Below are 46130 nucleotides of genomic sequence, written 5' to 3'. Positions count from 1 at the left end.
ATCAATAAAATCTATGTGGTAACTGAACCTCTGCCCTAACTCTGAGTTGTGCACAAACTTAATGTGATTGGTATAAGCTCTGGCGCTGGAAGATTTTGTAAACGTTGGTACTTAACGTCAGTTAAATCTAAGACTAAGTTGTAAACGGCATGGTTGGGATGATTGATTTGATTGCGATATTGACAGGTATGTTGAAAAGTGGGGGCTTTTCAGTTTCATGAGCAATATATGAGAGTTGCTCACTTGGTAACAAGAAGCGAATAGGGCTTTTATGGCTAAAGCCTTAAAACAAGAGAAGATAATTTCTTGTTTTATGTCGGTTTTCTGATAGTCACAGCCGGCAAAATATCCGGTTGATTATCAGGGGGCGTTTACAGCAGGTAGTCAGGATTCAGCAAAGAGAGGACCCCTCCCTTGCTGTGAATCACTGAAAAGCTAGACTACTGTTGCTCGCCTTCCATATCCAGAGGGCGGATACTGGCAGCATGATGGCCTTTCGGTCCTTCATTGAGCTCGTAGTCGACACTTTGGCCAGCTTTCAACGTACGGTAGCCGTCCATTTGAATTGTTGAGTAGTGCGCGAAGATATCTTCACCGCCGGATTCTGGACGAATAAAACCAAAACCTTTGGCGTTATTGAACCATTTCACTGTACCATTAGCCATACTTCCACTTCCTTCTTATACATTGGTATTTTTGTTTGAATCGATCTCACATGATCATTAAAGTATTTCTATCAGTAAATTACTGGTAGGGGGCGTGGCGAAAAAGTAGCCACAATTAAAAATTTAGATTATCAGAAAAATTAGTCAAGATAAATTGTTGGTTTTTTTGATTTTTTAATTCTTTCTTATAATAGATATAGTAAGGGCTAATATTTTTTATATGAGTAAAGCCAAAGAATTAAACGATACGGATAGTGTTGTTGAAGAGCAGCAGCGTGAAAAAATAAAGCGTCCGTCCATGTATCGGGTCATTATATTAAACGATGATTACACCCCGATGGACTTCGTAGTTGAAGTGTTAAGTAAATTTTTTAACATGGATACTGACCAAGCGACGCAAATTATGCTAACAATACATTATAAGGGTAAAGCAAGTTGCGGAATTTTTACTGCTGAAGTTGCAGAAACAAAAGTTGATCAAGTTTGTCGATTTGCCCGTAAGCATGAACATCCACTGATGTGTACCATGGAACAGGTGTAATAGTCCCCCAAAGTATGGAGCAAGACGTTAATGTTAAATAAAGAATTAGAAATCTCCTTAAATCTGGCTTTCCGTCAAGCTAAAGATTCTCGCCATGAATTTATGACGGTAGAACATTTATTGCTTGCTTTGCTGGAAAATCCGGAAGCGATCGAAGCGATCAAGGCCTGTGGCGGTGACCTCGATAAGCTTAAGTTGGAATTAAACACATTCATCTTAGAAACGACGCCGGTGATCCAGGAAGGCGAAGAAGATAAAGAAACCCAGCCAACTCTGGGTTTTCAGCGTGTTCTTCAGCGAGCTGTATTTCATGTTCAGTCCTCTGGCAAGACTGAGGTCAATGGTGCCAATGTCCTGGTGGCCATATTTAGCGAACAGGAATCTCAAGCTGCATACTTCCTGAAAAAATCTGACATTACTCGCCTTGATATCGTTAACTTTATTTCCCATGGTATTTCGAAGGGGCACTCTGGTGAGCCAACCATTGAGCATGATGATGCGATTAGCGTGGAAGAAGACAATAAAAACGTCGATGCCTACGCGGAAAATTTGAATAAAGCCGCACAGCTGGGGCAAATTGATCCTATGATCGGCCGTTCTATTGAACTGGAACGCGCGATTCAGGTGCTGAGTCGCCGTCGTAAGAACAACCCCTTGTTTGTGGGTGAAGCCGGTGTCGGTAAAACGGCGATTGCCGAAGGCTTGGCAAAATTGATCGTAGAAGAGAAGGCCCCTGACGTGTTAATGGATGCAACCATCTATTCACTGGACATGGGAGCGTTATTAGCGGGCACCAAATATCGTGGAGATTTTGAAAAGCGCTTTAAAGCCCTGTTAAAGGAGCTTGAAAAAGATCCCCATGCGATTCTATTCATTGATGAAATTCACACCATCATAGGCGCTGGTGCGGCGTCTGGTGGTATGATGGACGCCTCTAACCTGATAAAACCATTACTGTCGTCCGGAAAACTGCGTTGCATGGGCTCTACGACTTACCAGGAATTTAAAACGATTTTTGAAAAAGACAGGGCACTGGCTCGTCGTTTTCAGAAAATCGACATCAACGAACCATCAATTGATGAAACTACAAAAATCTTGCAAGGTTTGAAAGAGCGCTATGAGAAGCATCATAATGTAAAGTATTCGAACAAAGCCCTTAAAGCTGCAGCAGAGTTGTCGGCGAAATATATCAATGACAGGTTTTTACCGGATAAAGCGATCGATGTGATTGATGAAGCCGGTGCTAAACAACAATTATTACCCGAGAAAAAGCGTAAAAAGACGATCGATATCGGTGAAATTGAAGCGATTGTTGCCTCCATTGCCAGGATCCCGGAAAAATCTGTTTCATCGACAGAAAAAGACAATTTGATGAATATCGACCGCAATTTGAAAATGGTGGTGTTTGGTCAAGATGAAGCGATAGACGGCTTGACCTCAGTGATTCGGTTAAACCGCGCTGGCTTAGGGCATGAAGAAAAACCTGTTGGCTCTTTCTTGTTCTCCGGGCCTACCGGTGTCGGTAAAACTGAGGTGACCAATCAACTTGCCAAAATACTTGGTGTAGAGTTGTTGCGTTTTGATATGTCCGAGTACATGGAAAAACACGCGGTAAGCCGTTTGATCGGTGCGCCTCCGGGTTATGTTGGCTATGAGCAGGGTGGTTTGTTGACCGATGCGGTCATTAAGCACCCCCATTCAGTGGTCCTGCTAGATGAAATCGAAAAAGCACACACGGATATTTATAATATCCTGTTGCAGGTGATGGACCATGGTACATTAACCGACAACAATGGCCGAAAAGCCGATTTTCGTAATGTCATCTTAGTGCTTACCACCAATGCCGGGGTTCGTGAAACGACGCGACAATCCATTGGTTTCCAACAACAGGACCATAGTTTCGATGCGATGTCAGAAATTAACCGCGTCTTTTCACCGGAATTCAGGAATCGCCTCGATTCTATAATCTGGTTTAATCATCTTCATGCCGACGTGATTGAGCAGGTGGTTGATAAGTTTATTGTTGAACTACAGGCGCAACTTGATCACAAAGGTGTGTCACTGGAAATCAGCAAGAAGGCACGAGCCTGGTTAGCGAAACATGGTTATGATAAGGCTATGGGCGCACGTCCAATGGCAAGGCTTATTCAGGAGCATTTGAAGAAACCACTAGCCAATGAACTCTTGTTTGGACAATTGATGCAAGGCGGTGTTGCCAAAGTTGATGTCGATAAGAAAAAAGAGAAGCTTGTGTTCAACTTTGAAGAAAAAGAAGAACTGGTTTCCTGATCTTATTTCGATTAATTGTTATACCGATAGAAAGTCGCTTTTAAGCGGCTTTTTTTTGCCTACCGATTAGCAGTGCTTAGGGTTGTTAACCCCATAAAAAAACAAAACCCCGCAATAGCGGGGTTTTTCAATTCTCTATTTAGCCCTATCAAGAGCTCAGGGATTATCTGGCGCGGAAAATAATGCGACCTTTAGATAAGTCGTATGGTGTTAGTTCAACAGTAACTTTATCACCAGTTAAAATACGGATGTAGTTTTTGCGCATTTTGCCTGAGATATGTGCGGTTACGACGTGACCGTTTTCTAATTCAACACGAAACATGGTGTTTGGAAGCGTATCCAAAACCGTACCTTGCATTTCAATATTTTCTTCTTTCGCCATCTAAGCGTTAATCCTCTAAAAAGTATGCATAAATATTTGCTGCGCAGATCATGCCCAAAAGCGAACTGTTTGTAAAGTCAATGCGCTATTTATTTATCTATCCGTTGCCATCGTTGCTGCTGAAGGCGCTGGTGGGGATGATATTTATTTTTATAGTTCATTTTTGCGCAGGCATCGATCTGGTAGCCCAAATACAGAAACTCTTTACCTAATGTGCGGGCCACCTCTATTTGGCTGAGTATGGATAATTTTCCCAGAGAACGCTTCGCAAAATTGGGATCATAAAAGGTGTATAGCGCTGACAGTGCGTTAGGCAAATGATCGGTTACAGCAACACTCACCAATTTATCTTGCAAGTACAGCTCAATAAACAATTGGGCAATATTCTCACTTCTAATAAAATTGTCGTATTGTTCACGGTTGGCAGGATACATGCCGCCATCTATATGAATGGTATTAATATAGCGCTCGTATAACGGGTAGAACTGTGGCTTTTCGCTGGAGCTGATATTAATTTTGATATCTTTATTGAGTGTCAAAATGCGCTTTTGGCTTTTAGAAGCAATAAATTCTTTAACTGGAACGCGCAATGATTCACAGGCGTCGCAGCGCTGACAGTGGGGGCGATAGACCTGATCGCCACTGCGTCGGAAACCGGCTTCGAGTAACCGTTGATAGTTTTCATTGGTGAGTAATTCATGATTCATCACCACCATCAATCGTTCTTTTTGCTCTGGCAAATAATTGCAGGGAAAGTGTTGGGTTAAACCAAATTGAAAAAACTTTTGCTCGCTCATCGACTCACTCATGATCCGTATTTGGCGATTAAACACATGGATTTATCTCGCCTACCTTTATACCAATCATATTAAATTATTGCTCACTCAGTGAGAATTTAAAGGCTTTTAGAGAAGGCTTTGATTGCAGAGCATGGTCGCTCCATTATCTCAAGACCAGCCAAAATCAGCTAAAATCAGCTTAAATCAGCTTAAATCAGCTTAAATCAGCCAAAATCAGTAACGCAGGATAAACGCCTTTATAACTCACCCGCAGGGAGCTTACCTTAAGGCCCATTTACTGCCCTATATTTCATTAATATAGATTGACTATATCAGTGAAATCTATGTTGTAACTGAACCTCCGCCCTCACTCAGAGCGGTGCACAAACTTAATGTGATTGGTATTACTATAAAGAATCGCGCCTCAATTATCGAGCTTCAGTGTTTGTGGTTGCCAGCAGTTATCCTTGATTGGCGTTGTAATGGCGTTTAATTGTAATCGTGAAAACGTTTCTCGACTAACTTCCTTTGCGCCCATGGATTCAAGAAAAGGGTTTTGGATTTGACAGTCAATAAATTGGATGTTTTGTGCTAGCAAATGATTTCTTAGTGCAATCAGAGCTACTTTAGAAGCATTTTCGGCACGGTAAAACATGGATTCGCCACTAAAAAAACCACCAATAGCGATGCCATATAATCCACCAACTAACTGATCATTCATCCAAACTTCAATAGAATGTGCGACTCCCTGACGATGCAGTTGTTGATAAGCCAACATCATTGATGGGACTATCCAGGTATCTTCCTTGCGAAATGGTGCATCGGCACACAATGCAATAACGTCATCAAAGGCGTGATTTAAGGTAATGTGATAGGGAGATTTGTTCAGGAATTTTTTTAAACTTCGGTTAATACGAAGGTCTTGTAGCGTTAAAATTGCTCTGGGATCCGGACTCCACCATAAGATTGGGTCGCCTTCAGAAAACCAGGGAAAGATGCCATTACGATAAGCGCTGATAATTCTCTTCGCAGAGAGATCGCCGCCAACCGCCAGTAACCCATTGGGTTCGGATAATGCTTGTTCGATTGGCGGAAAGGACAGATCCTGTGTCGACAGGCGATGCAGGATCTGTTGCATAAGTAAAAAACCTTACTTACGGGATGCCAAAGCATCTAAATAACGTTCAGCGTCCAGAGCTGCCATACAGCCAGAACCCGCGGAGGTGATCGCCTGACGGTAGATGTGGTCAGCGACGTCACCTGCGGCATAGACACCTTCAACACTGGTTTGCGTAGCGTTACCTGTGGTTCCAGACTGAATGGTTAAGTAACCGTCTTTCATGTCCAGTTGACCAGCAAAAATCCCTGTGTTTGGTTTGTGACCAATGGCAATAAAGCAACCAGCAACGTCGATTTCTTCTTTGGCGTCAGTCTTGGTGTCTTGCAGACGTAAACCGGTTACGCCCATGTTATCACCAAGGACTTCATCAAGTGTGCGGTCCAAATGCAATACAATATTGCCGTTTTCGACTTTATCCATCAGACGCTGGGTCAGGATCTTTTCACTGCGGAAGGTATCACGACGGTGGATCAGATGTACTTCTGAAGCAATGTTCGATAAGTAAAGTGCTTCTTCAACCGCGGTGTTACCACCACCAACAACGGCAACTTTCTGGTTACGGTAAAAGAACCCATCACAGGTTGCACATGCGGAAATACCTTTACCCATAAACGCGGTTTCAGATTCTAACCCCAGATACTGAGCTGAAGCACCGGTTGCGATGATCAATGCGTCACAAGTGTACTCGCCACTGCTGCCTTTTAAATGGAAAGGGCGGTTAGAGAAATCAACTTCGTCGATATGATCGAAAATGATTTCAGTATCAAATTTTTCTGCGTGTTTTTGCATCCGTTCCATTAGCAATGGACCGGTTAGATCATCGGCATCGCCTGGCCAGTTTTCTACTTCAGTCGTTGTGGTTAATTGACCACCTTGCTGCATACCTGTGATCATCACTGGATTTAAGTTAGCGCGTGCCGCGTATACGGCAGCTGTGTAGCCAGCAGGACCTGAGCCTAAGATCAAAAGAGGGCAGTGCCTTACATCACTCATGTAATACTCCATGGAATTTTGAAAATGCTATAACCAGAGGGTTATAAATCGATTATGTTTTGTTGATTGGGGTAGCCGAATACAAAAACAAGGTTATACGATAAAAAAAACGCTGTTACATTAACAGCGTTTTTATCAATTTATTAACACTTATGGTGTCAACGCGCATATACAGCCTTTGGGTTTTCTAGTTACCCGGTTGCCACATTAAGCAAGTGCAATTGCAGGTTCAACGTAATCGAAACCTAAGTTTTCAGCAACGCTTTGGCAAGTCACTTTACCAGCAATAACATTCAAGCCGTTTAACAAGTGCTTATCGTCAAGCAAAGCCTGTTTATAACCTTTGTTAGCTAATTGGATAATATAAGGCAATGTTGCGTTGTTGAGTGCGAATGTCGAAGTGCGTGGCACAGCACCTGGCATATTTGCGACACAATAATGAACCACGTCATCAACAATATAGGTTGGATCGGCGTGGGTTGTCGCTTTTGACGTTTCAATACAACCACCTTGGTCGATGGCAACGTCAACGATAGCGGAACCTGGCTTCATCGCCTTGATATGTTCTTTAGTAACAAGTTTTGGTGCTGCTGCGCCCGGGATAAGAACACCACCAATGACCAAATCGGCTTCCAGAACGTGCTGCTCTAATGCATCAGCAGTTGAGTAGATAGCTTTAACTTTATTGCCAAACTGAGCATCTAAACGACGTAAAACATTGATGTTGCGATCAAGAACAACGACTTCGGCGCCCATACCAACAGCCATTTGAGCAGCGTTATTACCAACCATACCACCACCGATAACAACAACCTTCGCAGATTCTACACCGGGTACACCACCTAGTAACATACCGCGACCGGCATTAGATTTCTCCAAAGCCTGAGCGCCAGCCTGAATCGACATACGACCTGCTACTTCTGACATAGGGGCTAACAGGGGTAAACCACCTTGATTGTCAGTTACCGTCTCGTAAGCAATACAGATGGCTTTGGATTTGATTAAATCTTCGGTTTGAGGAAGATCCGGCGCCAGGTGAAGATAGGTAAACAGGATCTGACCTTCACGCAACATTGCACGTTCTACCGCTTGTGGCTCTTTGACTTTAACGATCATCTCAGCTTCAGCAAATACCTCAGCTGCGGTGCCTAAAATCGAAGCGCCAACATCCATATAATCTTGATCGGTAAAACCAATTCCGCTTCCGGCCTGAGTTTCTACCATCACTTTATGTCCGTGGTTTGTTAGTTCACGAACACTCGCAGGAACCATGCCTACACGATATTCATGGTTTTTAATCTCTTTAGGAACACCAATAATCATTTAACTGTCTCTATGTTGTTAATCAAATAAACTATTCAGCCAGTATAATTGGAAATTATAAGATTATTTGTTTGTAATTTTGCATATTTAAGATAAAAATATCGCTATAACATTAAAATGCAGATAAATGGACTATTTAAGTGGCGAGTGAACGAAAATTAGATAGGATTGATAAAAATATCCTTGGTGAACTTCAAAAACATGGTCGACTTTCTAACGTAGAGCTTTCTAAACGTGTGGGATTAAGTCCTACCCCTTGTTTAGAACGGGTGAAAAAGCTCGAAGCCGATAAGGTCATCACCGGTTACAGCGCGAATTTAAATCCCCAATATCTTGGCGCATCATTACTTGTCTTCGTCGAAATCACCTTAAGTCGAACGTCTCCGGACGTTTTTGAGGAGTTTTCCAAGGCCGTTCTGCAACTCGATGTTATTCAGGAGTGTCATCTGGTTTCCGGAAATTTTGACTTTCTATTGAAAACCCGGGTATCAGATATGCAGGCGTATCGGAATTTATTGGGGGATACCTTGCTCACCTTGCCGGCGGTAAGTGAAAGTCGTACCTATGTGGTGATGGAAGAAGTGAAATCAAATAACCATTTACCGATCCGATAGCACACAGATTGTCCAATCAAAGAGTAATTGAAGGTGTAAACCGGATAAATATTTTCAGCGACCTAAATGTTTGCTATTTTAGGCTTTAATAACAACAAAAATTTTCCATGGATTCGAATTTGTCTGAAACTACCAAGAAAACCCTAAGTGGTGGCCAACGCCTTCTCGAAGTGGGATTGATATTCACCACTGTATTCGCCATTTTTCTGGTCGTCGCATTATTGACCTTCGACCCTCGGGACCCGAGCTGGTCACAAACAGGGTATCATGCTGCGGTAAATAATGCTGGTGGCGCAATCGGTGCTTACCTTGCGGATATCATCTTATTTAGTTTTGGACGTATCGCGTACACATTGCCTTTTACGGTTGCCTTAATTGGCTGGTTATTGTTCCAGAGAATTCGTTATCTGTTAGAGATCGATTTTTTCACACTGGGCCTTAAGTTTATTGGCTTTTTGATGCTTTATATCGGTTTAACCTCGATTTGGAGCATGAATGGTGATGATATTTACGAATTTTCTGGTGGTGGTTTAATCGGTGATCTCATTTCCAATTCGTTATTACCGTATCTGAATTTTGTCGGAACCAGTTTGTTTCTGGTTCTTTTAACAACTTCTGGCTTCGTGTTTTTGACTGGCCTGTCTTTCCTGACCATTATTGACTGGCTTGGCGCTAAGTCCATTAATGCGGCAATGACTTTGGTGCACGGCACGTCACGATTAAAGCATTCCTTTTCATCATCACCAATCGATATTGATTTGGATGTAGAGCCCACGTTTATAGCTGATGAAGAGTCTGACACGGTCAAGAAGGTACCTAACAGCAAGCGTAAAAAATCAACGGTTCAAACCTCGACGTTCGATGAAACGTTCGAACCGGATGTTCAGCAGAAAACTCTGTCGGCATCGGATGAAGAACTGGCTGCAAGGTTTTTCGCGCCTGATCCCGAACAAGCCCAGGATGTTGAACACGCGCTGCATGATGAGCCATTTGTCGATATTGACGACATTTTAGACGAACCTCTGGTGGGCCATTTAGAGCCTGAAATTTCCGACGTTGAGATTGATGCGGCATTTAACCCAGTTAATCCGATAGAACCGTTTGATGACATCATCGAACCAACCCAACAACAAAAAGTTCCTGCACCGAAAAGCGTGGCGCCAGCAACCACTGATTTCGACAAGTATGTAGGGATGCCGTCAATTGAGTTACTCGATAGACCGGATAAAAATGAAAATCCAATCAATCAGGAAGAGCTGGAAATGGTTAGCCGCCTGGTGGAATCTAAGTTATTGGATTTCTCGGTTCAGGCTCAGGTTGTAAATGTATTCCCGGGTCCGGTCATTACCCGCTTTGAGCTAGATTTAGCCCCAGGCGTGAAGGTAAGTAAAATTTCCAATTTATCGAAAGATTTGGCGCGTGCCTTATCGGCAATCAGTGTGCGGGTTGTTGAAGTGATCCCAGGTAAATCAGTTATCGGACTGGAACTGCCTAACAAACACCGGGAAATTGTTCGTCTAAGTGAAGTTATCAGCTGTGATGTATTCACCAAGTCGGCGTCACCGCTAACCATGGTGTTAGGGAAGGACATTGCCGGCGATCCTATCGTTGTTGATCTTGCAAAAATGCCACATCTTTTGGTAGCCGGAACCACAGGCTCAGGTAAATCGGTCGGTGTAAACACGATGATTTTATCTTTGCTTTACAAATCAACGCCTGAAGATGTGCGTTTGATTATGATTGACCCTAAAATGCTGGAACTCTCGGTTTACGAAGGCATTCCACATTTATTGGCAGAAGTTGTCACCGATATGAAAGAAGCCGCTAACGCGCTGCGTTGGTGTGTCGGCGAGATGGAACGTCGTTACAAACTGATGTCGGCGTTAGGGGTACGAAACCTGAAAGGTTATAATCAGAAAATTGCCAAAGCCATTGCTGCCGGCGAACCATTGACCGATCCATTATGGAAGCCGGGCGATAGTATGGATGAAACGGCACCATTACTCGAAAAACTGCCAGCCATCGTGGTAATTGTTGATGAATTTGCCGACATGATCATGATTGTTGGTAAAAAGGTTGAGGAATTAATAGCCCGTATCGCGCAAAAAGCTCGAGCCGCCGGTATTCATTTGGTTCTGGCAACCCAGCGTCCTTCCGTTGATGTCATTACCGGTTTGATTAAAGCCAACATTCCAACCCGTATGGCGTTTCAGGTATCATCGCGCGTTGATTCTAGAACCATTTTAGATCAACAAGGTGCTGAGCAATTACTAGGGCAGGGTGATATGTTGTACTTGCCACCAGGCACTGGTGTGCCGACTCGGGTACACGGCGCGTTTGTGGACGATCATGAAGTTCATGCTGTCGTAAATGACTGGAAAGCGCGTGGCAAACCCAATTACATTGAAGAAATTCTTTCCGGAGAAACCAATGCCGATAACCTATTGCCAGGCGAACAGGCAGAAACCGAAGAAAGTGACTTAGATGCCTTGTATGACGAAGCGTTAGCCCATGTAACCGAAACCCGCAGAGCCTCTATTTCCGGTGTTCAGCGTAAGTTTAGAATTGGTTATAACCGTGCGGCGCGCATTATCGAACAAATGGAAATGAGTGGTGTGGTAAGTAGCCCCGGTCATAATGGTAATCGCGAAGTATTGGCACCACCGCCAGTTAAAAACTAAATTTTAATTAAACGTTTCTAGTCGTAGCGACTCCAAGTTATTAAATCAGCATTAAATCGCTGGTAAAGGTACACGATTAGACACGCAGATAAAGAATATAAGGTTGTTATGTTGAACACGGTTAAAAAATGGGTGTTATCTTCAGTATGCTTAGCTTCATCAGTGATTGCATTAACCGCAAATGCTGACGAGACTAAGCAGAAACTTATGGACAAGCTTGAAGTAGTTGGCGGATTTAGTGCTGATTTTACTCAGGTTGTCAGTGATGCTGATGGCAATGAATTGCAACAACAAACCGGCATCTTGAAAGTTCGTCGACCAAATTTAATTTATTGGGAAACGGTAGAGCCTGATGAGACGTTGATCGTCAGTGATGGTGAAACGTTGTGGTTTTATAACCCATTTGTAGAACAGGTGTCTGCCTATAAAGTCAGTAATGCGGTAGCCAATACTCCGATCCTCTTGCTCAGTGACACTGATGAGACTTTGTGGCAGGACTATCAGGTTACCGCTAAAAATGACTCCTCCTATTCCATTGCCTCGTTAGACGAAAACGCACAGGTAAAAACACTGGACTTAACCTTTAATGGTGACGTTTTAACGTCGTTTACGATTGAAGATGCTACTGGACAGTTTAGTCAGTTTTCTCTGTCCAACGTTAATACAACGCCACTTCCGACTTTGCAGCAATTTAACTTTACCCTGCCACAAGGGGTGGATTTTGATGACCAGCGATAGCGGCAATTTAAGCTTTGATCTGGAATCACAAGACATGTTTGCACCGCTGGCAGCGCGTATGCGCCCGGTGGCGTTGGATCAATACATTGGTCAGGAACATCTATTAAGTCCGAATAAACCTCTACGCCAGGCAATCGAGCAGGGACTATGTCATTCCTTAATATTCTGGGGACCGCCAGGGACCGGAAAAACGACGCTGGCGGAATTGATCGCCAAATATGCAGATGCAGATATTGAACGCTTATCTGCGGTGACATCGGGTGTGAAAGATATTCGTCAGGCAATTGACCAGGCGAAAATTCGTGCTCAGGGTCAGCAGCGTCGCACCATCTTATTTGTCGATGAGGTGCATCGTTTTAATAAAAGTCAGCAAGATGCGTTTCTGCCATTTATCGAAGATGGCACCATTACCTTTATCGGTGCTACCACGGAAAACCCTTCTTTTGAATTAAATCAGGCGTTGTTATCCAGAGCCAGGGTGTATGTTTTAAAGTCATTAACATCCGAACATCTGGAAAACGTGGTTGCCAGAGCCCTTAGCGATACAGATAAAGGCTTTGGTCAGTTGAACATCGATCTGCAACCTGAGGCAAAGGACAGTTTAATTGCGCTTGCAAACGGTGATGCCCGTCGGGTGTTGAACCTGTTAGAAATTTGCGTGGATTTGGCGGATCAGGGCGTGCCCCTGCGCACGATCGATGTCGCCACCGTTCAGCAGGTCGCCGGTGACAAACAGCCATTGTATGATAAATCGGGTGATCATTTTTATGATTTGATTTCGGCGTTTCACAAATCCGTTCGCGGCTCTGATCCCGATGCCGCTTTGTATTGGTATTGTCGTATCCTCGAAGGCGGCGGTGATCCATTGTACGTTGCCCGTCGATTGCTGGCGATTGCCAGTGAAGATATTGGCAATGCCGACCCTCGGGCTTTACAAATAGGTCTTGATGCCTGGGATACGTTTCATCGTATCGGTCCAGCTGAAGGTGAACGTGCCATCGCCCAGGCCACGGTATTTATGGCGTTGGCTCCAAAAAGTAATGCCGTGTATCGGGCGTTTAAACAAGCGCGGCAACTGGCAAAGGAAACCGGTGATTTAACCGTTCCACTGCACCTTAGAAACGCAACGTCGGCCATTACTCGTGAACTCGGGCACGGCAAAGAATATCGCTACGCACATGATGAACCCGGTGCTTTTGCGCCAGGAGAAGTATACTTTCCTGAATCACTCGCACATACTCGTTTTTATCAACCAAGTGAACGTGGTCTGGAACAAAAACTCAAAGAAAAACAAGCCTATCTTGATTCATTAAACCAACAGGCTAGAAAGCGGCGCTATGATTAGCACCTGGCAGACTTACCTGTTCGTAGCCATTGGCGGTGCCTGTGGTGCCAGTTTACGCTATTTTATTTCACAAATGGTGTTGATTTGGCTAGGAAAAGGATTCCCTTTTGCAACGTTGCTGGTTAATATCACCGGTTCATTAGTGATGGGGTTCCTGTATGGAATGATTCAGCAGGGCATTATCGAAGTGGTGGTATATCGGACTCTGATCGGAATTGGATTTCTAGGTGCATTCACCACTTTTTCAACTTTTTCATTAGATACTTTGTTGTTAATGCAACAAGGTGAGATAATAAAAGCAATGTTAAACGTCTTTCTTAATGTCGCTCTGTGCCTACTAGCTGCTGCATTGGGAATGTACTTAGTCGTAAATAAATAACAAGTGAACAATCATGCTTGATGCAAAACTGTTAAGAACAGATCTTGAACAAATCGCCGCTTTATTAGCAAAACGTGGATTTACATTAGACACTGAACAATTGCACGCGTTGGAACAACAGCGTAAAGAAATTCAGGTAAAGACTCAGGAACTCCAGAGTCAACGTAATACCCGTTCTAAATCCATTGGTCAGGCAAAAGCTCGTGGTGAAGACATTCAACCATTGTTGGCAGAAGTCGGGCAACTTGGTGCAGATCTCGATGCGGCCAAGGAAGCACAAGATATGATCTTGTCGCAAATCAATGACATCGCCAGTAGCATTCCAAACGTTCCTCATGACTCAGTGCCCGATGGTGAAAGTGAAGACGATAACGTTGAGGTATTGACCTGGGGCGAGCCTAAGTCGTTTGATTTTGACGTAAAAGATCACGTCGATTTGGCAACAGCCATCGATAAGGGCCTGGATTTTGAGAGTGGTGCAAAACTATCCGGTACACGGTTTGTGGTGATGCGTGGTCAAATCGCTCGCTTAAACCGAGCGATTGGTCAGTTTATGCTGGATATGCATACCGAACAGCATGGTTACCAGGAAACCAACGTACCGTTACTCGTTAACCATGACTCATTATACGGAACAGGGCAGTTGCCTAAATTCGGCGAAGATTTGTTCCACACCGATTTAGGTAGTAAAAAATTCTCTTTGATCCCAACTGCAGAAGTACCGTTAACCAATTTAGTTCGCGATGAAATTGTCGACGAAAATGAGTTGCCAATTAAACTTACTGCGTTGTCTGCGTGTTTCCGCTCCGAGGCAGGCTCGTCTGGTCGTGATATTCGTGGTCTGATCCGTCAACATCAATTTGATAAAGTCGAATTGGTACAACTGGTGAAGCCAGAAGATTCTTTTGAAGCGCTCGAAGAATTAACGTCACATGCAGAAAAAATACTTCAAGCATTAAACTTACCTTATCGTAAAGTCGTGCTTTGTACAGGAGACATGGGTTTTAGTGCCACCAAGACCTATGATCTGGAAGTTTGGTTACCGGCGCAACAAACCTATAGAGAGATTTCTTCCTGTTCAAATATGGGAGACTTTCAGGCGCGTCGTATGCATGCCCGTTACCGTAATAGCGAAACCATTAAGCCAGAATTGTTGCATACATTAAATGGCTCTGGTTTAGCGGTTGGCAGAACGTTAGTTGCCATTCTTGAAAACTATCAGCAAGCCGATGGTTCGGTGATAGTGCCAGATGCACTGAAGCCGTATATGGGCGGTATTGAAAAAATCGGTTAATCGTTGTTATAAATCGTTTTTAACTCATTGATAAGAGGGCATATTGCCCTCTTTTTTGTTTCTAAAGAGTTGTTGGCTACGGGGTGGTAATTCTAGTTACGCGTTACCTGATTTAAGTGTCGGTAAATAGCTTTATGCATTAACAACACTTACCAAAAGACTAAGGCTATAAGCATTTTGGAGCTTTCCTAACGTTTACGATCGTGAAGATAGCTAAAAAGGAATCGAATCGGACGATTTACCGTCTGCTTACTTCGCTTCAGTATATATTTCAGCCAAGCATTATCGGTCTCTCTTTGAGCTTAAAGGGGTCCAAACCCTGCGTATATTGGCAAATGCTAATTGCATGTTCCTGACACAAATTTGACGTTAACCGATTGAAAAGGTTAATGTCTCTTGAGAGCGAATTATAGATGGGCATTAGTTAAGCTTACATAATGAAAGACATAGGAAATAAGCACTTTAAAAATAACAATGAGCAAGCCAATTTATGGATTGCATTCATCGTTTGTTTGCCTTTTTCATGTGTTGCTCTTTTTATATTGAGTTTGAGTTATTATCCAGTCAAGTTCTTGATTGAAAGTCGAAGCTTAGGACATGGTTCAGAAGTTTGGGTTCTGTTGCCTGTTGTATTCTTAGTGTTGACAAATCAGGTACTGATTTATAAAAAAATAGTAAAGTTCAAGCGGCAGGTTTGAGCGAATTGCAGTCGTAGCTTACCCATTACTTTTGATACTATAAGGAAGTTATTTTGAAAGCTGGATTAATTATCATTCTATGTATCATCTCTTTCTTGGCAGGAATGTTTTATCAAAAATGGGACTTATTAGAATCTGGCACAGTCGAGCTAACCACTAGCTTAGAATTACAAGCATCTCCAGAAAACATAGGGCTTTTACCTAAAGGGACAATAATGTACCCATATTCTAGTTTAGATACCGAAACCTTCGTGATTTTTGTCAATACAAGTAACCTAAATCATATGAAAGCAGTTGAACTAGAACATCCTTTGACAGTAGCTCCTATTGATGCGTATGAACAATAATTTCAATTAAAACAGTCTGTTGCGAAGTCTGTCAGGGTGATGGCTGATTACGGTTGTTTTCCGCTTTGGCATTGCAAAGGGTCGGTAGGAAATATTAATCCAGAAAATTTAACTTTATCGAGTAACTTATCTACTAATCTATTACATTGGGCTAAACGTTATGATGAAACGTTGAATGACTCAGAGCCGCAGCTATCTGGATTTGCTACCAAGCAAGAAGAGCTTATATTTGTTGAAGAGGGGCTACGTTTGGCTCAATCTGTTAAAGCAGAGTTGAACATTGAGGTTTATTATTTCAATCAAATAATCGGAAAGAATATCAAAATCTGACTGTCTCTGAATGGCACAAAGCTGCCGTTCAGTGTTGTGGTGGTAGATTCCCTGTCGTGGCAGGGAATGACGCAGTTTTTGTGGCTTTTACCAAGGTTTCATAAAATGAAACGTTATCCACCTAATGCGTTTTGCGCATTATCCCTCCATTACGATTTATCGCAATCTCCACCCAAAGAAACTTGTTTCTTTCTCCACCTCAAGGTATTTCCAATTCCCACCAACAACCCATAAAAAAAGGGAGCTAAATTAGCTCCCTTAATCGTGTTGGTAATGCGTATTATGCTGTTGCTTCACGGTACGCGAAGATGTGCTCGGCAAGGTCTAATACCTTGTTAGAGTAGCCCATTTCGTTGTCGTACCAGGATACCAGCTTCACAAACGTATCACTCATGGCGATACCTGCTTTAGCGTCAAATACAGACGTACACTTTTCGCCGATAAAGTCGTTAGACACGACTTGTTCTTCGGTATAATCCAAGATGCCTTTCATTTCATTTTCAGACGCTGCTTTTACTGTAGCGCAGATATCTTCGTAGCTTGCCGCTGTTTTTAAGTTCAATGTTACATCTACAACAGATACGTTTGGTGTTGGTACCCGAAATGCCATACCGGTTAGCTTACCATTAAGCTCTGGGATCACTCGGCCAACCGCTTTGGCAGCGCCCGTTGAAGAAGGAATAATGTTCTGACCAGCACCACGACCACCGCGCCAGTCTTTTGCGCTTGGGCTATCAACGGTTTTTTGAGTAGCCGTTGTTGCGTGAACTGTGGTCATCAATCCAGTTTCGATACCATATTTATCGTTAATCACCTTAACAAGTGGAGCAAGACAATTGGTGGTACAAGACGCGTTTGAAACGATCTCTTCACCTTTGTAATCGTTGAAGTTTACACCCGCAACAAACATTGGTGTACTGTCTTTTGACGGTGCTGACATAATAACGTTTTTGGCGCCTGCTTCGATATGTTTGCGGGCAGTTTCATCGGTTAAGAATAGACCGGTTGATTCAACAACAATTTCTGCACCTACTTCATTCCATTTCAGGTTAGCAGGATCGCGCTCTGCGGTGACACGAATCGTTTGACCGTTTACGACTAAAGAGTTGCCTGAAACTTCCACGCTGCCATTGAAACGTCCATGGGTCGAATCGTATTTCAACATGTAAGCCATATATTCAATATCAATCAGGTCATTAATCGCCACAACCTGCAGGTTTTCACGCTCCATTGCAGCACGAAATACTAGTCTGCCGATGCGACCGAAACCATTAATAGCAATTTTCTTCATTACGGTATCCTTAGATAAAAACATTATGTTGTAAAATTACAACAATTTGAGCTTTATTCAAGTGTTTTTTGCATTAGGAGAAGGTTTTGTAGTTATTTTATTAAATTTGTAAATATTTCTACACCAACAATTACATAAAGGGTGTTTTTTGTGGCAGAATACGCCCCATTTTTAGGCCGGTAAGCTTTAATTATAGATATTACTGGCAATACCTCCGCAATTTGAATGGATAAATACATGTCTGACGATTCAACTAAATGTGACATCGGTTTTGTTGGCCTGGGTGTAATGGGTAAAAACCTGGTACTTAACCTCGCTGACAATGGTTTTAAAATCGCTGCCTTTGATCTTGATTTTGAAAAAGTAAATGCTGCTATAGAGCAAGATGCTGAAGAAAACAAGCAAGGCAATCCACGTGTCATTGGTTGTTCTTCTTACACTGAATTGTTATCCAAACTCAAAGCGCCGCACCTGATCGTATTAAGTGTCCCGGCAGGAGAAGTGGTAGACCAGGTTTGCCATAATCTGATTGGGGCTGGCATTCAGCCTGACGATATCGTCATTGATACCGGTAATTCACTTTGGACAGATACGGTAGAGCGTGAAAAGCGCTACAACGAAAACTTTATCTTTTTCTCCTCTGCGGTTTCAGGTGGTGAAGTTGGCGCTCGTTTCGGCCCCGCATTGATGCCAAGCGGCAGCGCTTATGCGTGGACACGTGTTAAACCTATTTGGCAATCGATCGCGGCGAAAGTCGATGGAGAGACCGGGAAACCACTTGAGCGCACAAAACCTGGTGAGATCATACCTCATGGTGAAGCCTGTGCAGATTATATTGGTCCTGCGGGCGCCGGTCATTACGTAAAAATGGTGCACAATGGTATCGAATATGCCGATATGCAAATAATCTGTGAGGTTTATCATGTGTTGCGTGAAGGGTTAGGCCTTGATTGTGAACAGGTTGCCGATATTTTTGCCGAATGGAATGCCGGTGATCTTAACAGTTACTTGATGGAAATTTCCGTTGAAGTGCTACGCCATAAAGATCCTGAGTCCGGGAACGCTCTGGTTGATTTGATCTTAGATAAAGCCGGCCAAAAGGGCACAGGGTTATGGACAGCCGTAAGCTCACTGGAAGTAGGTTGCCCAGCTCCGACAATTTCACAGGCCGTGTTCGCGCGTTCGATTTCGTCATTTAAAGACCTTCGTGTTGCAACCTCAAAACAACTAACGCGTCCTCAAGCTCAAGCGTTATCGAAAGAGCAGCAAGACACCTTGATTACAGAGTTACATGATGCACTCTATTGTGCGAAGATCTGTGCTTACTCGCAAGGTTTCCAACTGATGAAACTTGCTTCTGTTGAACACAACTGGAAGCTTAACTTCGCTTCAATTGCGAGGATCTGGCGTGCAGGTTGTATTATTCGTGCATCATTTTTGCAATCCATTACTAAAGCGTTTGAACGCGATAGTGAATTGGAAAACCTATTACTGGATTCTTATTTTTCAGATCAATTGAGCAAGTACCAGAATAACTGGCGTCAGGCTGTAGCAAAAGCGACCCTGATGGGGATCCCGGTTGGCGCTATCTCTGCCTCATTAAGTTATTACGACTCCATGTGTTGTGAAACTTTGCCAGCTAATTTACTGCAAGGACAACGTGACTTTTTTGGAGCACACACGTTTGAGCGGGTTGATAAAGCCGCAGGTAAAAAGTTTCATGTTGAATGGTCAAACCCAGAACGGTTGATTAAACCGCTAAATTAATTCATTGCCATAAACGTCAATACGAGAAAAAGGAAACCTGATGAGTGACTCAAATGACAAATACAAGCAAATGTTGTCACCAGAGGCTTATCAGGTATGCCGGTTGGGCGCGACTGAAGCGCCGTTTTCCGGTAAATATTGTGATCACTGGCAGTCGGGCACTTATCAATGTGCCTGTTGCCAGCAATCGTTATTCTCATCTACCGCGAAATTTCAATCAGGCTGTGGTTGGCCGAGCTTTAATGAAGCCATCGCCGGAAAAATCCGTTATCTGCCTGATCATTCTCATCATATGGTTAGAACTGAAATTCAGTGTAGTCACTGTCAATCTCATTTGGGTCATGTATTTGATGATGGCCCAGCACCTTCCTATAAGCGTTATTGTGTAAATTCACTAAGCTTGGCGTTTAAGTCTGACGACTAATATTGTATTTTTCACAGCACTTCTATAAATACCAATCAAATCGGTTGAAATTACTGCCGAATATTAGCTTAATTCGCTGTTTTCTATGGTTTACACCTAATTTAAGATTAAATTGGTAAATTTTTATGAAATCCCTAGTGAATGATTACATAATTAATTACAATGGCGCCGCTAATAGAGAGCAGAAAAGCAACCCATTCTGATAGCTAAATACACATGATACGAGTTTTTAAAAACTGGCGTTAAACCCAGTGGTGAAAATAGGTCACTGGACATCACCGGTTGTTGCAATGGCATAACATTGTTAAAACTCGACGTCGTGTAAAAAAACGTAACGCTCATTCTCACTGATGCGTTTAATTATCGGACGTTGGGATCGCTAACCAATACTGCTCATTTCGCTTTGTTTACTTATTTCAATACCAAAAGGTTTATCGCATGAGTTATCACAACGAGGAAATTTACCAAAAAAGCTGGCAGGAACGTCAGGATTTTGCTGAGAAAATGTTACCGATCATTGGACAACTGTATCGTAACTTCGGCGTAGAAATTTCCGTTTATGGTCGTCCATTGGTTAACGCATCGGCTATCGATATCATTAAGGCGCACAAATCTGTCGCAATTCACGAAGCAAGCAAACTTCGATTAAGAGAAAGCTATCCATTCCTTAAAGCGCTTAGCAACATGCCTCTAAAGCCGTGTAATATCGATGTGGGTAAACTGGCGTATCGTTATTTGTTTCACGGCGAGGCCAATGGCTTAAGCATTGAAGAATACCTAAGCAAAGAATTAAATCCGTTAAAAGAAGACGTTTCCCAAAATGGTCCTCAGGATGTGGTGCTTTATGGTTTTGGTCGTATTGGTCGGCTGCTAGCACGCTTGCTGATTGAGCAAACAGGTCCATTAGCGAATCTAAGATTGCGCGCGATTGTTATTCGCCCGGGTAAAGAAGGTGATTTAGAAAAACGCGCCAGTTTGTTGCGCCGTGACTCAATCCATGGTGCATTTAATGGCAGTATTTCCATTGATGAAGAAATGGGCGTGATCAAAGCCAATGGGGCATACATTAAAATCATTTATGCCAAGTCACCGGCTGAAATCGACTACACCGAGTATGGCATCAATGATGCATTAGTCGTGGATAATACGGGTATCTGGACTGATGAAGCAGGCCTTGGTCAGCACCTTGAAAGCAAAGGTGTAAAAAAGGTATTGCTGACTGCGCCAGCGAAAGGCGATATCAAAAACATCGTTTATGGTGTTAACGAAGATATGATCGAAGAAGGCGATAACATTGTCAGTGCCGCAAGTTGTACAACCAATGCCATTACCCCGGTACTTAAAGCGGTTAATGATCAGTTCGGTATCCGCAACGGCCACGTAGAAACCGTGCATTCGTATACCAATGATCAGAACTTAATTGATAACTATCATAAATCAGAGCGTCGCGGTCGCAGCGCACCATTAAATATGGTTATCACTTCAACAGGGGCAGCGAAAGCCGTCGCTAAAGCATTACCAGAACTTAAAGGCTTGTTAACCGGAAACGCCATTCGCGTACCTACGCCAAATGTTTCCATGGCTATCATGAATTTAAATCTTAAAACCGCAACCGATCGTGAAACGTTAAACGATTACTTACGCTCTGTATCGTTAGATTCACCGTTGCGTCAGCAAGTGGATTACACCGCATCGACTGAAATTGTATCTACCGACTTAGTCGGTTCACGATTTGCCGGTGTTGTAGATTCACAAGCGACCATTGTCGAAGATGACAGAGCTGTCCTATATGTGTGGTACGACAATGAATTTGGCTACAGTTGCCAGGTCGTCAAAGTCATGAATAAAATGGCCGGTGTCAGAGTATTGAGCCTACCAAAAGCTTAATCATCACTTAAAAAATACGTTTCGAAGCGGGGCATAGGTCCCGCTTTTTTATTTACTCGATTAAATCGCGCTAATATTGCGCAAAATTTGCGTTAACAATCTCTCATAGCACTCAAAAGCCGTTATGATGCATGTGCAGTTTTTGTTGAGGGGGTTACACATTTATGAAATATTGCGCAATCAAGTTCGGTCTCTAGTAATGTTCGTTTCCCAACACTTAGAAAAATAATGCCAACATTTATCAAAATTATAAAAAGTCTATTGTTACAGGCGGTGATTATCGTCATCGTTTTCAATGGCGTATCTGCGCTAAGAGAAAGTGGAATGCTGTCTAGCTGGCAACATCAAAATGCTCCTGATTTTCATTTAAATTCGCTCGATTCCAGCACGGTCAATTTAAATCAGGCCATGGGTGAGCAAAAAACCGTTCTATACTTTTTTGCACCCTGGTGTTCGGTCTGTAGATTTAGCATTGGTAACTTACAGGCGTTGTACGAGAAGCATCCTTCAGAGCGAGTGCAAATTTATGCCATTGCTCTGGATTTTGTTGATCAACAGGAAGTCGAGTCATTTGTCGAAGGGCTTGAGCTAACCATGCCGATATTGCTTGGCAATGAAGCGTTGAAACAAGCGTATCAAGTGTCAGCATATCCAAGTTATTATGTATTGGATCAAAATCAACAAGTGGTTCACCGATCAATGGGCTATTCCACAGAACTTGGATTATTGTTGCGTACATTATAATTGGGTGGATTCGGATTTTGTCATATTATTGCTTTGTCGATGAGAGCAAAAACACTGCCGAATAAGACAAAGCCTGACATTTTCACGTTGAACAACTTCAGTTAACGAAATCCTTTGTGTAAACTCAACAGATCATTTATGAGTTTGGATACAGAACATGAGCAACAGTGATTCATCACCGATTCAAATAAGCTGCGCTTTTGACGGCGGCAATATTCTCGTTAAAAACGCCAGCAGTCCTACGGATATTACCTTAGAAATTAAAAAAGATAATCAATCTGATTTTTACCAATGGTTTCATTTCAAGCTTCATAACCCATCATTGGGTGAGCATGTGATGACGATTACTAACGCAGGGCAGGCTGCCTATGTTGAGGGGTGGCAGGATTATCAAGCCGTTGCTTCCTATGATCGCGAAACCTGGTTTCGGGTAGAGACTGAGTTTGATGGTCAAAACCTGGTCATCAAACATCACCTTGAACATGCTTCCGTGTATTTTGCTTATTTTGCGCCATACAGCTACGAGCGCCATCAGGATCTCATCCACCAGGCTCAGGAAACGGATATTTGCGAATTAAGTGTCCTTGGTCAAACACTCGACGGTCGCGACATGAGTCTGTTAACCGTTGGTGAACCCGGCGAGGGTAAAGCCCATATCTGGATCACCGCCCGCCAGCATCCAGGGGAAACCATGGCAGAGTGGTTTATGGAAGGCTTTATCGAACGTCTGTTAGATATGGATGATGGTGTGGCTAATGCCTTGTTACAAAAAGCCGTTTTCTATCTTGTTCCGAATATGAATCCAGACGGCAGTGTCCGTGGTCACCTTCGTACCAATGCCATTGGTGTGAATCTCAACCGCGAATGGCAGGAACCTAGCATGGAAAAAAGTCCTGAGGTCTACCTGGTTCGTGACAAAATGATGCAAACCGGTGTCGATATGCATTTGGACATTCATGGTGATGAAGCGTTACCGGTCAATTTTGTCGCCGGTTGTGAAGGCGTTCCCAACTATGATGTTCGCCAGAAAGCACTGGAAGATAAATTTAAAGAGTTATTATGTGCAATTACGCCTGAATTTCAGGATGTAAAAGGCTATCCAAAAGATGAACCGGGTCAGGCTAATTTAACCGTAGGTTCCAGTTGGGTTGGCAATCATTTTAAATGCCTGGCGTTTACCGTTGAGATGCCTTTTAAAGATAATGAGTTATTACCCGATGTCATTTTTGGCTGGTCTGACGCTCGTTCAGCCATCCTTGGTAAAGATACGCTGACGGCTATCTATCATGTGGTAGATGATTTAAGATAAGGTCAAATTTGCATTATGGGTCTGAACATGACCCATTTTGTAGATACAAATAATCAAATTTAGAGCCAGTGGATGCTGGTTCTGTCAATAATAATAAAATCTATTCAGGGGTCATTGTGCTTGAATTTGTAAATACGCTTAACGGGATCATCTGGAGCCCGGCATTAATCTATCTGTGCCTTGGAGCCGGACTATTCTATTCATTTTTCACTCGTTTTGTTCAGGTTCGTCATTTTCGCGAAATGTGGCGTCTGCTTTTATCAGGAAAAAGTTCTGACAAAGGGATTTCTTCATTTCAGGCGTTAGCCGTATCGTTATCCGGCCGAGTGGGTACCGGTAACATTGCCGGCGTAGCAGCCGCTATCGGCTTTGGTGGTCCCGGTGCCGTTTTCTGGATGTGGGTAGTGGCTTTCTTTGGTGCTGCAACCGCGTATATCGAATCAACCCTGGCACAAATTTACAAAGAAGAAAATGAAGGGCTGTATCGCGGTGGTCCCGCATACTATATCGAAAAAGCGCTGGGTCAGAAGTGGTATGCATGGATATTTGCCATTGCTACGATTCTGGCAACCGGTTTATTGCTGCCAACTGTGCAATCAAATGCGATTGGTGCTGCCGTAGAACAGGCCGTTGGTACAGGTAATATGGTTGAAACGGCAATGGGAACGTTCAGCTCAACCAAATTGTTTACTGCAACGGGTGTGGTTTTAATTCTTGGCTTTATTATCTTTGGTGGTGTTAAGCGTATTGCTCGTTTTACGGAACTGGTTGTACCGTTTATGGCACTTGCTTATATCATCATTGCTCTGGTTGTGATTGCGCTTAACCTAACCGAGTTGCCGGGGATTGTCATGCTAATCGTGTCAGATGCATTTACCCCAATGGCGGGTATCGGTGCTGCCATTGGTTGGGGTGTAAAGCGTGGTGTTTATTCCAACGAAGCGGGCCAGGGTACAGGCCCTCATGCGGCTGCAGCGGCTGAAGTGCAGCATCCAGCTCAGCAAGGCTTAGTACAGGCTTTCTCTGTATATGTGGATACCTTGTTCGTTTGTACCGCAACCGCGTTCGTTATCTTGATTACCGGTCAATACAACGTCGTTGGCGAAGGTGCTGCGATGATCCAGCAAAATATTGCCAACGTTGATCCGAATAGCCCAATGTTTACCCAAATGGCGCTGGATTCCGTATTTGCCGGAGCAGGTAGCCCGTTTGTGGCGTTATCCCTGTTTTTCTTCGCCTTTACTACCATTTTGGCGTATTACTTTATCGCTGAAAATAATGTGACTTATATCAATCGTCATATCCATATTCCTGGCCTGACGTTTGCGCTGAAAGTCATGATTATGGCGGCAACATTATTCGGTTGTTTACGTGAAGCTGGCATCGTATGGACTCTTGGTGACATCGGTGTAGGTTTAATGGCCTGGTTAAATATTATTGGTATTTTGATTATTTTCTTAGCCGGTCGTCCTGCGATCAAAGCGCTGAAAGATTATGAGCGTCAACAAAAAGAAAAAGTCAAAGATTATACCTTTGATCCCAAAGCACTTGGCATTAAAAATGCGAAGCTATGGGAAAACAGGCTTAAAAAATAAAATTTTATTAAAGCACTAAAAAAACACCCGCAACGGGTGTTTTTTTTTGTAGAATGCAAAATACAAATAGAGAGGTGCCTATGGCTTTAGTGAATTGCCCTAATTGTTCTAAGAAAATTTCATCTTTGGCTAAGTCCTGTGATCATTGTCACATTGAACTTTCCGATATGGATACGGAGCAGCGCTTGAATATGAAGCGCATGAAAAAGATCGAACAATCTCAAAAATTAATGAACCAATCAATGGTAGCGATGTTACTGTTCTGTGCAGGGATCGGCTCGATGTTCTGGGGGGAACCAGAGCCTGGTTCGATGCAATACAACCTGGCAACAGGGGCCGGTGTAATCGGCTTTGTCTGGTACCTGGTGAATCGGGTTCGAATGATTATCTTGAAGCGTAAGTAAACATGAATTTAATCGAAGTAGTCGACTCTATGTCGAAAGACATGTATGAACGAATGAAAACCGCCGCAGAAACAGGCCGGTGGCCTGAAGGCACGCTCGTAGATGAGGCAACTCGTCATTCTGCATTGCAAATCACGATGGCATATCAGGCCAGACACTTAGACAATAATCAAATGATGACGGTCGGTGCTGACGGTGAATTAATTCACAAAAGCAAACGAGAACTCAAAGCCGAGTTTGCAAAAGAAACTGAACAAAACCAACAAGCGCAAAAACAACAAAACCAAGGCGAAGACATCGTTCGATTTAAAGACTTATGATATTTAAAACGTGGCGCAAAGCTAAATGGCAACACCAGGATGCGAAGATTCGTGTTGAGGCAATACGAGAACTTGCACAAAAAGGCGATTGCGAGCCGATTCTTTTACAAATCTTAGAAGATGATCCGGATTTACACGTTCGCAAACAAGCTTTGCAGGCAATAAGCTCACCGGCATTGCTGCTTAGTGTGGACACACCTCGTTATCCTCAGCCGTTAGCGGCCATTGCGACCAGCCTTATTGAAGCAAAACTGCTAGGTCCTAGTCATGGTTTTGATGTCGCCCAACGTCAACAATTTTATCAACGGATCCGAAAAGACAAAAGCAGCTCGAAATTTTTACTGCAGTGGTTTAAGTTAGAGCCCGAATTGTCTTTTGAGTCAGATTTTGCCGCGATAGCGGACCATCAGGGAACATTAATCAGCTTATTTCAACAAACGTCATTCTGTGACGTACAGTGTGTCATTATTGATAAAATTTGCGATGAAAAACTGTTATCTAAACTGGCCAGCAAAGCTTTGCACGAACCAGTAAAACAAGCCCTTAATGAAAAATTGCAACGTTTGGCCCTGCAAAGGGAAATGCCCGAAAAAATCCGCAAAAATGCACAACTAATGCTATCGAAATTACTGGTGCTTCGGGAGCAACAAGATGCTCAGTTGGTATTAGACCAGTATCATCAACTGCAGCGCGAGTGGCAAAATTTGTGCGCGGAGTTTTCGTGGTTAAGTGATTCTGAACAACATGGGTTTTTAGAAAAACACGCTCAGATTGAACAACAGTTAACCGTGCATTTAGGGAAAATGAAGGAACGAGTGGCTCATCAGAAACTGCTTGAACAACAGCAACAACAACGTCAGCAACGAAAACAGCATATTAACGACTTATTGGCACAATTGCATGACGCTCAATCATTGGTGATTGCCGAAGATAGTGGCCTTGATGATGTGAAACGAATCGTCGCACAACTTGAACAGTTCCTGCAGTCAGTTGAGGCTATAAAAGGCTATCAAGATAAGGTTGACCAGGCGTTGAGCAAAGCAAGCATACTGATCAATCAAACCGACCGGATCCGCGAACAGTTGATCATTGCAACGCGATTAATTTCTCAATTATCAGAGCAAAAATTACCGGATTCCATCGAGGAATTGTTGCCGGCGGAACAAACCTTTAAAGATTGGCGCGAACAATGGCGAAGCTGCTCACAAAACCTAGGGGATTGGTTACCGCAGTCAATTAATGAAGCTGCGACAACGATAAGCCGGCAGTGGCAAGCTGCGTTAAAACCTTTGCGTATGCAAAAACGCGGGCAACAGAACTGGTTTAAGCAACGCTTTATTGAGTTAGAGCGTTTAGTAAAGATCGGAAGATATCGAGCAGCAATGGCTGTGTTTCGAAAAATTCAGCCAGCGTACCAAGGTCTGACCGACGTTGAACAAGATCTTTTTTCTGATGATTATCAAAAAGCACTTGTCAGTGTAGACGAGTTAAAATCGTTAGAATCATTTGTCGTTGTTCCCAGAAAACAGGCAATAATCGCCAAATTGCAAACGTTAGCTGAAACACCCTTAGAGGATATAAAGGCGCAATCTGAGCAGGTAAAAGAGTATCGGAAGCGTTGGTTGGCTTTAGGGAAAACGGAAGGCGAACAGGAAGGGCAACTGAATCAAACGTTTAATCGTCTGTGCGAACAGGCGTTTGCCCCTTGCAGAAGCTATTATGCGGAACAGTCTGAAGTTCGAAAAGTAAATTACAACACCAGATTAGCACTGTTAACGTCATTATCTGATTTAGGGCAGGAAATCCAACAAGCCGAAGGAAAGTCATTAAACGCTCTAGCAACCCAATTGAATAAGTTAACGGTTCAATGGCAGCAATCAGGTTCTGTTGAACGAGACAAATATCAGCAGCTACGGCAACAATATCGACAAATCGTCGAACCGATGAAGGCGCGTATTCGTGAGTATCAACGAGAAAGCACGGCGTTAAAGGAAAAGCTAATATCACAAGCCGAAAAAGCGCTTGAAGCAAATGATTTTAACGCTGCGACCAAGGAATTAAAGCGATTGCAACGTCAATGGCGTGATATTGGATTTTCGGGGCCACAAAACGATGCTCAGCTTTGGCAGACCTTCCGGGCAATTAATGATAAAGCCTTTGCAATGCGCGACAAACAGATCAAAGAACACAAAGCGCAATCAGAAAAGCTGCAAAATCTGTGGCAGTCACGTATCGAAACTTTACAACATGAGATTCAGCAAGCTGACGCAAAATCGATGCAGGGACTGCAACGAGATGTTCAGTCGTTGTTGCCAGAGATCAAAAACCAGGGACAAGGTTTTGACAATCAAAATCTAGTGCAAAAAGTTAATGAGTTACGGACACAAATTAGTAAACGACAAAAAACACTTCGTACGCAATCACAAGTAAAGCAGTATCAACATCTTTTCGATGTTTTTCAAATGATAGAACCTGATACAAAACCGCAGCAGGTTATGGAAGAAGTGTCAGCTTTTGATGAATTGAATAACGCTAACCGACGGGCAATTATCTCGGTGTTTACACCGGCACGTGCCGCTCAAGAGCGAAACCAATTAACCCTGGAAATGGAAATTCTTGCTCAGGTAGATTCACCTAAGCAAGAAGCGAGCAGGCGTCAGGAAATACAACTTGCGATGTTAAACGATAAGCTTAACGGGGTCAGTGTAAGTCTTGAAGATAAACTGCATCAATGGTTAGCTTGTGGGCCATTACCCCAAGAGCAACGGCCTTTGTTGGCGCGGGTAAAACCATTGTTTCACTGTTAAGGGGCGTATAACGCCTCTTTTTTTTGGGGAAAATTTTAGTCTTTATTCGCTTACCTATGCCTATTCTACCATCGAGTGTAATCCATTAACGATGCTGTCTTATGGCGAGTTAACTTGGTTAATCAAGCCGTTATTGGCAAGAGTCGGGTAGACTCATCTATTGCAACTTATTTGATATCATTTATAGTTAATTAATCGCTAATCAATAGCAATGCTCCGATTGATGGAGATAGAAGTCGCTGCTAAATAAAAACCATAACAGGATGTTTTCATGGGTAAATCTAGCTTAGTAGTATGTATTTTAGGGTTTCATTTTACGGTATATGGGCAACAGGCCAGTGAATCTATCGTGCTGCCAGAAACGGCAATCAGCCAAGCGGAACAGACAACCACGGTTCTAAATCGTTGTCCTGGCATCGAAACGCTCACCAATAAAGATGCCCCCGATCTGATTTATAACCGGGTAGTGCGTTGCGCTGATCTTAAAGAATACGACAGGGCCGCAGAGCTGATGTTTATTGCGATGTCCTTTGGTAAATTTGATACCATGCGGGTCAGCGGTAAAGTCCGACACCATGCTCCAGCGAGATCACGTATAAAGGCGTTGAATAAGCTTAATGGTTCACAACTTGAAGCGCTGCATCAGGCTTTGCTGGTAAAGTTTCAAAGCCCGGATGAAAGACAATACCTGTGTAGAAAAATGCGTGGTATTGGTCAGCCGTCATACCAGCCAGATTACATGCTCAATTACCACAACCCGATTAGCAGCCGCCAGACTCACTTAACTGCACCATCGACGCAAATACCAATTTTTGAACAAGAATTGGCCTGGGAAAGCGTATTTTACAGTTTTGCTCGTTGCCCGGTATAAATTGTCTGTGACAACTGTTGAACTCTAGTTTGGATTCGAGTAATTTCCAACAAATTTAAACTGCCGAATAACACACTTCTGTCCCATGATACGCGAAGCCATGATCGATGACGCAACAGCGATTACCGATATATACAACACTTACATTAAAGACTCGTCAATAACCTTTGAAGAAACGTTAATTGATATCAAAACCTGCAAAAATCGCCTAGCCCATATCACTCAGACGCTGGGACTGCCCTGGATCGTGTTTATCGAAAATGGGCAATTACTTGGCTATGCCTATGCCAATCAATGGAAAGAGCGATCCGCGTACCGACACGCTGTGGAAGTGACGGTCTACCTGCATCCCAACCACAAAGGAAAAGGGATCGGCTATCGCCTTTACCAGGAACTTTTTCAGCGGCTTGGTAAGCTGGATATCCATTGTGCTCTTGCCGTTATTACATTACCTAATGCCGCAAGTGTTGCCTTGCATGAAAAACTTGGCATGAAAAAAGCCGCGCATTTTCCTGAAGTGGGATTTAAATTTTCAAAGTGGCACGATGTGGGTTATTGGCACACGATAATAGACCGATAAAAGTTGCCCAGATGTCGAGTTGTAAACACCAAGTTAACAGAACACGAATATCTTCCATTGTTAACAGATATCACTGGCACTAACAGCTAGCTGTGGTAGGCTATTCAGTCCGATTAACAACGATTCTGAAGTCACTAAACAGCATGGTTAAATCACTCCAATTATTTAGTATTTTTATGCTCGCTCAATTGCTGTTCGCCTGTTCGACAACAGAATCACCGCAATTTTATAAAGCGGAACTAAAAGAGAGTGTTAGCTGGCAAATATTCTCAGAAACAAGCCAAAACGCGGTTAGCGGTATAGATTTTCGAGACGGTAGACTCGTCAATAACATCTGGATTATTGACCTGTTTCAGGAAGTGGAGCTGCAACAAAAATTAATGCAGCAAAAGATTGAATATCTGGGCACGGAAAAACCATTAACCTGGAATAACATGTTGGCTGAAACCCAATGTAGTATCAGCCAAGCTGAATGTGCATACTCTGCTGTTGACTGGTTAGTGAAACCCGGGGAAGTTACGTTTATTGGATTTACTGGCGAAACGAAAAAAGAACGCCATCCTTATGCGCCGCGGTTAGGTGAGATATCGGCAAAGCTGCAGGTAAAACAACAGCAACAGATTGTGACAATACCGGTTAACTGGTATGTCAAAAACCAGAAGATTTACGTCGATCTTAAAACTGCGTTAGAGCAAGCACCCATCGAACCAGAAAAAGCCATATTAAAAATAGACTTTACCAATTCACATCATCAATACAGCCACAAAGTTGTATTTGACCAGTACATCTTTAATTTAATGAGTCTGTCGACTGAACGCTGGCAAAAGCCGGTAAACAATATCCAACAATGGCTGGACCGTATCGCACAATGTTTACCAGTGAGTGATGTCGATTGTGCTTTAGAAAATATGGTGAAAATCGAAGCCAGCGGTGAACAAGTTCCTGGGAACTTTTACTATCATATGGCATCCATATACTTAATGGCAGGCGACAGTGAAAAAGCTAAAGCCTATGCTAAAAAATATCTGGCAACTGCGAGCTCACAACAATATCAACATCAGGCGAGGGCAATGCTGTGAACAAGGCTAAAAGCCACCTTGCTATATTTCAAAAATGTTATTCGACGATAAGAACCTGCTCGCCGAACGTTTTCATAGTTTGTCTGATGGGAGCTTTTGCCTCCGGTCATGTACTTGCCAGCCCTCAAAAATCAATAGAACCCAAAGAAATTCGTTATGTATCTTCGAATTGGCAAGGTACCGATGCGATAACTGGGTATCATGTTCGTCTGGAGCTGGATAGTAATTTGAGCATGGGGATTGTAAAAGGTGCGCCATTTTACCTATGCTCTGGTACCTGGAAACTGATTGATATTACCATCCCGGAGCAAGACGCTGAGCTTGCTGGTATCAATGTTCAGCAATTCGCTAAAGATATTCCTGATGCGGTGATTAACACGATTTCATTGCAGCAGTTACATGCCCAGTTCGCTCTGGATAGACGGAACAACTTTGGCTTAGCATGCAACCTTGGCAAATTTTCGCCATCGTCTCAAACGGCCGTAAGTCAGAATATGCCCGCTATCGAAGGTTGGCAAAATCTGATTATCAATAGTGTTGATAATCAATACGTAAATGAAACGTTGGCAAAAGATGTGGTTTATGAATTTGTTGGTGTATTACGCAAAGACACGACAATGAAAATTGCGCAACAGCCGCCACATATCGTTGATATAGAGATTGATCTGTCAGGGTTTAAAGTATGGCTGGCTGACCTGGCTCAGCAAAAACTGTTGAGTAATGGAGTAAACGATCTTCAACAAAACTATGTGCCGGACGCTGTCTATAGCAACGACCATGGGTTTAATGATCAGCAATTTGATTTGTTTATGCAGAATTTGTATGAGCAAAAACGCTTGGCTGAAGGAACAAATAAAATTGAACAACGTTTTACCGCCAATCTATCTTTTGCATCGCATGTTAGCGTAAATCCCGATACAAACCGTACATGTGCCAGGTCCGAAGATCTTAAACAGGTGATGGGCAGTTGGTTTAGTGGTACCTCGATGTTTAAGATCATTGATAAATGCCATGGTATCGCACCGGATTATGGTTTTGTCAGAACTGAACTGTGCGCAGTACCACAACGCTCAATCGACGAATTGTTAACAACACCCGAATTAACCACAAGTAATGCAACGCAAGTCAATTCATTACCAGACATTACATCAGGAGATAGTGCAAAGGGGTTTTGTCCTAAGCCATTAATGCAATTTGTGTCTCTTAAAAATGGTAGTCAGGTAAGTCCTGCAAAATATTTGCAAACGTCCGGCTTCTCTAAACAAGGACTAGCTGCGGTGCAGTTGGTTGATGAACAATGGCAAATTATTACCAGTGGATTCAATACCAGAAAGCCTTTGCCTGATGTGGTTTCTTTTCGTGGCGGGTTTCATCATGAGCGCATCATCTTTAAAAGTACCAACGGTCTTTATGGTGCAATGGATCCCAACTTCAGTGTTGTTATCCCACCTAAGTATGAGGAAATCCAAAGCTTCTCTTCAAAAATTACACGAGTTAAATACCAAGGTAATTACGGGGTTATCAATAAAACCGGTGATTGGGTCGTACCCGCAAAATTTGCAAAAGCAGGTTTTGTAGAAAATAACCATATTCTGGTGCGAGAAGATGAACAGGCAGTTTCCCCCTGGTTATTGATCAACAGTGAAGGGGTTTTGGTCAAACAAACTGAAGCAGCAGGGGGTTCTCCGCCTCCAATTCATGCTCTGTTAAAGTAGATTGCCAAAAATCCGCATGACATTTTAGCGCTTTTGCCTAGACTTAAATGAACAACATTAGCAAATATTATTGATTTTCTATACAAATCAATGAGTTTTGTTTAATCATATTGATATTTGGGTAAAGGGGTACTATGTTGAAAATTTCACGAGTTTTGATTGGCATGAGTGCTTGTTTGCTATTTTCGTGCAGTAAAAGCTCGGTTGAGTATTATCAACCACAATCGGGCATGGCTGAAAATTTCACTAATAGCTGCAACGGCAAGGGACCTGAAGATCATATTCGCATCAGTTTGCATCAAAAGGTGTATATCGAAGCTAGCGCGTATTTTTCGCAAATAGAGCAAGGCAAATTCTCAGCACAGATTTCTTATTTTGTACCACAAGAGAACACGTTAAAATTTGTGGACAAGTCCATTGTTTTAACTGCAGCGAATGATCTGAAACAAACTTTTGTTATCGATCAGGTGTATCGTTTCATGGGCACCCAGCACGTCGAGAAACAGTCCATTGAAGGGTTGCTGCCAGGCCGCACAATACCAATCAAATATTTTCAGGAAATACGAGATGTCGATGTGGGCTATCGTATTTCCGTTAAAGATCAGTTTTCAGAAAATTCCGATACATTCACATTACAGTTGCCGCTAGTGGAGATAAATGGTCAATCGGTTCAGCCAGAACCCATTACCTTTTCTCTTACAGAATTACGGAAAGTATTACCTGGAAACTGTCAATTGCCCCAATACCAATAGCGAACCGCAAACAAAGTTAATGATTTTTGTTGGCCGATATTTTAAGGTAACAGTATGATTTAAAAATTATAATTTTTATGAAGCGGTTACGTTATCCAATTGTTCTGGCATTATTGATTGTTCACTTATTTAGTAGTGTAACTAGTGCGTTTGCAATCGATAAAGATACACAGCTAAGTCTTGATGGCCGTTCGGTATCGATGATCTGTACAGGACAAGGCGTAAAGTATATCGATCTGGACCACTACTTTGTGTCAGGTGAATTGGTATTTGTCGATGTCGATGAGAGTCAAATTGAACCGTTAAATATTTGTAAAACTTGCTTGCTGTTCTCGTCTGTAGATCCTGAAAATAACGTTATAACTAGCTATCACTTTGGCTTCTCCTCGATAGTTGTAACAAATCGATATGTTCATCCTGAAAATCCTATCTATGCTCGATTAACGACACGTTATCAAACAAGAGCGCCACCTTCAGTTTAATGAAACCAATAACATTCACAAATGTTGTTCTCTAAGCATGGTGTCTCGATAACAAACCAGTCTAATACCTGCTTATCTATGCATCGTTTGCTAATTGATTAAATTGAATAAAATAAAAGGATGTATGATGAAAAAATTGATAACAATCTTGGGTGGTGGGATCGCGCTACTTTTTTCCTGTGGTATGGCCAATGCTGACATGGCGGCTATGATGGCGCCCCAAGCTAAAGCACCCATCGGTGTTATGGGAGCGCACATGCACAAAGAGGGGAAGTGGATGATGTCTTATCGGTATATGCAGATGAGTATGTCTGGCATGTTGCAAGGTGATAAACGTATAAGCCCAGAAGACATTGTAACTCAGATAACAAATCCCTTTGCTAACCCACCATCGAGCCCTACAACGGTAAGGGTTGTACCTGATGACATGATCAATCAAATGCATATGTTAGGTGTTATGTACGCACCCACTGAAGATTTGACATTAATGGCAATGTTGAATTACGTGGATAAGTCTATGGATGTGGTTTCATTTTCCTCAGGAGTGGGGACTAACCGTTTAGGTATGTTCAATACCAACAGTTCAGGATTATCAGATAGTAGTATTGGTGGCCTCTATCGACTTTATGCCGATAAAAATCAACATTTACACCTAAATGTCAATTGGTTTATTCCACTTGGAGATATAAACCAAAGTGATCAGGTATTGACGCCAATGAACATGCGAATGGATATTCGTTTGCCTTATGGAATGCAACTAGGAACCGGAAGCCATCAGTTACAGGCAGGGTTGACGTATTTTGGCTCGCATAGAGACATGAGCTGGGGCGCCCAGGGACTTTATACTCATGTTCTTAACGATAATGAAGAAGATTACCGTTGGGGCGATTTTGCAAGTCTTGCAACTTGGTATGGTTATCGTCTATCAAATAGCTTTAGCGCTTCAATGCGATTGACTTATCGTCACCAAAAAAGCATTGCAGGTATGGACCCACAGATCATGGCTCCGATAACTACGGCTAACCCTCATAATTATGGATTTGATCGCATTGATCTTGGACTTGGTATCAATACCGTTATTACTCATGGACATCGGGCTGCACTAGAATGGGAACTCCCCATATATGAAGACGTTAATGGCGTGCAAATGGCGATGGATTCGATGCTTACCCTCGGTTATCAAGTGATGTTTTAAAGCGAATTTTTAGGTTTTCATCCAGCTTTAACTGGGTTGAATCTGTTTTCTCGAAGGCGCTTGGGTTAACAGATATTTTGTGTTACAACGTCATAACAGTGAGCTAAGGGTGTCATTACGGGGAACTTTCAAACCGTTATCTAGGGTTAAGTTGTTCGTGTCATAGGCATGCTATATAAAGAGAACAATTATGAAGCTATTTCGTTTGGTTATTTTGAGCTTATGTATTGGTTATTGTTACGCCAACCTGGTGATGGCCTTTGATTTACCTGTGACTAAGCAATTAGAACATTGGTTAGCGGGTCAGATGGATAAGCAACAGATCCCATGGAAGCTGTTTTCAGGTGTGATAGGCGCGGCGATCATACCTTTTATATGTGCTTATATGTATGCCCGGACACATAAATGGTTAGTCACCATGCTTAGCATCATCATTGCGGTGCACTGCATCGGTAACCGTCACAAAACATTATGGGACTATCAGGGTATTGTTGCGTTTTTTGAACCGTTAACGGCTAACACCATAAACCTGACAACCGCGATTTATCTGTTGTTAATCATTGTCTGGCCACTGATTTTTATGGGATTAATTCAACGGATTGACAGCGCGGTTAATTAATTATCGTCACTGTTTGTGTACGGTTGCTGATGTCTTTAATAAACAGGAGCAGTTAATGAAGTTAGTTAATTCGTTAAGCGGGTTAAACATACTGATGATGCTGGGGGCTGCTATGATACTATCCGCATGCAGCGCGAAACATGCGTATCAAGGGATACAGGCAGGCCACGTCAATCATTGTTACCTGTATCCTTATGAGCAGGCACAAGAATGTCTGCAACAAGTTACTCTGCCTTATGACGAATATACGCGCAAAAGGGCGGAAGTATTGAAAGAGAAAGACTCAGCCCCGACAAAATAAAACGTTTCTAGTGGTGGGTAAAGGACTTTGCTTAAGAATAACCTCGCTATGATATGCTGTAGTCAGTAAAATACATGTAAGTTTAATTAAGTAAGTAGTAAGTTATGTCGATTCCTCCGTGTCCAAAATGTAAATCTGAATATGTCTACCAGGATCAAAGCCAGCTCATTTGCCCTGAATGTGGGCATGAGTGGAACCCTGCAGAGACCAGTGATGAAGACCATTTTACGGTTAAAGACGCAAATGGTACTTTGTTGGAAGCCGGAGACAAGGTTACCGTGGCCAAAGACCTTAAAGTGAAGGGCAGTTCTCAAATCATTAAAATCGGTACCAAGGCAGTGGTCAGAAGAATTGTTGAAGGCAAAGATCACGAACTTGACTGCAAAGTTGCCGGTGTCGGTGAAATGATGGTTACCGCCAAATTTGTGAAGAAGGCCTGATTAAACGACAGCTTATTGGTCTGTAATTAAAACGCATTAATCACAAGCCTGAACCGGTAATTTATCAAGAAACCGAATATTCTACTATTGGGTTTCTTGTTTCCATGACTAATACCAATCCCATTAAGTTTGTGCACAACTCAGAGTTAGGGCAGAGGTTCAGTTACAACATAGATTTCGTTGATATAGTCATTCTATATTAATGAAATATAGGGCAGTAAATGGGCCTCTCACTAACTCCCTACGGGTGAGTTTTAAAGGCATTTATCCTGCGTTACTGATTTTGGCCGACTTTGAGATAATGGAATAACCATTCTCTGCAATCAAAGCCTTGTCTAAAAGCCTTTAAATTCTCACTGAGTGAGCAATCATTTAATGGGATTGGTATACCTCATCGACCATTTTGGTGTCGCCTGACTATCTCATTTTCATTTACAAGGTTTTGTTTCGATGCATTTTTCTGTGCGAAATTATCAGACATGACGTATTCTGTAATAATTGCTTTGCGTAGGGTCCGGGAAACACAATGTTCAAAATACTCATTACCAAGGGTTTGATAATTGGTGTATTCGTCAGTTTGTTTTCTGGTCATTTCTCGTACGCGAGTCAAACCATGGTTATCAAGAATGTTCAGGTTTTGTCATTTGCAGAAGGACGCTTTTTAGCGCCAAGCAATGTTGCAATCCGTGACGGTAAGATACTCGCAATTCAGGAAAACTATAATCTACGCGATGCCATTGAAATAGATGCAACAGGGCAGTTTCTGGTACCAGGATTAACCGAAATGCACGCGCATATTCCTCCTCAGGAGATAACCGCTGAGGATGTAAAAGACCTGTTATTTTTATACAGTTCCCATGGTATCACCACAATTAGAGGCATGTTAGGCCATCCGTCTCATCTTCTTTTACGTGACCAATTGGCAGCCAACCAGGTAAAAGGCCCCAGATTGTTCACCTCCGGCCCTTCGTTTAATGGCAACAGTGTTCAATCGGTCGAAGACGCGAAAACTAAAGTCAAAAAACAAGTAGGATCAGGTTACGATTTTATAAAAATCCATCCTGGCTTAAGCCCTGAATCCTTTGATGCAATGGCAAAGCTCGCTCAACAATTTCGGTTGCCATTTGCAGGGCATGTCAGTGCAAGCGTTGGCATTCTGGATTCCATTAAGGCGGGTCAGGCCAGCATTGACCATCTTGATGGTGTTATGGCTGAACTTGCGGTGCGTTCCGGCTATCGTGGTGAGGGGGAAACTGGTTTTTTCGGGGCAGGGCTTGTTGAATACATTGATCCTAATTACATTGCGCCATTAGCTAAACAGTTAGCCGATTCAGGGGTTGCCCTGGTTCCTACAGAGACGTTAATGTATGGATTCTTATCATGGCAACCGGCAACAATAGCGGCGCAGAAAGACGTTGTAAAATTGATGCCTGAAGATGTGGTTAAAAGCTGGATAGACAGTCGCAATGCTATGCAGTCTAGTGCGTGGTACAGCACGGCTCAGATTCAAAAGCTCCTTAGCTTTCGCCGTGATTTTTTAACCGCATTTGTAGCTGCTGGCGGCATTGTTTTATTGGGTTCCGATGCGCCTCAGGTCTTTAATGTGCCCGGAGACTCTCTGCACGAAGAAATGCATTTAATGGTGCAAGCTGGTATGTCGCCTATCCAGGTTTTATATGCTGCTAGCAAAGGCCCTGCGGGTTATTTTTCACAACAAAAACACTTTGGCGAGATTGTTCCAGGCCTTTCGGCGGATTTGGTGTTATTGGATAAAAACCCATTGATCGATATTACTCATACCCGTTCAATCGTCGGTGTCATGACCCGTGGAAACTGGCTAGACAAAGCGGTTATCAAAGGGACGTTACTTGAGATAAAAAATAAACACAGAGAAACGCTAGAACAATGAAACATTTATTTCTGCTCCGCCAGCGATAATTAACGGCTAGGCGGTACCAAGGTTTTGATTTTAAGTCTCTTGATTAAAGAGCAGGGCAGTTGGATATGACAGGCACGTTCCATTACACCAATTTGAAAAACTCCGGTGAAATATTACGTTATGAAAATATTAAAAACGCTGTTCCTATGTACACTGCTATTTATTTTATTGTTGTCTGCCTATCAAAGTGCAATGGTTTTAAATGCCTATGTTAAAACGCAGCAACTAAAACAGCATTGGCTGAGTGATAATGTCATCACGATTGAATTTCAGGATGTGCCCGCAGAAAGAATTAATATGTTATTAACCGTCGAGGATCCAGGGTTTTTTGAACATAATGGTGTCGACCTCGATACCCCGGGCGCGGGATTTACCACCATCAGTCAGGCTCTTTGCAAAGGGCTATTTTTTGATAAATTCAAACCGGGTTTTGCTAAAATTGAACAATCACTGATCGCCGTATTGGTCTTGGATAAGTATTTTACAAAAGAAGAGCAACTTAATTTATTTCTGAATACGGCTTATTTGGGGCATGTTGATGGCGTCGCTATCCATGGCTTTTCCCAAGCGGCAAAGATCTACTTTGATACAAGTTTTGCCGAGCTTAGCGATGAACAGTATTTGGCGCTTGTTGCAATGGTGTTGGCGCCCAATGGTTATAATATTAAAACCAATCCTGAACGGAATCAGCAGCGGGTAAAACGTATTCAAAAACTATTGTCAGGAGAATACGTTCCCCAGGATGTCGCAGATATACATTATCAACAACAAACCTAGGCGTTGCTGAGTTCACCGCGCAAACTTGTGGTCATTTGTTGACGCAACTCTGTAATCGTTAAATTCTTACTTAATAGATAATGAAGCTTAGTTAGTGCCGCTTCTAACGTCATATCGGCACCAGATACTACGCCACATTTGCTCAGTGCGTTGCCGGTTGCATAGCCTCCCATATTGACTCGTCCCTTGATGCATTGGCTACAGTTGACGATCAGAATGTTATTTTTCCGAGCTTGTTCAAATTGTTCCAGCAATGCTGGATTTTGTGGCGCGTTACCCACCCCATAACTTAACAGGATCAAAGCCTTAACCGGCTGTTGTAATACATTCTCAACAAGTTTTTCCGATATCCCAGGGTATAAATGCACGACCCCAACGGGCTGCTCGGTAATTTTACTTACCGTTAATGACGTCATTTGCTCATGGTTAACTTTGCCCGCTACAACATTAATATTGATTCCAGCTTCCAGCAAGGGAGGCATATTGGGAGAGTCAAAAGCATCAAAACCATCGGCATAGGCTTTAAAGCTGCGGTTTCCCCGATACAGTTTGTTCGAAAAAAACAAACCCACTTCGTTGATAGGGTAGTTTGCGGCGATAAATAAAGCGTTTAACAGGTTTTCTTGGCCGTCCGAACGAAGTTCGGTTAAAGGTATCTGTGAACCTGTAACGATTACGGGTTTACTTAAATCTTCAAACATAAAAGACAAAGCCGAACTCGTATAGGCCATGGTATCCGTGCCGTGCAAAACCACGAAGCCATCATAATCCGCATAGTTATCCTGAATATCATCAGCAATTCGTTGCCAATCGGCAGGAGTCATATCGGAAGAATCAATAAGTGGATCATACTCATTGATGGTAAATTCAGGCATTTCTGCACGAAAGAACTCGGGCATTTTTGCCAAGGATTCAGTGAGATGCTTCTTGGCGGGCACATAGCCACTTTCACTGGCTTTCATACCAATCGTACCGCCTGTGTAGGCAATGTAGATTCGTTTACGATTATTGGTTGGTTGCATTGTTTGCGTCATAAAAAAAAGCCCCGGTTAACCGGGGCATAAGATAATTAATTAATTTCGCATGTCAAACAAAAAGAATAAATACCATTAGGATCATTGAGCTGATTTACGCGCTCGTACTCAACCATTAATTGATTTATCACATTTTGCAGGGCCTTATTACCTTCAAAAGCTTCGTCGCTTGCGCTTTGAGGGATCCAGGCCTGAGCATTATCTAGCAAGTTTTGTAAGAACAGATCTTTTGGCGACATCTCTCTTTCAATCACCTTTGTATCGAAACTTTTCAGACTAGCTAATTTAGCCGCTGCTGCAACCGCATCGTCGAGGTCGCCTAATTCATCGACCAAGCCAAGTTCTTTAGCTTTGGCACCAGTCCAAACCCGACCCTGAGCGATTTTGTCTACGTCTTCCGTAGTCATATCACGATTTTCTGCAACCAGAGTTAAGAAATCCTTGTAACCGCGGTCGATGCTGGTTTGGATAATTGCGCCAATCTGCGGGTTCAGCTCTTGAGTAGGACTAAGGCCGGCAAAATCTGTCGTACCGATACCATCCGTATGAACCCCAAGCTCAGACAGTGACTTTTCAAATGTCATAAACATCCCGAAAATGCCGATTGAACCGGTAATCGTATTTTCCGATGCCCATATTTCATTAGCAGACGCTGAGATCCAATACCCACCTGAAGCCGCATAATTAGACATTGACGCAACAACCGGCTTACCGGCGGCTTTCAGTAACTCAACTTCCTGACGAATTAACTCGGACGCAAAGGCACTACCGCCTGGGCTGTCTACCCGCAAGACTACCGCTTTAACTTGTTTATCCAAACGTGCTTTACGTAATAGTTTCGCGGTGCTGTCGCCACCAATATTTCCAGGTTTTTGATAACCGTTCAAAATCGTACCTTTGGCCACAACAATCGCAACTTTATCGCTGGCAGGATTTTCAACCGGAAACGGATTTTTTGTGGCTTTGAGGTAGTCGAGAAAGTTGATTTGGCTAAACGAATCATGTCGCTCAGCTTTGCCTACGCGCTCAATCATATCCTTGCGGATCTCTTCTCGAGTTCGCAGTTCATCAACCAAACCCGCTCGCAATGCATATTCGGCAAAACTTCCATCTGCTTGCTGTAACTTTTCTAATAATTGTGCCGCCTTTTCATCAAAGTCAACAGCATTGAGGCCACGAAACTCGGCGATATCTCTTTTATAATTTGACCAAAGTTGATCGAGCCAGGCTTTGTTTGCTTCTTTGGCCTGCTCGGACATATCATCGCGAATGTATGGTTCAACCGCAGATTTGTATGTCCCGACTTTAAACACGTGTTGGGTAATCTTTAATTTATCTAATGCTTCTTTAAAATACACCCGATAGCGCCCAAACCCTTCGAGGATCATCATCCCGTTTGGATTCATCCATACTTTATCGGCACTCGCCGCCAGGTAGTACTGACTTTGACTATAGTAGTCGCCGAAAGACACCACCTCTTTACCCGACTCTTTAAAGTCAGTGACAGCGTCACTGATCATTTGCAAATGATGCAATCCCGCGCCCATTAGATTTTGTGGATAGATCACCAGCGTCTGAATACGATCATCAGATTTAGCGGTTTCAATCACATCAATGACATCGGTAACGAGAATCTCGGGACGTTCCTCTTCCTGACCCAGAGATTCAGAAAGTAATTTATCCATGGGGTCGACATATCGTTTTTGTTCAACCAAGTCGCCTTTAAGGTTTAAAACAAGGGCTGCGGTGTCTGGCACCTTGACGGTGTCGGAATCATCAAATACCGCTGAAAAGAAAATAATAACGAATAGAAAAAACACCAGATTCAGAAAAATGATCCGGGATGTGTTAATGATTTTCCACAATTTGGAAAATATCCTTTTAAAAATACCGGGTTTATCAGACATATATCCTCACGTCTTAAAGTTTGATTATTGGTTAATAATACATGGCCTTGGATTAAAATTCTGCTTCCAAATCAACCTATTTATGATTGGTTACAATTCACTAGCACCGATTAGAACCATCAATACGCAAGAAATCGCCTCCAAGTTTTATGAAGCGCCTGCGGTTAATTGTTCTATCTCCAAATATCGGTCATTATTTTTTGCGTTCAAGTCCGGTATGACTGCTATTTTGGACTAAAATGTTCTTGTATCTCAATGATTAACGTAGTGCGAAGTACGTCTTATGATTAAATTATACGAAGGTTTTGTCAATTTTGTCCTGAAACTCGATTTTATTCCAGCAATATTGTTACGCCTGTTTCTGGCACCTGTGTTCATTATTTCCGGCTATAACAAACTGCAATTTGGCAATAGCGAATTATCCATAGGTGAACAGTTTACTGCCGATCCGAATGTTGTAGCCTGGTTCGGTAATAGCGAATGGGGATTGGGACTACCGGCCCCTGAAATTCTGGCAAACCTAGCCGCATGGACAGAATTCTTTGGTGGTTGGTTGCTAATTATTGGGTTGGCCGTAAGATTGGTATCCATCCCATTAATGATAACCATGTTCGTGGCAGCAACCACAGTACATATGGAAAATGGATGGTTTGCCATTACGCCAACGAATCCGGACACCAGTGCGGCAAACGTCCTGGACTGGTTCGGCTTTGATGCTGCTGAGGAAAGCCTGGAAAATAGTGAACAGGCCGCAGTCCGCCTAAATAGAATGAAATCTATATTAGAAGACAACGGTAATACCCAATGGCTATACGGCAAAGGCAATATTGCGATACTGAATAACGGTATCGAGTTTGCGGCAACGTATTTTCTGATGCTACTCGCACTTTTCTTTATCGGTCCGGGCAGGTGGTTTAGTCTGGATTACTGGACAAGCAAACCGGAGCCAGAGAATGTAAAAAAAGATAACTGACGTCTTCGCATAAAATTGACTTAACCTTGTCCAGGCACTAATCATCTTAACAATGCTTTGCCTGAACACTTTAACCCCGCTTCGCTGGGGTTAAACTTTTTGGAGCTATTACTAGTCTATTCATTAACCATTCGGTTTTAAAAGGGTTTTTACTTATAATCGGTTTTTAACAAAGTTCACTACCAAAAAACATGAAGCTTCCAATCTATATTGTTAATGCATTTGCAGAACGTGATTTCACCGGTAATCCTGCTGCGGTTGTGCCGTTAGACGATTGGCTGAGCAAAAGAGTGATGCAGGACATCGCCAGTCAAAACAATCTTTCAGAAACCGCTTTTGTTAAAGCCTCAGCTAAAAACTGCTATGAAATACGTTGGTTTTCGCCGCTTAGTGAAATTGATTTTTGTGGTCATGCTAGTCTCGCTGCAGCGTTTGTTTTGTTTGATGGTAAAAAAGGTGAATCATCGATAACGTTTTTTGCCAAAGCAGTCGGCGAGTTCACCATTAACCAGGCCTCAGATGGAATGATTAACATGATCTTTCCAGAGCAACTAGCGACACCGGTCACTAAGATCCCAAAGGCACTGCTGTCGGGTCTTTCGATCCCACCTGTAGAGGTACTGAAAAATCGCCAGGCCTATATCGCCGTATACGCTTCTGAACACGACATTCGCAACTTGAGCTATGACAGCGATACGCTTAAACAACTCGCACCACTTGACGTTTCAATAACCGCTCCCGGTATAAAGGTAGATTTTGTATCACGCTATTTTTGGCCTGCAAACGGTGGTAATGAAGATCCTGTCACCGGATCGATTCACGCGGGCTTAGCGCCATATTGGGCGAATCGCTTGGCAAAAAGTAACTTGATAGGACAGCAATTATCGACCCGGACCGGGACCTTGTATTGTGTCGTAAACGGGCATTACGTTCAGGTTAGTGGGTACGCCAAGCCCTACCTGGAAGGGCAAATTGAAGTTAAGGCAACTTAAAAACGGTGAATGTGCTGAGGCAGGCAAACGTAACTTTTTTGACAATGTTACAGTTTAGATTGCTCTAATAGTTTAATAACATCGCTTTCAAGCTTTTGCATCATCGTATCCATTTCTGTTTTTGAAAGGCTCGGCTTTACCTTGTCCGAGTGTTGTAAACGTTTTTTCAGCTGTTTTGCAGACACGACGTCGGACGTAACCATGGCTTTGATTTCACCATTAGGTAACATAACCAATTTTGAAGGTTGTAAATCGTGTTCTGACACTGCAAGAGCGACCGAACAATACGCAATAAAAAAACTGAATCCAATACAAAGGGATCTCATCATAACTCATACCTGTTGAAGAATTTCACGTCCTGTGGTTAACGGCGGGCATTTGAGAGCAAATACAGGCGCTGATAAAACAATGCGAAATCTAACCAATAGGATAAGCATAGACCAAAAATTTTGCTTAGGATGAATGACAAGCCATTTAGTTTAACTCTGCATCCGCTAACGATTTGTGTTATCTTAATTCGCAAATTTACCTGGCTAATATTGCAAACGAAAATGACCGCACTGGAACTGCTACTTAAACGATGTTCAAACCCAAACCTTACCGAACCTGCACCTAGTGGCTTAGTACTTGAAAATATACTTAGCGCAGCGATGGCCGTTCCGGATCATGGTGGTTTGTCACCTTTTGCCATCAAGGTTGTTCGTGCTGAAGGACTGCAAGGGTTAACGGATGCATTTGTCCAGGCAACTAAGTCGACAACAGACGATGCGTTTAAAATAGAAAAAGCTGCAAAAATGGCGTTTCGGGCACCGATGATAATTGTTGTTTCAACTCAATACCAGCAACACCCTAAGGTACCCCAGCACGAACAGTTAATTACGGCGGGCTGTGCATTACAAGCGATGCAAATGGCCTGCGTTGCCCAAGGTTATCAGGCCATGTGGCGAACCGGTGATATCGCCACTCATCCCATTGTAAAAGAGGCTTTGGGCGTTACGGAACACAATGAGATCGCTGGTTTCTTATATGTTGGTAGTAGCTCCCGCGACATTCATGAAAAAAAACGTAAAGGGTTTGAAGCTATCGTCAGCTATTGGGAGTAGTGCGATTGATATCAATTTAGGATCTCAATCCGCGGATACAGAAAAGGCGCTAATCTAAGCGCCTTTTTAGTGAGTTTGGATGTAGCGATTGCGCTAAAACGTTGCACTTTTTGGTGTTCTTGGGAATGGGATAACGTCACGAACGTTACTGATACCGGTAGCGTATGCAACTAACCGTTCAAAGCCCAGACCAAAACCAGCGTGAGGCACAGTGCCGTAGCGGCGCAAATCTCGATACCAACTGTAGTCTTCTTTATTTAAACCCATTTCTTCCAGACGTTGATCTAGAACATCGAGTCTTTCTT

The 46130-nt window shown here is 42.8% G+C and carries 45 protein-coding genes (1 of these 45 only partly in view); 34 read left to right on the top strand and 11 right to left on the bottom strand.

The window, feature by feature from the left end:
- Positions 1-440: 440 nt before the first annotated feature.
- Positions 441-665: a cold shock domain-containing protein CspD gene (gene cspD / locus ACHUFQ_RS07920; RefSeq protein ID WP_143580724.1), complete on the bottom strand. Its 225-nt coding sequence runs from the start codon at positions 663-665 to the stop codon at positions 441-443.
- 220 nt (positions 666-885) lie between these two features.
- Between cspD and clpS the strand changes: the two genes are divergently transcribed.
- Positions 886-1206, top strand: coding sequence for an ATP-dependent Clp protease adapter ClpS (gene clpS, locus ACHUFQ_RS07915; protein WP_394174543.1), 321 nt, complete (start codon positions 886-888; stop codon positions 1204-1206).
- Positions 1207-1236: 30 nt separating this feature from the next.
- Positions 1237-3495 carry an ATP-dependent Clp protease ATP-binding subunit ClpA gene (gene clpA / locus ACHUFQ_RS07910; RefSeq protein ID WP_394174542.1) on the top strand — a complete coding sequence of 753 codons (2259 nt, stop codon included), beginning with the start codon at positions 1237-1239 and terminating at the stop codon, positions 3493-3495.
- 163 nt (positions 3496-3658) lie between these two features.
- Here clpA and infA read toward each other — a convergent pair whose 3' ends face one another.
- The 5 genes from infA to ald form a co-directional block, all read right to left on the bottom strand.
- Positions 3659-3877 (bottom strand): translation initiation factor IF-1, encoded by a 219-nt coding sequence (infA, locus tag ACHUFQ_RS07905; protein ID WP_011043571.1) that lies wholly within the window; start codon positions 3875-3877, stop codon positions 3659-3661.
- A gap of 89 nt (positions 3878-3966) precedes the next feature.
- A complete protein-coding gene (locus tag ACHUFQ_RS07900) occupies positions 3967-4674 on the bottom strand; it encodes an arginyltransferase (RefSeq protein ID WP_394174541.1) in 708 nt (235 codons plus the stop codon).
- Between the two features lie 406 nt (positions 4675-5080).
- Positions 5081-5794: a leucyl/phenylalanyl-tRNA--protein transferase gene (gene aat, locus ACHUFQ_RS07895; protein ID WP_394174539.1), complete on the bottom strand. Its 714-nt coding sequence runs from the start codon at positions 5792-5794 to the stop codon at positions 5081-5083.
- 12 nt (positions 5795-5806) lie between these two features.
- Positions 5807-6769, bottom strand: coding sequence for a thioredoxin-disulfide reductase (gene trxB / locus ACHUFQ_RS07890; protein WP_394174537.1), 963 nt, complete (start codon positions 6767-6769; stop codon positions 5807-5809).
- A 207-nt stretch (positions 6770-6976) separates the two neighbouring features.
- Entirely contained in the window at positions 6977-8092 is a 1116-nt protein-coding gene (gene ald, locus ACHUFQ_RS07885; RefSeq protein WP_394174535.1) for an alanine dehydrogenase, read from the bottom strand.
- A 140-nt stretch (positions 8093-8232) separates the two neighbouring features.
- On the opposite strand from ald, the gene lrp reads away from it, so the two are divergent.
- From lrp to ACHUFQ_RS07845, 8 genes are all read left to right on the top strand, one after another.
- The gene (lrp, locus tag ACHUFQ_RS07880) at positions 8233-8706 is read left to right on the top strand and encodes a leucine-responsive transcriptional regulator Lrp (protein WP_394174533.1); all 474 of its coding nucleotides are present in this window, start codon (positions 8233-8235) and stop codon (positions 8704-8706) included.
- A gap of 119 nt (positions 8707-8825) precedes the next feature.
- On the top strand, positions 8826-11387 hold the full coding sequence (locus tag ACHUFQ_RS07875) for a DNA translocase FtsK (RefSeq protein ID WP_394174531.1): 2562 nt from the start codon (positions 8826-8828) through the stop codon (positions 11385-11387).
- A 108-nt stretch (positions 11388-11495) separates the two neighbouring features.
- Positions 11496-12125 carry an outer membrane lipoprotein chaperone LolA gene (lolA, locus tag ACHUFQ_RS07870; protein ID WP_394174529.1) on the top strand — a complete coding sequence of 210 codons (630 nt, stop codon included), beginning with the start codon at positions 11496-11498 and terminating at the stop codon, positions 12123-12125.
- Positions 12112-13470 carry a replication-associated recombination protein A gene (locus ACHUFQ_RS07865; RefSeq protein WP_394174553.1) on the top strand — a complete coding sequence of 453 codons (1359 nt, stop codon included), beginning with the start codon at positions 12112-12114 and terminating at the stop codon, positions 13468-13470. The genes lolA and ACHUFQ_RS07865 overlap by 14 nt, the downstream gene beginning before the upstream one ends.
- Positions 13463-13849 carry a fluoride efflux transporter CrcB gene (gene crcB, locus ACHUFQ_RS07860; RefSeq protein ID WP_394174527.1) on the top strand — a complete coding sequence of 129 codons (387 nt, stop codon included), beginning with the start codon at positions 13463-13465 and terminating at the stop codon, positions 13847-13849. Before ACHUFQ_RS07865 ends, crcB begins: the two co-directional genes overlap by 8 nt.
- A gap of 13 nt (positions 13850-13862) precedes the next feature.
- Positions 13863-15143, top strand: a complete 1281-nt coding sequence (gene serS, locus ACHUFQ_RS07855; RefSeq protein WP_394174525.1) for a serine--tRNA ligase — start codon at positions 13863-13865, stop codon at positions 15141-15143.
- A 751-nt stretch (positions 15144-15894) separates the two neighbouring features.
- Positions 15895-16188 (top strand): DUF4094 domain-containing protein, encoded by a 294-nt coding sequence (locus ACHUFQ_RS07850; RefSeq protein WP_394174523.1) that lies wholly within the window; start codon positions 15895-15897, stop codon positions 16186-16188.
- A 39-nt stretch (positions 16189-16227) separates the two neighbouring features.
- Positions 16228-16518, top strand: a complete 291-nt coding sequence (locus tag ACHUFQ_RS07845; protein ID WP_394174522.1) for a hypothetical protein — start codon at positions 16228-16230, stop codon at positions 16516-16518.
- 280 nt (positions 16519-16798) lie between these two features.
- Here ACHUFQ_RS07845 and gap read toward each other — a convergent pair whose 3' ends face one another.
- Positions 16799-17809, bottom strand: coding sequence for a type I glyceraldehyde-3-phosphate dehydrogenase (gene gap / locus ACHUFQ_RS07840; protein WP_394174520.1), 1011 nt, complete (start codon positions 17807-17809; stop codon positions 16799-16801).
- A 237-nt stretch (positions 17810-18046) separates the two neighbouring features.
- On the opposite strand from gap, the gene gndA reads away from it, so the two are divergent.
- From gndA to ACHUFQ_RS07735, 21 genes are all read left to right on the top strand, one after another.
- On the top strand, positions 18047-19576 hold the full coding sequence (gene gndA, locus ACHUFQ_RS07835) for an NADP-dependent phosphogluconate dehydrogenase (protein WP_394174519.1): 1530 nt from the start codon (positions 18047-18049) through the stop codon (positions 19574-19576).
- 40 nt (positions 19577-19616) lie between these two features.
- A complete protein-coding gene (msrB, locus tag ACHUFQ_RS07830) occupies positions 19617-20000 on the top strand; it encodes a peptide-methionine (R)-S-oxide reductase MsrB (protein WP_394174517.1) in 384 nt (127 codons plus the stop codon).
- Positions 20001-20438: 438 nt separating this feature from the next.
- Positions 20439-21887, top strand: a complete 1449-nt coding sequence (locus tag ACHUFQ_RS07825; RefSeq protein ID WP_394174516.1) for a glyceraldehyde-3-phosphate dehydrogenase — start codon at positions 20439-20441, stop codon at positions 21885-21887.
- Between the two features lie 228 nt (positions 21888-22115).
- Entirely contained in the window at positions 22116-22631 is a 516-nt protein-coding gene (locus tag ACHUFQ_RS07820; protein WP_394174514.1) for a TlpA disulfide reductase family protein, read from the top strand.
- 181 nt (positions 22632-22812) lie between these two features.
- Positions 22813-23940 carry a M14 family metallopeptidase gene (locus ACHUFQ_RS07815; protein WP_394174551.1) on the top strand — a complete coding sequence of 376 codons (1128 nt, stop codon included), beginning with the start codon at positions 22813-22815 and terminating at the stop codon, positions 23938-23940.
- A gap of 116 nt (positions 23941-24056) precedes the next feature.
- Complete coding sequence (locus ACHUFQ_RS07810) at positions 24057-25535, top strand: alanine/glycine:cation symporter family protein (RefSeq protein ID WP_394174512.1); 1479 nt, start codon at positions 24057-24059, stop codon at positions 25533-25535.
- Positions 25536-25615: 80 nt separating this feature from the next.
- Positions 25616-25939, top strand: coding sequence for a hypothetical protein (locus ACHUFQ_RS07805; protein WP_394174511.1), 324 nt, complete (start codon positions 25616-25618; stop codon positions 25937-25939).
- Positions 25940-25941: 2 nt separating this feature from the next.
- Entirely contained in the window at positions 25942-26259 is a 318-nt protein-coding gene (locus tag ACHUFQ_RS07800) for a YeaC family protein (protein WP_394174509.1), read from the top strand.
- Entirely contained in the window at positions 26256-29066 is a 2811-nt protein-coding gene (locus ACHUFQ_RS07795) for a DUF349 domain-containing protein (RefSeq protein WP_394174508.1), read from the top strand. Before ACHUFQ_RS07800 ends, ACHUFQ_RS07795 begins: the two co-directional genes overlap by 4 nt.
- Positions 29067-29337: 271 nt before the next feature.
- Positions 29338-29937 carry a hypothetical protein gene (locus tag ACHUFQ_RS07790; RefSeq protein ID WP_394174506.1) on the top strand — a complete coding sequence of 200 codons (600 nt, stop codon included), beginning with the start codon at positions 29338-29340 and terminating at the stop codon, positions 29935-29937.
- A gap of 100 nt (positions 29938-30037) precedes the next feature.
- Positions 30038-30517, top strand: coding sequence for a GNAT family N-acetyltransferase (locus tag ACHUFQ_RS07785; protein ID WP_394174504.1), 480 nt, complete (start codon positions 30038-30040; stop codon positions 30515-30517).
- 143 nt (positions 30518-30660) lie between these two features.
- Positions 30661-31596 (top strand): hypothetical protein, encoded by a 936-nt coding sequence (locus ACHUFQ_RS07780; protein ID WP_394174502.1) that lies wholly within the window; start codon positions 30661-30663, stop codon positions 31594-31596.
- An 86-nt stretch (positions 31597-31682) separates the two neighbouring features.
- A complete protein-coding gene (locus ACHUFQ_RS07775; RefSeq protein WP_394174500.1) occupies positions 31683-33311 on the top strand; it encodes a WG repeat-containing protein in 1629 nt (542 codons plus the stop codon).
- Positions 33312-33445: 134 nt separating this feature from the next.
- A complete protein-coding gene (locus ACHUFQ_RS07770; protein WP_394174499.1) occupies positions 33446-34063 on the top strand; it encodes a hypothetical protein in 618 nt (205 codons plus the stop codon).
- A gap of 77 nt (positions 34064-34140) precedes the next feature.
- Complete coding sequence (locus ACHUFQ_RS07765) at positions 34141-34545, top strand: hypothetical protein (RefSeq protein ID WP_394174497.1); 405 nt, start codon at positions 34141-34143, stop codon at positions 34543-34545.
- A gap of 127 nt (positions 34546-34672) precedes the next feature.
- Positions 34673-35740: a transporter family protein gene (locus tag ACHUFQ_RS07760; protein ID WP_394174495.1), complete on the top strand. Its 1068-nt coding sequence runs from the start codon at positions 34673-34675 to the stop codon at positions 35738-35740.
- 190 nt (positions 35741-35930) lie between these two features.
- Positions 35931-36359, top strand: a complete 429-nt coding sequence (locus ACHUFQ_RS07755; protein WP_394174493.1) for a hypothetical protein — start codon at positions 35931-35933, stop codon at positions 36357-36359.
- Between the two features lie 55 nt (positions 36360-36414).
- Positions 36415-36660, top strand: a complete 246-nt coding sequence (locus ACHUFQ_RS07750; RefSeq protein ID WP_394174491.1) for a hypothetical protein — start codon at positions 36415-36417, stop codon at positions 36658-36660.
- A gap of 104 nt (positions 36661-36764) precedes the next feature.
- Positions 36765-37100 (top strand): zinc ribbon domain-containing protein YjdM, encoded by a 336-nt coding sequence (locus tag ACHUFQ_RS07745; protein ID WP_394174489.1) that lies wholly within the window; start codon positions 36765-36767, stop codon positions 37098-37100.
- 526 nt (positions 37101-37626) lie between these two features.
- Positions 37627-39009 carry an amidohydrolase family protein gene (locus tag ACHUFQ_RS07740; RefSeq protein ID WP_394174487.1) on the top strand — a complete coding sequence of 461 codons (1383 nt, stop codon included), beginning with the start codon at positions 37627-37629 and terminating at the stop codon, positions 39007-39009.
- A gap of 150 nt (positions 39010-39159) precedes the next feature.
- Complete coding sequence (locus ACHUFQ_RS07735) at positions 39160-39816, top strand: biosynthetic peptidoglycan transglycosylase (RefSeq protein ID WP_394174486.1); 657 nt, start codon at positions 39160-39162, stop codon at positions 39814-39816.
- Here ACHUFQ_RS07735 and ansA read toward each other — a convergent pair.
- Together ansA and sppA are read right to left on the bottom strand one after the other, a co-directional pair.
- Entirely contained in the window at positions 39813-40850 is a 1038-nt protein-coding gene (gene ansA, locus ACHUFQ_RS07730; protein ID WP_394174484.1) for an asparaginase, read from the bottom strand. The two genes, ACHUFQ_RS07735 and ansA, sit on opposite strands and share 4 nt — an antisense overlap.
- 35 nt (positions 40851-40885) lie before the next feature.
- A complete protein-coding gene (sppA, locus tag ACHUFQ_RS07725) occupies positions 40886-42757 on the bottom strand; it encodes a signal peptide peptidase SppA (RefSeq protein WP_394174483.1) in 1872 nt (623 codons plus the stop codon).
- Positions 42758-43040: 283 nt separating this feature from the next.
- On the opposite strand from sppA, the gene ACHUFQ_RS07720 reads away from it, so the two are divergent.
- Positions 43041-43730, top strand: a complete 690-nt coding sequence (locus ACHUFQ_RS07720; protein ID WP_394174481.1) for an HvfX family Cu-binding RiPP maturation protein — start codon at positions 43041-43043, stop codon at positions 43728-43730.
- 191 nt (positions 43731-43921) lie between these two features.
- Entirely contained in the window at positions 43922-44722 is an 801-nt protein-coding gene (locus tag ACHUFQ_RS07715) for a PhzF family phenazine biosynthesis protein (protein WP_394174480.1), read from the top strand.
- A gap of 47 nt (positions 44723-44769) precedes the next feature.
- On the opposite strand, the gene ACHUFQ_RS07710 is transcribed toward ACHUFQ_RS07715, so the two are convergent.
- A complete protein-coding gene (locus ACHUFQ_RS07710) occupies positions 44770-45051 on the bottom strand; it encodes a hypothetical protein (RefSeq protein ID WP_394174479.1) in 282 nt (93 codons plus the stop codon).
- Positions 45052-45273: 222 nt separating this feature from the next.
- Between ACHUFQ_RS07710 and ACHUFQ_RS07705 the strand changes: the two genes are divergently transcribed.
- A complete protein-coding gene (locus ACHUFQ_RS07705; RefSeq protein WP_394174477.1) occupies positions 45274-45825 on the top strand; it encodes a nitroreductase family protein in 552 nt (183 codons plus the stop codon).
- A 93-nt stretch (positions 45826-45918) separates the two neighbouring features.
- On the opposite strand, the gene asnS is transcribed toward ACHUFQ_RS07705, so the two are convergent.
- A protein-coding gene (gene asnS, locus ACHUFQ_RS07700) for an asparagine--tRNA ligase (protein WP_394174476.1) crosses the window boundary here: on the bottom strand, positions 45919-46130 show its 3' portion. It continues 1189 nt past the right edge of the window; only the last 212 of its 1401 coding nucleotides appear in the window; its start codon lies beyond the right edge, outside the window; its stop codon occupies positions 45919-45921.

Source organism: Thalassotalea litorea (genome assembly GCF_043642205.1).
GTDB lineage: Bacteria > Pseudomonadota > Gammaproteobacteria > Enterobacterales > Alteromonadaceae > Thalassotalea_A > Thalassotalea_A litorea.
The sequence above is the reverse complement of the archived record's forward strand: the minus strand, read 5'-3'. Positions and strand labels throughout refer to the sequence as shown.

Excerpts from the sequence above, each read along its gene's own strand:
- cspD (WP_143580724.1), bottom strand. The coding sequence starts at position 665 with ATGGCTAATGGTACAGTGAAATGGTTCAATAACGCCAAAGGTTTTGGT.
- clpS (WP_394174543.1), top strand. The coding sequence starts at position 886 with ATGAGTAAAGCCAAAGAATTAAACGATACGGATAGTGTTGTTGAAGAG.
- clpA (WP_394174542.1), top strand. The coding sequence starts at position 1,237 with ATGTTAAATAAAGAATTAGAAATCTCCTTAAATCTGGCTTTCCGTCAA.
- infA (WP_011043571.1), bottom strand. The coding sequence starts at position 3,877 with ATGGCGAAAGAAGAAAATATTGAAATGCAAGGTACGGTTTTGGATACG.
- ACHUFQ_RS07900 (WP_394174541.1), bottom strand. The coding sequence starts at position 4,674 with ATGAGCGAGCAAAAGTTTTTTCAATTTGGTTTAACCCAACACTTTCCC.
- aat (WP_394174539.1), bottom strand. The coding sequence starts at position 5,794 with ATGCAACAGATCCTGCATCGCCTGTCGACACAGGATCTGTCCTTTCCG.
- trxB (WP_394174537.1), bottom strand. The coding sequence starts at position 6,769 with ATGAGTGATGTAAGGCACTGCCCTCTTTTGATCTTAGGCTCAGGTCCT.
- ald (WP_394174535.1), bottom strand. The coding sequence starts at position 8,092 with ATGATTATTGGTGTTCCTAAAGAGATTAAAAACCATGAATATCGTGTA.
- lolA (WP_394174529.1), top strand. The coding sequence starts at position 11,496 with ATGTTGAACACGGTTAAAAAATGGGTGTTATCTTCAGTATGCTTAGCT.
- ACHUFQ_RS07865 (WP_394174553.1), top strand. The coding sequence starts at position 12,112 with ATGACCAGCGATAGCGGCAATTTAAGCTTTGATCTGGAATCACAAGAC.
- crcB (WP_394174527.1), top strand. The coding sequence starts at position 13,463 with ATGATTAGCACCTGGCAGACTTACCTGTTCGTAGCCATTGGCGGTGCC.
- serS (WP_394174525.1), top strand. The coding sequence starts at position 13,863 with ATGCTTGATGCAAAACTGTTAAGAACAGATCTTGAACAAATCGCCGCT.
- ACHUFQ_RS07845 (WP_394174522.1), top strand. The coding sequence starts at position 16,228 with ATGGCTGATTACGGTTGTTTTCCGCTTTGGCATTGCAAAGGGTCGGTA.
- gap (WP_394174520.1), bottom strand. The coding sequence starts at position 17,809 with ATGAAGAAAATTGCTATTAATGGTTTCGGTCGCATCGGCAGACTAGTA.
- gndA (WP_394174519.1), top strand. The coding sequence starts at position 18,047 with ATGTCTGACGATTCAACTAAATGTGACATCGGTTTTGTTGGCCTGGGT.
- msrB (WP_394174517.1), top strand. The coding sequence starts at position 19,617 with ATGAGTGACTCAAATGACAAATACAAGCAAATGTTGTCACCAGAGGCT.
- ACHUFQ_RS07825 (WP_394174516.1), top strand. The coding sequence starts at position 20,439 with ATGAGTTATCACAACGAGGAAATTTACCAAAAAAGCTGGCAGGAACGT.
- ACHUFQ_RS07820 (WP_394174514.1), top strand. The coding sequence starts at position 22,116 with ATGCCAACATTTATCAAAATTATAAAAAGTCTATTGTTACAGGCGGTG.
- ACHUFQ_RS07805 (WP_394174511.1), top strand. The coding sequence starts at position 25,616 with ATGGCTTTAGTGAATTGCCCTAATTGTTCTAAGAAAATTTCATCTTTG.
- ACHUFQ_RS07800 (WP_394174509.1), top strand. The coding sequence starts at position 25,942 with ATGAATTTAATCGAAGTAGTCGACTCTATGTCGAAAGACATGTATGAA.
- ACHUFQ_RS07795 (WP_394174508.1), top strand. The coding sequence starts at position 26,256 with ATGATATTTAAAACGTGGCGCAAAGCTAAATGGCAACACCAGGATGCG.
- ACHUFQ_RS07790 (WP_394174506.1), top strand. The coding sequence starts at position 29,338 with ATGGGTAAATCTAGCTTAGTAGTATGTATTTTAGGGTTTCATTTTACG.
- ACHUFQ_RS07785 (WP_394174504.1), top strand. The coding sequence starts at position 30,038 with ATGATCGATGACGCAACAGCGATTACCGATATATACAACACTTACATT.
- ACHUFQ_RS07780 (WP_394174502.1), top strand. The coding sequence starts at position 30,661 with ATGGTTAAATCACTCCAATTATTTAGTATTTTTATGCTCGCTCAATTG.
- ACHUFQ_RS07775 (WP_394174500.1), top strand. The coding sequence starts at position 31,683 with ATGGGAGCTTTTGCCTCCGGTCATGTACTTGCCAGCCCTCAAAAATCA.
- ACHUFQ_RS07770 (WP_394174499.1), top strand. The coding sequence starts at position 33,446 with ATGTTGAAAATTTCACGAGTTTTGATTGGCATGAGTGCTTGTTTGCTA.
- ACHUFQ_RS07765 (WP_394174497.1), top strand. The coding sequence starts at position 34,141 with ATGAAGCGGTTACGTTATCCAATTGTTCTGGCATTATTGATTGTTCAC.
- ACHUFQ_RS07760 (WP_394174495.1), top strand. The coding sequence starts at position 34,673 with ATGAAAAAATTGATAACAATCTTGGGTGGTGGGATCGCGCTACTTTTT.
- ACHUFQ_RS07755 (WP_394174493.1), top strand. The coding sequence starts at position 35,931 with ATGAAGCTATTTCGTTTGGTTATTTTGAGCTTATGTATTGGTTATTGT.
- ACHUFQ_RS07750 (WP_394174491.1), top strand. The coding sequence starts at position 36,415 with ATGAAGTTAGTTAATTCGTTAAGCGGGTTAAACATACTGATGATGCTG.
- ACHUFQ_RS07745 (WP_394174489.1), top strand. The coding sequence starts at position 36,765 with ATGTCGATTCCTCCGTGTCCAAAATGTAAATCTGAATATGTCTACCAG.
- ACHUFQ_RS07740 (WP_394174487.1), top strand. The coding sequence starts at position 37,627 with ATGTTCAAAATACTCATTACCAAGGGTTTGATAATTGGTGTATTCGTC.
- ACHUFQ_RS07735 (WP_394174486.1), top strand. The coding sequence starts at position 39,160 with ATGAAAATATTAAAAACGCTGTTCCTATGTACACTGCTATTTATTTTA.
- ansA (WP_394174484.1), bottom strand. The coding sequence starts at position 40,850 with ATGACGCAAACAATGCAACCAACCAATAATCGTAAACGAATCTACATT.
- sppA (WP_394174483.1), bottom strand. The coding sequence starts at position 42,757 with ATGTCTGATAAACCCGGTATTTTTAAAAGGATATTTTCCAAATTGTGG.
- ACHUFQ_RS07720 (WP_394174481.1), top strand. The coding sequence starts at position 43,041 with ATGATTAAATTATACGAAGGTTTTGTCAATTTTGTCCTGAAACTCGAT.
- ACHUFQ_RS07715 (WP_394174480.1), top strand. The coding sequence starts at position 43,922 with ATGAAGCTTCCAATCTATATTGTTAATGCATTTGCAGAACGTGATTTC.
- ACHUFQ_RS07710 (WP_394174479.1), bottom strand. The coding sequence starts at position 45,051 with ATGATGAGATCCCTTTGTATTGGATTCAGTTTTTTTATTGCGTATTGT.
- ACHUFQ_RS07705 (WP_394174477.1), top strand. The coding sequence starts at position 45,274 with ATGACCGCACTGGAACTGCTACTTAAACGATGTTCAAACCCAAACCTT.